The sequence below is a fragment of the Pseudomonas farris genome (genome assembly GCF_019145235.1).
GTDB lineage: Bacteria > Pseudomonadota > Gammaproteobacteria > Pseudomonadales > Pseudomonadaceae > Aquipseudomonas > Aquipseudomonas farris.
The window spans coordinates 456104-513774 of the sequence record NZ_JAHSTV010000003.1; the positions used below are offsets into that span (position 1 = coordinate 456104).

A 57671-nucleotide genomic window follows, 5' to 3' on the forward strand; every position below is an offset into this window, starting at 1 on the left:
ACATTGACGTGAATCCCGGTCTTGGCTTCGAAGGCTTTGGCGACGGCGTCGCCGACTTCCTTGTGTTGGCCGTTATAGAGTGTCAGGGAAACCGGATCGGCGGCTTGGGTGAGGGGAGTGGCGAGTGTCAGGCCGAGCAGGGTAATGGTCAGGCCGCGGCGCAGGGTATTTCGAAACATCATTTGCGGGGTTCCTCACTGTTGCATTGCAAAATCTTGTAACAATGATAAACGATATTGTTTCTCATGTGCGTCTTGCGGGTTTGAGGAGTGTTTGCTAGAGGGGCAGGGGCGAGTTTTTGTGGCGAGGGAGCTTGCTCCCGTTCGGCTGCGAAGCAGTCGTAATCCTGAAATTGCGGTATGACTAACGAGTGATGAGGGCCGCTTCGCGACCCAACGGGGGCAAGTCCCCTCGCCACGGGGAAGTAATGGCTTGGGTTTTCGAAAGCCAGAAACGCAAAAACCCGCTTTCGCGGGTTTCTGTGAAATTCAAGATCGTGACCTTGAATTTGAATTGGTGCCCAGAAGAAGACTCGAACTTCCACGACCTTGCGGTCACCAGCACCTGAAGCTGGCGTGTCTACCAATTTCACCATCTGGGCATAATCTTCAGCGTTGCCGCTGTTGATGTGGCGCACTATACGGAGAGCATTTTGATCTGTAAACCCCTGATTTAGTTTTAATAAACCGGAAGCTTAAAATGCAAAAACCCGCTTTCGCGGGTTTTTGTGTGAGCCTTGAAATTGTTCTAATCTCAAGCTCGAAATTGGTGCCCAGAAGAAGACTCGAACTTCCACGACCTTGCGGTCACCAGCACCTGAAGCTGGCGTGTCTACCAATTTCACCATCTGGGCAGTATCGGCAGCGCCGTGTGCGTCGTCGATGGCGCGCACTATACGGAGCGTCTTTTTAACTGTAAACCCCCGGAATAGAAAAAACCTGGAAAATTTCTCCAGTGGTATTCAAATCAGCTTTGCGATGTCGATAAAGGGCTTTAGATGGGCTGTCATAGCCTGAAATTTCCCGTTTCATTACGCCTATGCCAAACTAACCCGCATATAGACAAGGTGAAAACTCTCTAATGGCCGATTGGCAGTCCCTCGATCCCGAGGCCGCTCGTGAAGCGGAAAAATATGAAAACCCTATTCCTAGCCGCGAACTGATCCTTCAGCACCTTGCTGATCGAGGTTCGCCTGCTAACCGCGAGCAGCTGGTCGAAGAGTTTGGTCTGACCACAGAAGACCAGATCGAAGCCCTGCGTCGCCGCCTGCGCGCCATGGAGCGCGACGCTCAACTCATCTATACCCGTCGCGGCACTTATGCGCCGGTGGACAAGCTCGACCTGATCCTGGGCCGCATCAGCGGTCACCGTGACGGCTTCGGCTTCCTGGTCCCGGACGACGGCAGTGACGACCTGTTCATGAGCCCGGGGCAAATGCGCCTGGTGTTCGATGGCGACCGTGCCCTGGCCCGTGTTTCCGGCCTCGACCGTCGCGGTCGCCGCGAAGGCATGATCGTTGAAGTGGTGTCCCGTGCCCACGAGACTATCGTCGGTCGTTACTTCGAAGAGGGCGGTATCGGTTTTGTCGTCGCGGATAATCCGAAGATCCAGCAAGAAGTGCTGGTGACGCCGGGCCGCAACGCCAACGCCCAGATCGGTCAGTTCGTCGAAGTGAAGATCACCCACTGGCCGACGCCACGCTTCCAGCCGCAAGGCGACGTGGTCGAAGTCGTGGGTAACTACATGGCGCCGGGCATGGAAATCGATGTCGCCCTGCGCACCTACGATATTCCTCATGTCTGGCCTGAAGCGGTGCTCAAAGAAGCCGCCAAGCTCAAGCCGGAAGTCGAAGAGAAAGACAAAGAGAAGCGCATCGACCTGCGCCATCTGCCGTTCGTGACCATCGACGGTGAAGATGCGCGCGACTTCGATGACGCGGTCTACTGCGAAGCCAAACCGGGCAAGCTGCGCCTGTTCTCCGGTGGCTGGAAGTTGTACGTGGCGATTGCCGACGTTTCCAGCTACGTGAAAATCGGTTCGGCACTGGATAACGAATCCCAGGTTCGTGGCAACTCGGTGTACTTCCCCGAGCGCGTCGTGCCGATGCTGCCTGAGCAGCTGTCCAACGGTCTGTGCTCGCTGAACCCGCACGTCGATCGCCTGGCCATGGTCTGCGAGATGACTATCTCCAAATCCGGCGAGATGACCGACTACTGCTTCTACGAAGCGGTGATTCACTCTCACGCTCGCCTGACCTACAACAAGGTCAGCGCCATGCTGGAGACGCCGAAAGCTACCGAAGGGCGTCAGCTTCGTGGTGAATACACCGACGTTCTGCCGCACCTCAAGCAGCTGTACGCGCTGTACAAGGTTTTGCTGGCGGCCCGTCACGTGCGCGGCGCGATCGATTTCGAAACGCAGGAAACCCGGATCATCTTCGGTTCCGAGCGCAAGATTGCCGAAATCCGCCCAACCGTTCGCAACGACGCCCACAAGCTGATCGAGGAATGCATGCTGGCGGCCAACGTGGCCACTGCCGAATTCCTGAAAAAGCACGAAATCCCAGCGTTGTATCGTGTCCATGACGGCCCGCCACCGGAGCGTCTGGAAAAACTGCGCGCCTTCCTTGGCGAGCTCGGTCTGTCCCTGCACAAAGGCAAGGATGGTCCGTCGCCGAAGGATTACCAGGCTTTGCTGGCAGGCATCAAGGACCGTCCGGATTTCCACCTGATCCAGACCGTCATGTTGCGTTCGTTGAGCCAAGCGGTGTACAGCGCTGATAACCAGGGCCACTTCGGCCTGAATTACGAAGCCTATACCCACTTCACTTCGCCGATTCGCCGCTACCCGGACTTGCTCACGCACCGGGCGATTCGCAGCGTCATCCATTCGAAAATGGACACCCCGCACGTTCGCCGTGCCGGCGCGATGATCATTCCGAAAGCGCGCATCTATCCGTACGACGAAGCGATCCTGGAGCAGCTCGGCGAGCAGTGCTCGATGAGCGAGCGCCGTGCCGACGAAGCGACCCGCGACGTAGTGAACTGGCTCAAGTGCGAGTTCATGAAAGACCGCGTGGGCGAATCGTTCCCGGGTGTGATCACCGCCGTGACAGGTTTCGGTTTGTTCGTCGAACTGACCGATATTTACGTCGAAGGCCTGGTGCACGTCACCGCGCTGCCGGGCGATTACTACCACTTCGATCCAGTACACCACCGCCTCGCCGGTGAACGTACCGGTCGCAGCTTCCGCCTTGGCGACACGGTTGAAGTGCGCGTCATGCGCGTCGACCTCGACGAGCGCAAGATCGACTTCGAGATGGCTGAAAAAACCATCAGCGCGCCGATCGGCCGCAAGAAGCGTGGGGCTGAAACTGCTGCTCCTGCTGGCGCTACCAAATCTGCTGCAGAGCCGGCACCGGCGAAAACCGGCCGTCGTCCTGCCAAGGAAAAGGCTGTCGAAGCCTATCGCCCTAGCGATGCCGCGGCAAAAAATGCCGAGTTGCGCAAAAGCCGTGAACTGAAGCAGGCGTTGTTGTCTGAAGCGAAAAGCGGCGGTAAAGCGGCGTCTGGGGGAAAGACCGGGCGGTCGGCGCCTGAGAAGGCCTCCGGCGGCAAGCCAGCAAAACCGAGCAAACACCGTAAAGGCCCGCCAAAAGCGGGTTCCGCTCCAGCCGCCAGAAGCGGCGGGGCGCGTAAACCTAAGGCCAAGTCATGAGTCAGTTGGAAAAGATCTATGGCGTGCACGCTGTAGAAGCGTTGCTGCGTCACCATCCAAAACGCGTCAAGCAGATCTGGCTGGCTGAAGGCCGCAGTGATCCGCGGGTGCAGACGCTGATCGCACTCGCTGCCGAAAATCGCGTAGCGGTCGGTCAGGCTGAGCGTCGTGAGCTGGATGCGTGGGTAGAAGGCGTGCACCAGGGCGTGGTCGCGGACGTTAGTCCGAGTCAGGTCTGGGGCGAAGCGATGCTCGACGAATTGCTCGATCGCACTGAAGGCGCACCGCTGCTGCTGGTGCTCGACGGCGTGACCGATCCGCACAACCTCGGCGCTTGCCTGCGTTCGGCCGATGCGGCCGGTGCGCTGGCGGTGATCGTGCCAAAGGACAAGTCAGCCACCCTGACCCCGACAGTGCGTAAAGTCGCCTGCGGCGCGGCGGAAGTGATTCCGTTGGTGGCGGTGACCAACCTGGCGCGCACCCTGGAAAAACTCAAGCAGCGTGGCTTGTGGGTTGTCGGCACGGCGGGTGAGGCTGAGCAGGAGTTGTATCAGCAAGACCTGACCGGCCCGACCATCCTGATCATGGGCGCGGAAGGCAGCGGAATGCGCCGCCTGACTCGCGATCTTTGCGACTACCTGGTGCGTCTGCCAATGGCGGGCAGTGTCAGCAGTCTCAACGTTTCGGTAGCGACTGGCGTTTGTCTGTTCGAGGCCTTGCGCCAGCGCGGCGTCAAAGCTGCCACCAAAAAGTCCTGATCCGGACACGATCCAAGTGTGGGAGCGGGCTTGCTCGCGAATACGGTCTGACATTCAACACTTTTGCTGAATGACATACTGCTTTCGCGAGCAAGCCCGCTCCCACATTGGTTCTGCGTCATGGCAAGGATTGGTGAGTTGAGCGGACTGTTCAAATAATCACCAATTGCCTTGCGCCTCTTCTGTCCCTTCTCTACAATTGCGCCCCTTGCTGTGACGGCAGGCACGCATGTGTCTATCGCAAGCAAGTCCATAAGTGTCATTCACTCCTTGTCTGACCGCTTTTGAGCGGCAGGCTACAACCCGTAAGGAGCATTCATGCGTCATTACGAAATCATCTTTTTGGTCCACCCGGATCAAAGCGAGCAAGTCGGCGGCATGGTTGAGCGTTACACCAAGCTGATCGAAGAAGACGGCGGCAAAATCCACCGTCTGGAAGATTGGGGCCGTCGTCAACTGGCCTACGCAATCAACAATGTTCACAAGGCTCACTACGTGATGCTGAACGTTGAGTGCACTGGCAAGGCCCTGGCCGAGCTGGAAGACAACTTCCGCTACAACGATGCAGTGATCCGTAACCTGGTCATCCGTCGCGAAGAAGCCGTTACTGGCCAATCCGAGATGCTCAAGGCTGAAGAAAACCGCAGTGAGCGCCGTGAGCGTCGCGACCGTCCTGAGCACTCCGACGCTGATAGCGTTGATGGTGATGACAGCGACGCCAGCGATAACGCTGACGAGTAATCCACGGACCTTTTGAGGAGCCTATTACATGGCACGTTTCTTCCGTCGTCGTAAATTCTGCCGCTTCACCGCTGAAGACGTGAAAGAGATCGATTACAAAGATCTCAACACTCTGAAAGCTTACGTATCCGAGACCGGCAAAATCGTTCCAAGCCGCATCACCGGTACCAAAGCTCGTTATCAGCGTCAGCTGGCCACCGCTATCAAGCGCGCCCGCTTCCTGGCCCTGCTGGCCTACACCGACAGCCACGGCCGCTGAGACCGGGCAGTCGACACGTAGCAAAGGATTGAATGCATGCGCGCCTTAGCTGAGTTCATCATGCGCGGCCGTATGCAGGCCACTCTGGTAGTGGCTGGATGCGCAACGCTGCCGTTGTTGTATTGGTTGGGTGCTGCCGCCGGATGCCTTGTGCTCCTGCGGCGCGGATTGAAGGACGCCTTGGGCGTTCTTGCTCTGGGACTGCTGCCGGCGTTGGTCTGGTGGCTTTACTCCGACGACCCACGGGCACTTCTGGTGCTGCTGGGGTCTTCGAGCCTTGCGTTGGTTTTGCGCGCAAGCGAGTCCTGGAACCGCGTGCTGCTGGTCAGCATAGCGATGGGATTGGTGTTTTCAGTGGTGCTGGGGGCGGCTTTTGCGCCCCAGATCGAGATGCTGGCGCAGGCTTTGATAAAAGTCATGCCGTCGCTACTCGGTGATGTCTACCAGCAATTGTCGGTAGACGAGCAAGCGCGTTTCGCGTCCCTGATTGCACCGGTCCTGACCGGCCTGATTGCGGCTTTGTTGCAAATCGTCAGTGTGCTGAGCCTGATTGTCGGGCGCTACTGGCAGGCGTTGTTGTACAACCCGGGTGGTTTTGGTCGCGAGTTTCGCGCCATCCGAATCCCGCTTTTACCGGCGATGTTGCTGCTGGTGTTGATGCTTCTGGGGCCTAACTTAGGCTCGCAGATGGCCATGTTGACACCGTTGTGCAGCGTACCGCTGGTGTTCGCCGGGCTGGCCCTGATTCACGGGCTGGTGGCGCAAAAGCGACTGGCCAAATTCTGGCTGGTGGGGTTGTACGTCACGCTGTTGCTGTTCATGCAGCTGATCTATCCGTTGCTGGTGGTCTTGGCCATCGTCGACAGCCTGATTGATTTTCGCGGTCGTTCGGCACCGAAAGATGCCGATAACGCGAACGGTGAAGGTTAAAAGTTAAGAGGATTTTCACATGCAACTGATCCTTCTGGAAAAAGTCACCAACCTGGGCAACCTGGGTGACAAAGTGAACGTTAAGGCTGGTTACGGTCGTAACTACCTGCTGCCTTACGGCAAAGCTACCGCTGCGACCGCTGCCAACCTGGCTGCGTTCGAAGAGCGTCGCGCTGAGCTGGAAAAAGCCGCAGCAGACCGTAAAACTTCGGCTGAAAGCCGTGCCGCCCAACTGGCTGAGCTGGAAGTGACTATCACTGCCACCGCTGGTGACGAAGGCAAGCTGTTCGGTTCGATCGGCACCCACGATATCGCTGATGCACTGACCGCCTCTGGCGTTGAAGTTGCAAAAAGCGAAGTTCGTCTGCCGAACGGCACCATCCGCAACGTAGGCGAATTCGACGTAGCCGTGCACCTGCACGCCGAAGTTGAAGCCACCGTACGCGTTGTCGTGGTAGCAGCTTAAGCAGCACTTGTCGGCTGGCACCCTCGGGTGCTTGCCGGTAACATCGGGCACGATCCTGTTTACAGGTCGTGCCCTTTGTCTTTCTGAAACCCCTGCTTTTATTAAATAAACCAAGTGGCCATGAACGATATCTCCGCTCCCGAGCAATACGATCTGCAAACCGCTGCCCTGAAGGTGCCGCCGCATTCCATCGAGGCCGAACAGGCCGTGCTCGGTGGTTTGATGCTGGACAACAACGCCTGGGAACGTGTGCTCGATCAGGTCTCGGACGGCGATTTCTATCGTCATGACCACCGTTTGATCTTCCGTGCGATCGCCAAACTGGCCGATCAGAACTCCCCGATCGACGTCGTGACCCTTGCCGAGCAATTGGACAAGGAAGGTCAGACGTCCCAGGTCGGTGGCCTCGGTTACCTTGGTGAGCTGGCGAAAAACACGCCGTCCGTCGCCAACATCAAGGCCTATGCGCAAATCGTTCGTGCACGGGCGACGTTGCGGCAGTTGATCGGCATTGCCACCGAAATTGCTGACAGCGCTTTCAATCCGGAAGGCCGCACGGCTGAAGAGATTCTCGACGAAGCTGAGCGGCAGATCTTCCAGATCGCCGAGGCCCGGCCAAAAACCGGCGGCCCGGTGAGCGTGAATGACCTGCTAACCAAGGCTATCGACCGTATCGATACCTTGTTCAACACCGACAACGCCATCACTGGCCTGTCCACCGGTTACACCGACCTCGACGAGAAGACCAGCGGCTTGCAGCCTTCCGACCTGATCATCGTCGCCGGCCGTCCGTCCATGGGTAAAACCACCTTTGCGATGAACCTGGTGGAAAACGCCGTGTTGCGCAGCGACAAGTGCGTACTGGTTTACTCGCTGGAGATGCCAGGCGAATCGCTGATCATGCGTATGCTTTCGTCCCTTGGGCGTATCGACCAGACCAAAGTCCGGGCCGGTCGCCTGGACGACGACGATTGGCCGCGCCTGACCTCGGCGGTCAATCTGCTGAACGATCGCAAGCTGTTCATCGACGACACGGCCGGTATCAGCCCGTCGGAGATGCGTGCGCGGACCCGGCGTCTGGTGCGTGAACACGGCGACATTGCCCTGATCATGATCGACTACCTGCAGTTGATGCAGATCCCAGGTTCCGGCGGCGACAACCGGACCAACGAGATTTCCGAGATCTCCCGTTCCTTGAAGGCCCTGGCCAAGGAATTCAACTGCCCGGTGGTGGCGCTGTCCCAGCTCAACCGCTCCCTGGAGCAACGACCGAACAAACGCCCGATCAACTCCGACTTGCGGGAATCCGGAGCGATCGAGCAGGATGCTGACGTGATCATGTTCGTGTACCGGGATGAGGTGTACCACCCGGAAACCGAGCATAAAGGCATCGCCGAGATCATCATCGGTAAGCAGCGGAACGGCCCGATCGGCACGTCACGACTGGCGTTCATCGGTAAGTACACCCGCTTCGAAAATCTGGCGCCGGGCAGCTACAACTTCGACGACGAGTAAGTTGTGTCGCGCCTGAGAGGGCCCCATCGCGGGCAAGCCCGCTCCCACAGGGATCACACCGAACCTGTGGGAGCGGCGGTGGGACGATTCGACTTGCCCGCGATGGGGTCGCCGCAATTTCCGACCATAGCCGTCGGAATTGATCAAATTTTGTGCTATATTCCGCGCCCGCGAAATTCAATGAAAGCCAACACCGGTTATCGACATGCAAGCAGCCAAGCCGTTATTTGACTATCCCAAGTACTGGGCCGAATGTTTCGGGCCAGCGCCATTCCTGCCGATGAGCAGGGAGGAGATGGATCAGCTTGGCTGGGATTCCTGCGACATCATCATCGTCACCGGTGATGCCTACGTCGACCACCCGTCGTTCGGCATGGCGATCATCGGCCGACTGCTGGAGGCCCAGGGCTTCCGCGTCGGGATCATTGCGCAGCCGAACTGGCAGTCCAAAGACGACTTCATGAAGCTCGGCGAGCCGAACCTGTTTTTCGGCGTCGCGGCCGGCAACATGGACTCGATGATCAACCGCTACACCGCCGACAAGAAAATCCGTTCCGATGACGCCTACACCCCTGGTGGCCTGGCGGGCAAACGTCCGGACCGCGCGAGCCTGGTTTATAGCCAGCGCTGCAAGGAAGCCTACAAGAATGTACCGATCGTGCTCGGTGGCATCGAAGCCTCCCTGCGCCGCATCGCCCACTACGATTATTGGCAGGACCGGGTGCGTAACTCGATCCTGATCGACGCTTGCGCCGACATCCTGCTCTACGGCAACGCCGAGCGTGCGATCGTCGAAGTCGCCCAGCGTCTGTCGTTCGGTCACAAGATCGAAGACATCACCGATGTGCGCGGCACCGCGTTCATTCGTCGTGACACGCCAAAAGACTGGTTCGAGATCGACTCCACGCGCATTGATCGTCCGGGCAAGGTCGACAAGATCATCAACCCGTACGTGAACACCCAGGACACGCAAGCCTGCGCCATCGAGCAGGAAAAAGGTCCGTCGGAAGACCCGAACGAAGCGAAGGTCGTGCAATTGCTGCCGAACCCGCGCCTCACCCGCGAGAAAACGGTCATCCGTTTGCCGTCGATGGAAAAAGTCCGGGGCGACTCGGTGCTCTACGCCCACGCCAACCGCGTGCTTCACCTGGAAACCAACCCGGGCAATGCCCGTGCGCTGGTGCAGAAGCATGGCGAAGTGGATGTCTGGTTCAACCCGCCTCCGATTCCGATGACCACCGAAGAAATGGACTACGTGTTCGGCATGCCTTACGCACGGGTTCCGCACCCGGCGTATGGCAAGGAAAAGATTCCTGCCTACGACATGATCCGTTTCTCGGTGAATATCATGCGCGGCTGCTTCGGTGGCTGTACGTTCTGCTCGATCACCGAGCACGAAGGCCGGATCATCCAGAACCGTTCCGAAGAGTCGATCATTCGCGAAATCGAAGAGATCCGCGACAAGGTGCCAGGCTTCACCGGGGTGATCTCCGACCTTGGCGGCCCGACCGCGAACATGTACCGCATTGCCTGCAAGAGCCCGGTCATCGAATCCGCGTGCCGCAAGCCGTCCTGCGTGTTCCCGGGCATCTGTGAAAACCTCAACACCGATCACTCGTCGCTGATCCAGCTCTATCGCAGCGCCCGTGCCTTGCCGGGTGTGAAGAAGATCCTGATCGCGTCCGGCCTGCGTTACGACCTCGCGGTCGAGTCGCCGGAATACGTCAAGGAGCTGGTCACTCACCACGTTGGTGGTTACCTGAAGATCGCCCCGGAACACACCGAGGAAGGTCCGCTCAACCAGATGATGAAACCGGGCATCGGCAGCTATGACAAGTTCAAGCGCATGTTCGAGAAGTACACCAAGGAAGCCGGGAAAGAGCAGTACCTGATTCCGTACTTCATCGCCGCTCACCCGGGTACCACCGACGAAGACATGATGAACCTGGCGCTGTGGCTCAAGGGCAACGGTTTCCGTGCCGACCAGGTGCAGGCGTTCTACCCGTCGCCGATGGCTACCGCTACCGCGATGTACCACTCGGGCAAGAACCCGTTGCGCAAGGTCACTTACAAGAGTGACGCCGTGACCATCGTCAAGAGCGAAGAACAGCGTCGCCTGCACAAGGCGTTCTTGCGTTATCACGACCCGAAAGGCTGGCCGATGCTGCGTGAAGCGCTGACCCGCATGGGCCGCGCCGATCTGATCGGGCCGGGCAAGAACCAGTTGATCCCGCTGCATCAGCCGGCGACCGACAGCTACCAGAGCGCCCGTCGCAAGAACTCGACACCGGCCGGCAGCCACAAAGTGGCAGGGGAAAAGACCACCAAGATCCTGACCCAGCACACTGGCCTGCCACCGCGTGCCAGCGATGGCGGTAACCCGTGGGACAAGCGTGAACAGGCCAAGGCTGCGGCGTTTGCCCGCAATCAGCAGGCGGCCAAGGAGCGCAAGGACGCGGCCAAAGGCAAGGGGCCAAAACCGGCTCGCAAGCCAGTCGTGCCGCGTTAACTTCCGCGCCATATCGCAAAACGCCAGCCTCAGTGCTGGCGTTTTGTTTTCTAGCGAGTGTGCGGCCTGTTTGCTAAGGTGGCGCGCACTTCAATGGCGGCCCTGGAAACCGATTTCCCTATACGACGCCAAACCCTGCGGGAGCCGGGCTTGCCCGCGATGACGGCGGCACAGGCAATAAAGATCTAACCCCCGATCTTCAAGGACGATTCACATGAGCACCCCCTTACCGGGTATCGGCATGGACTACAGCCCCTCCCAGTTCATGGCCCGCCAACGCATCGAAAGCCAGATCAACCTGCCACGCCTGTTCGCCGCCATCGACGCCGATCCCGGAATCGTCGGCGCGGGCGTGGTGTACATCGACGCCGAATTCAACGTAGTGACCCTGCGCGAGTTCAAGCCGATTTGCAGTATCAGGCCCAAGCGAATCATTTTGCGCGAGGCGCAGAAGTACATTGCGCCTGCGCAGTTTGCTGATCAGGTAAAGAACAACTCACGTGAATCTCGTTTAGTGGGGGAGGCAGTCAATACGACATTATCTTGTGCCGGTGCCATTCTGGGCTGGATCGTGGTTTTCAGTGGCACAATTGCAGTTCCGTTTACAGCAGGTGCCAGCTTGGTTGTAACAGCAATTGGAGCAACAGCTGCTGCCGCGAGTACTGCGCAGTGTGTGGTGGGAGGCACGAGGACGTACAACGAACTCAACGACCCATCAGCCAATGATGATATGGACAGCGAGGACTGGTATCGCTATGCAATGCCGGTACTGGATGCTGCATCATTGCTGGGAGCCGGTGCGTCTACTCTAACCACCCTGAGGCTCTTGCAGGCCAGGAAGGTCTCGACCGGCAGGAGTTGGTACGAGCTTTCTAAAGGTCTGACCCGTCAGCAAAGAAAGGCGTTGACCAAAGAATTGTTAACATTAAAAGACCCGAGCCTGACAAATAAACTATTGAAGCTTCGCCAGCGTTCGGGGGCGCTTGCAAAGCGTTATACAGCTACTCAAATCAATCACGCGACGGTCACTCAGATTCGCGACTCTCTGGGGGCGGCCATAGGCTTAACAGGAAGTAGCTTAGCTGGGAACCTCCGAACAATTGCTGTTGGTCTGTATGAGGAGGTTGAGTAATGGATCGCAAGTATTCATTGAACGCTTTCCTTGCTCACTATTTTCCGACCTTTATCTGCGCCTTTTTTCTAGCTTGTTTTGCTCTTTCTGCTTCGATTTCATTAGTCTCAAGTACTTACTTTCGAGGCGATCCTGAACGGGGCAAGTATTCGTTTATTGTGGCGTTGGTGCTGTCTTTGCTCTTGGCGTTGAGCCACTTTGTCATGATCAGGGGGCGGTCCTGGGGTGTGCGGGCCATCGTCGTATTCTATTTGGTGTGTTTCCTCACAGTCCTCCCCACTTATGGTTATAAGCCGCATCCCGTCGCCTATGGGACTGGGTTGTTATTTCCGATGCTGGGTCTGCTACTGCTTAATAGCAAACGCCACCGCGAAATGCGCACCCAACTGGTTGAAATCCGCCGCCAGCGCGAGTTGATCAGGCAAGCTTCCAAGGCATCGCGCACGCAACGTTGATCCGACTCGCTCATCGATCCGCCACATTTATGTGCGCTCCTTCGCGCACGAAAGCGAGCAATGCGCGCTTTTAGTGCTCTACTGCCTTGAGTAACGGAAGAAAGGGTCCGACCTGCCTGCATGGCATAAGTCTTGCGCCGCTTTCGATAACGTCCAGGCTCGCAGGAGGCACGCCGTGTCGATTCATGTCGCATTGCATCACGTCACGCATTACCGCTACGACCGCGCTGTCGAGCTCGGTCCGCAGATCGTTCGCCTGCGCCCGGCTGCCCACAGCCGCACGCGGATACTGTCCTATGCGCTGAAAGTCTCGCCCGAGCAGCATTTCATCAACTGGCAGCAGGACCCCCAAGGCAATTACCTGGCGCGATTGGTGTTCCCGGAGAAAACCGATGAGCTGCGGATCGAGGTCGACTTGCTGGCGGAGATGGCGGTGTTCAATCCGTTCGACTTCTTCCTCGAGCCCTACGCCGAAAAGATCCCTTTCGCCTATGCCGCGGATGAGCGCAAAGAGTTGGCGCCGTACCTGGAAACTTTGCCCCTGACGCCGAAATTCAAGGCCTATCTGGAGGGCATCGATCGCACGCCGTTACCGAGCGTGGATTTCCTGGTCGCGCTCAACCTGCGCCTCAGCGAAGACATCGGCTACCTGATTCGCATGGAACCGGGCGTACAGACCCCGGAACACACCCTCGAGCATGCCTCTGGTTCCTGCCGCGACTCGGCGTGGTTGCTAGTGCAATTGCTGCGCAACCTCGGCCTGGCGGCGCGTTTCGTATCCGGTTACCTGATTCAGTTGACTGCCGATGTCAAAAGCCTCGACGGTCCCTCGGGTACCGAAGTGGACTTCACTGACCTGCACGCCTGGTGCGAGGTCTATTTGCCCGGTGCTGGCTGGATCGGCCTGGACGCGACTTCAGGGCTGTTTGCCGGTGAAGGACACATTCCGTTGGCCTGTAGTCCTGATCCGTCCTCTGCGGCACCGATCAGTGGCTTGGTGGAACCGTGCGAGTGCGAATTCACCCACGAGATGTCGGTCGAGCGGATTTGGGAAGCGCCGCGGGTCACGAAGCCCTACACCGAAGACCAATGGCTGGCGATTCAGGCATTGGGCCGGCAGATCGATGCCGACCTGCTCGAAGGTGACGTGCGCCTGACCATGGGCGGTGAGCCGACTTTCGTTTCCATCGATGACCCGGACGGCGCCGAGTGGAACACTGCGGCGCTCGGGCCGGACAAGCGTCGGCTGTCGGCCGAACTGTTCCAGCGCATGCGCAAGCATTACGCGCCCAAGGGGCTGGTGCATTTCGGTCAGGGTAAGTGGTATCCCGGCGAACAACTGCCGCGCTGGTCGCTGAACTGCTACTGGCGCCGCGACGGCGTACCGATCTGGCACAACAGCGCGCTGATCGCTGATGAGCAGGAAGACTACGGCGCCGATGGCGAACTGGCTGGGCGTTTTCTGGCGAGTGTCGCCGAACGTCTGAAAATTCCGACACGCTTTGTGTTCCCGGCCTACGAAGACAATTTCTATTACCTCTGGCGCGAAGGCGCTTTGCCGCAGAACGTCAGCGCCGAAGACTCACGGCTGGAAGAGCCTTTGGAGCGGGCGCGTCTGCGCAAAGTCTTCAGTCAGGGCCTGGACAAGGTGATCGGTCAGGTCCTGCCGCTGGCGCGCACCGCCAAGGGCGATCAATGGCAGAGCGGTCGCTGGTATCTGCGGGAAGAGCATTGCCGATTGGTACCGGGGGATTCGCCGCTGGGGTATCGTTTGCCACTCGGTTCGCAGCCCTGGGTGAAGGCAGCGGAGTACCCGTTCATTCATCCTGTCGACCCGAATCAGGATTTCCCTGAGCTGCCGGGCACCGACCAGCTACAGAATCACGCTCAACCGCAAACCGCCGACGAGCGTGCGCCAAAGATCGATGAGTCCGCCGACTGGCTGACCCGCACGGCATTCTGCGCCGAAGCGCGAGAAGGCCGGTTGTACCTGTTCATGCCGCCATTGGAGCGGGTCGAGGACTATCTGGAACTGGTCGCCGCCATCGAAGCCACCGCCGAGGAATTGCATTGCCCGGTGTTGCTGGAAGGCTATGAACCGCCGAGTGATCCGCGCCTGAGCAACTTCCGCATTACTCCCGATCCGGGGGTGATCGAGGTCAACGTCCAGCCGTCCGCCACCTGGGATGAGTTGGTGGAGCGCACCGAGTTTCTTTACGAAGAGGCGCGCCAGACTCGACTCACCACCGAGAAGTTCATGATCGACGGCCGGCACACCGGCACCGGCGGCGGCAACCATTTCGTATTGGGTGGCGCGACCCCGGCGGACTCACCGTTTCTGCGCCGTCCCGATCTGCTGCGCAGCCTGATCAGCTACTGGCATAACCATCCGTCCTTGTCCTACCTGTTTTCCGGATTGTTCATCGGTCCGACGTCCCAGGCGCCACGGGTGGATGAAGCGCGCAACGATTCGCTGTATGAACTGGAAATCGCCTTCGCACAGATGCCGAAGCCGGGCGGGGAGTGCCCACCATGGCTGGTGGATCGGTTGCTGCGCAATTTGCTGATCGATGTGACCGGCAACACCCACCGCGCCGAATTTTGCATCGACAAACTCTATTCGCCGGACGGCGCCACCGGGCGCCTCGGGTTACTGGAACTGCGAGCCTTTGAAATGCCGCCCCATGCGCGTATGAGCCTGGCTCAGCAATTGTTGCTGCGAGCGCTGGTGGCGCGGTTCTGGCGTGAGCCTTATGCGCCGCCGAAACTGGCGCGCTGGGGCACAGAGCTGCACGACCGGTTCCTGTTACCGCACTTTATCGAGCAGGATTTCGCCGATGTCATCGTCGACCTCAATGCCGCCGGTTACCCCGTGCGGGCCGAGTGGTTCGCGGCGCATCTGGAGTTCCGTTTTCCCAAGGTCGGCGACTACGCCGTCAGCGGCATCGAACTGGAATTGCGTCAGGCGCTGGAGCCTTGGCATGTACTCGGCGAGGAAGGCGCGGCAGGTGGCACGGTGCGTTACGTGGATTCGTCGCTGGAGCGTTTGCAGGTCAAACTCAGCGGCCTGCCGCCTCAGCGTTATCTGCTGACGTGCAACGGCATACCGGTGCCGTTGCAACCCACGGGGCGGGTCGGTGAGTTCGTCGCTGGCGTTCGCTTTCGCGCCTGGCAACCGGCTAACTGCCTGCAACCGACCATCCCGGTCCACGCGCCGCTGGTGTTCGACTTGCTCGACACCTGGATGGGGCGTTCGCTGGGCGGTTGTCAGTACCACGTCGCTCATCCGGGCGGGCGCAACTACGACAGCCTGCCGGTGAACGCCAATGAGGCCGAGAGCCGGCGAATGGCGCGTTTTTTCCGTCTCGGACACACGCCAGGGAAACTTCCTATACCGAATCTGGAAATTAACGACGAGCTGCCGATGACTCTCGATTTGCGACGTTTCTAAACCGTACGCGACGTTCGGATTTTTCGTATATCCGGGCGTCATGAGCCTGCGTTAGTCTGACCGTTCTTTGCTGTCTGCCGAGCTTTCCATGCCTGACCTGCTTGACCGCTACCCGCTGACCGCGGGCACTTATCACGAACTGCTCGACGACAGCGGCGCCGTGCGCCCGCACTGGCGGCGGCTGTTCGATCAATTGCAACGCAGCACGCCAGCGCAACTGGTGCAGCGTCAGGCGCTGCTGACCCGGCAGATCCAGGAAAACGGCGTGACCTATAACGTCTACGCCGACCCCAAGGGCGCTGACCGGCCGTGGGAGCTGGACCTGCTGCCTCATGTGATTGCCGCCGATGAGTGGGAACAGTTATCGGCCGGGATTGCTCAACGGGCGCGCTTGCTCAATGCTGTGCTGGCGGATTTGTACGGTCCTCAGCGCTTGATCGCCGAAGGCCTGCTGCCGGCTGAGCTGGTGTTCGGTCACAACAACTTCCTCTGGCCCTGTCAGGGCATTTCGCCGCCCGACGGGACCTTTTTGCATCTGTACGCCGTGGATCTGGCGCGCACGCCTGACGGTCGCTGGTGGGTGACGGCGGATCGGACTCAAGCGCCATCCGGTGCCGGTTACGCGCTGGAAAACCGCACCATCGTGTCCCGGGCCTTTCCCGAGCTGTACCGCGATTTGAAGGTGCAGCACTTGGCCGGGTTCTTCCGCACCCTTCAGGAAACGCTCGCCCGTCAGGCGCCGAGCGATGACGAAGCGCCACTGGTGGTGCTGCTGACGCCGGGGCGTTTCAACGAAAGCTATTTTGAACACCTGTATCTGGCTCGCCAGCTCGGTTATCCGTTGGTGGAGGGCGGCGACCTGACCGTCCGGGATGCCACGGTCTACCTGAAAACCTTGAGTGGTCTGCGTCGGGTTCACGCGATCATGCGTCGGCTCGACGATGATTTCTGCGACCCCCTGGAGCTGCGCACCGACTCGGCCCTTGGTGTGCCGGGGTTGCTCGAAGCGGTGCGTCAGGGCCGGGTGCTGGTGGCCAATGCCCTCGGCAGCGGCGTGCTGGAGTCGCCGGGGTTGTTGGGCTTTCTGCCGAAGATCAATCAGTTTCTGTTTGGCGAGGAGCTGATCCTGCCGTCCATCGCGACCTGGTGGTGCGGTGAAGCGCCGGTGCTGGCCCAGGCTTTGGAAAAACTTCCGGAGCTGTTGATCAAACCGGCGTTTCCGTCGCAGAGCTTCGCCCCGGTGTTTGGTCGTGACTTGAGTGAAAAACAGCGTCAAGCCTTGGCTGAGCGCATGCAGGCACGACCTTATGCCTATGTTGCGCAAGAATTGGCGCAACTGTCCCAGGCGCCGATCTGGCAGCCCGAAGGTGGACAGTTGCAACCGCGGGCCATTGGCATGCGCGTGTATGCGGTGGCCAGTCGGGACGGCTATCGAGTACTGCCCGGCGGGCTGACGCGGGTTGCCGCCGAAGCCGACGCCGAAGTGGTGTCGATGCAGCGCGGTGGCGCCAGCAAGGACACTTGGGTGTTGGGCGATCGCCCGCCCAGCGGCGAACAATGGAAAGCCCAGCGCAACATTGGCGTTCACGATCTGGTGCGACGCGATCCGTATCTGCCATCGCGGGTGGTCGAGAACCTGTTCTGGTTCGGCCGTTACTGCGAGCGCTGCGATGACAGCGCGCGGCTGCTGCGCATCATGCTCGCGCGCTATGTCGATGGCGATGACCCGCAAGCGCTGGAGGCTGCAGTCGATCTCGGTGAACGCCTGAATCTGTTGCCGGAGGAGGGCGAGTTGCCAGAGCGATTGCTGGCGGCGCTGCTCGGCGATGATTGGCCGTTCAGCCTGCGCTCCAACCTGCAACGCTTGCAATGGGCGGCGTCGCAAGTACGCGGCAAGCTCTCGCGAGAGAACTGGCAAGCGCTGGTGGAGTTGCAGCGCGAGGCCATGGAACTGGAAACCGAAGAGCCGGATTTCGGCGAGCTGCTGGATTTCCTCAACCGATTGGTGATGTCGCTGGCGGCGCTGTCCGGTTTTGCCCTCGACGACATGACCCGGGACGAAGGCTGGCGTTTCCTGATGATCGGGCGACGGATCGAGCGCCTGCAGTTTCTCAGCGGCAGCCTGGCGGCGTTTCTGCGTGGCGCCGGGACTTTCGATCAGGCCGGGCTGGAATGGCTGCTGGAGCTGGGCAACAGCAGCATCACCTACCGCTCGCGGTACTTGGCGGTGGCGCAATTGATCCCGGTGCTGGACCTGTTGTTGCTCGACGAGCAGAACCCTCACGCGGTGCTGTTCCAGTTGAAGCTGGTGACCCGCACGTTGAAACGCTTGAACGATGACTTTGGGGCGCCGCGTGAAACAGGTTTGCCGCAGTTGGTGGAGCGGCTGGCGCGCTTCGATCTGGGTTGCCTGGAAAACTCACTGTTTGGCGAGGCCAGTGTTCGCGCCGCCATAGAGGGGCTGGCCGATCTGTTGCAGGAGATCGCCGATGCCAGCGGACAAGTATCGGATCGCCTGGCTTTGCGCCATTTCGCCCATGTCGATGATGTCAGCCAACGCACGGTGTCCGTCTGATGAATGCCCATTACCAGATTTTCCACGACACCCATTATCACTATGACAGCCCGGTATCCCTGGCCCAGCAATTGGCGCATCTGTGGCCACGGGCTTGCGTTTGGCAGCGCTGCACCGATCAGCAATTGCAGATCAGTCCCGATCCGACCTCGCGCCGGGATGAGCTGGACGTGTTTGGTAATCCGCTCACCCGATTGGCATTCGAGCGGCCGCACGATGAGTTGCTGGTCAATGCCAGCCTGACGGTCGAAGTACTGGCCCGACCATCATTGGACTTCAATCAATCGCCAGCCTGGGAAGAGACCTGCAACGCACTGACCTACAGCAGTCAACCGCTGTCACCCGAGATACTTGAAGCGTGCCGTTATCGGTTCGAATCGCCTTACGTGCATTTGAAGCGCAACTTCGTCGAGTTCTCGGAAAGTTGCTTTTCTCCTGGCCGGCCATTGCTGCTGGGGGTTCAGGCGTTGATGGAGAAAATCTTCAGCGAATTCACCTTCGACGCCGAAGCGACCCAAGTGGCGACGCCGCTGGTGGAAGTGCTGGAGAGGCGGCGCGGCGTTTGCCAGGACTTTGCGCACTTGATGCTCGCTTGTGTGCGCTCCCGGGGATTAGCGGCGCGGTATATCAGCGGCTATCTGCTAACCCAGCCTCCACCGGGTCAGCCGCGGCTGATCGGCGCCGATGCGTCTCATGCTTGGGTGTCGGTATTTTGCCCGGTGTTGGGTTGGGTGGATTTCGACCCGACCAATAATGTGCAACCGGCGCTGGAGCACATCACCCTGGCCTGGGGGCGGGATTTTTCTGATGTATCACCGTTGCGTGGGGTGATCCTGGGCGGTGGCAGCCACGACCCGGAGGTTCGGGTTACCGTAATGCCGTTGGAGTAACTGAGATCCAGTGTGGGAGCGGGCTTGCTCGCGAAAGCGGCCAGTCAGCCACATAGATGTTGGATGTGCCGCCGCTTTCGCGAGCAAGCCCGCTCCCACAGGGAATGTGCAATTTTTTAGAGAGGGATTTCAGATTGGACTGTGAGGGTCAGCAACATCGTTGCTGACCCTGGACACAGATCCGGTGGGCCTGATCAGATCATCGGGCCCTGAGGGTCTCAGGCGTCGGGCGCCTGATCTTTCGGTGCTTCAGTTTCGTCTGTAGCCACTTCGCCTTCGGTATCCGGGTTCAGTGCTGCTGCTTCTTCTTCAGCTGTAGCTTTCTTGCGCTGAAGCTTTTCCTCTTTCTTCTGCTCCTTGGCCAAGTCTCTCTGACGTTTGGCGAAGGAATAATTAGGTTTAGCCATGGGCGATCCTCTGGGGTCGAAGGTGAGGTTGAGCGGCGCATATTCTGCCCTGTATCGATGCCGAGCCGTTAGCTGGGTTTTTGCTCGGTCCATTTTGGCGGTACCGAGGGTTGCCAGGCGTCCAGTGCGTCGAGCAGGGTTTGCGGCGATTCGCTCATTTGCAGCATGTCACGGTGCGCTTCGCGAACGAAGCCTTCGCCGACGATATGATCAAGAAAAGACGTCAACTTGCTGTAGAAACCGTTTACTTCCAGCAAACCCAGCGGTTTTCCGTGATAGCCGAGCTGGCCCCAGGTCCAGACTTCGAACAGTTCTTCCAGCGTGCCCAGGCCGCCGGGCAGAGCAATGAAGGCATCGCTGAGCTCGGCCATTCGCGCCTTGCGCGCATGCATGCCATCGACCACTTCCAGGCGGGTCAGGCCGCTGTGGCCGATTTCCTTGTCTTTGAGGCTCTGCGGGATGATCCCGATCACTTCACCGCCGGCCGCCAGCGCGGCATCGGCCACAATCCCCATCAGCCCGACGGCGCCGCCGCCATAGACCAGAGTCAGCTTGCGCTCGGCCAATGCTCGCCCCAGGGCGACAGCCGCTTCACGATAGGCCGGGTTAGTGCCAGTGCTGGCACCGCAAAATACACAAACGGACGCTAAAGACATGCCTTACTCCATGGTCATCAGGGCCACAGAGTAAAGGCAGGCTTGCCTCGTTCCAAGGGTTAAACCTCGCGTTCAGGTGTTTCGTAGGTACCGCTGGCACCACAGGCATAAGCGGCGAGCAAACTGCTCAATAAACTGTTGAAAGACATGACAGGCGCTCCAGATGAGAGATGACGGTCCTGATGATAGGGCCGTGCCAGACGTCTGGCTGGTAGATTGTTTCGATGAGTGTCATAGCCTGAAAGTTGTATACAATTTTTGATTCAGGTCATAGGAACTTGCGAAGATTTCAGGCAGTCTTCTGTCCATTAGCACTTTTGTTAACCATGCCTTGGAGATTCACCATGTTTGCCAAACTTGTTGCGGTATCCCTGCTGACACTGGCCAGCAGCCAATTGATGGCTGCGGAATGCAAGGTCACTGTCGACTCCACTGACCAGATGTCCTTCGATACCAAGGACATCACCATCGACAAGAGCTGCAAGACGTTCACCGTGGAACTGAAACATTCTGGCAGCCTGCCGAAAAACGTCATGGGTCATAACTGGGTGCTGAGCAAAGAAGCCGACATGCAGCCGATCGCCACCGACGGCGTGGCGGCAGGTATCGACAAGAACTACCTGAAAGAAGGTGATGCCCGCATCATTGCTCACACCAAAGTCATCGGCGCGAAGGAAACCGACTCGGTGACTTTCGACGTGTCGAAGCTCAATGCTGCTGAAAAGTACGGTTTCTTCTGCTCGTTCCCGGGCCATATCTCGATGATGAAAGGCACTGTTACCCTGAAGTAAGACGGGCTACCGCGTTATCGTTCTTCGCGAGCAAGCCCGCTCCCACATTTGATCTGTATACACCGCAGATCCAGTGTGGGAGCGGGCTTGCTCGTGAATGGGCCTTCAGCATCGACAAATGCTCAAGCCAAAGAAAAGCCCGCTGAGGATCAACTCCTCAGCGGGCTTTTTCGTTCATTCACGGCTCAAGGCGCAAACGGCATCACGCGCTTGTGATGGGTCTTTTTGTATGTGTCGCAGATGATCTTGAATGCTTCCTCACGCACCGGCTCGCCATGCAGGAAGGCGTCGATCTCGGCGTAGGTCACGCCGTGGGACGCTTCGTCCGGTTTGCCCGGCGACAGGTCTTCGAGGTCGGCAGTCGGGATTTTTTCCACCAGCGACTCTGGCGCGCCGAAGCTGCGGGCAATCGCCCGGACCTGATTTTTCACCAGGCCGCTCAGCGGTGCGAGGTCGCAGGCGCCGTCACCGAACTTGGTGAAGAAACCCATCACCGCTTCTGCCGCGTGATCGGTGCCGATCACCAGGCCGTGAGCTGCGCCGGCGATGGTGTATTGCGCGACCATGCGCATCCGCGCCTTGGTGTTGCCCAGCACAAAATCCTTCTGCACCGCCTCCTTACCCTCGAAGGCCGCCACTTCGCTGGCCAGGGATTTGACCGCCGGGCCGATGTTTACGGTGTGGCGCTCATCGGGGGCAATGAAGTCCACTGAGGCCTGGGCATCATGCTCGTCGAACTGGACGCCATAAGGCAGGCGCACGGCGATGAACTTGTAGCTGGCATCACCAGTACGCTCGCGCAGTTCACGCATGGCGCGCTGGGCCAGCAGGCCGGCGGTCAGGGAGTCGACGCCGCCGCTGATGCCCAGCACCAGCGTCTTGAGCCCGGCATTGACCAGGCAGTCCTGAATGAAGGTAATCCGCCGGGCAACTTCAGCCTCGAGGGCGAGTTGGTCCGCGAAGGGCGGTTGGACCTTGAGCTGTTCAGCAATCTCACGCTGTACGGCTTGCATGAATTCACTCCTTGCTAGATGGGCTGGAAATGGCGGCAGGTACTTGGAAAACATGTCGCAAATAGGCGACGAAATTCGGGTCTTTGCAGTGAGTCTTGCCAGGCTCATCAGAAATCTTGGCCACTGGCTGGCCGTTGCAGGCCGTCATTTTAAGCACGATGCTCATCGGTTCGACACCCGGAATATCGCACGTCAGGTTGGTGCCGATGCCGAAGCTGACATTGATCCGACCGCGCAATGCCCGAAAAATCTCCAGAGACTTGGGCAGCGTCAGACTGTCGGAAAACACCAGGGTCTTGCTCATCGGGTCGATGCCAAGCTTGTGATAGTGGGCGATGGCTTTTTCCGCCCACTGCACCGGGTCACCGGAGTCGTGGCGCAAGCCGTCGAAGAGCTTGGCAAAGAACAGGTCGAAATCGTTGAGGAAGGCATCGGAGGTGATGCAGTCGGTCAGAGCGATTCCCAGCAATCCCCGGTATTCACGGACCCAACAGTCGAGGGCGGCAATCTGGCTGTCGATCAGCCGCGGACCGAGTTGCTGGTGCGCCATGATCCATTCGTGGGCCATAGTGCCCAGCGGCTTCATGTCCAGCTCCCGGGACAGGTGCACGTTGCTGGTACCGACGAAGCGACCGGGGAAGTCATGCTTGAGCACGTTCACCACTTCTTCCTGTACACGGTACGAGAAGCGACGGCGGGTGCCGAAATCGGCTACTTGCAACTCGGACAATTCGTCCTCGCTGGCGTTGGCGGTCAGCCAGTCGAACTTGCGATAGAGCTGTTCGCGGGCCTGTTCCAGAATGATTTCCCGGTAGCGATAGCGGTTGCGTACTTCGCTGACCATGGCCAGCAGCGGCACTTCGAACAGAATCACGTGCAGCCACGGCCCGCGCAGACGGATGAATAACTCGCCGTTTTCGATGCCGGTGTGGATATAGCGCAGGTTGAAGCGGAACAGCCCGAGAAAACGCAGGAAATCCGGTTTCAGAAAGCTGATGCGTTCCAGGAAACTCAACTGATCGGCACTCAGGCTCAACTCCGCCAGGCGCTCGATCTGGAAACGGATCTCCGCCAGGTACGGGCGCAGATCCTCACTGTTACGGCAACGAAACTCCCATTCGACTTCCACGTTAGGGTAGTTGTGCAGCACCGCCTGCATCATCGTCAGTTTGTAGAAGTCGGTGTCGAGCAGGTTCTGCACGATGCGATCGGCAAACACACTCTCGCTCATAAGGGGTCTCCAGGCTGGCCGCGGCCCGTGGCAGCGACGTTGCAGCTGTTTCAATGAATGGGGCTAGTGGCGCATATCAGCGGCAGGTATTGCCAGCAATTTTTTAGATCGCAGCAGATCCCTGTGGGAGCGGGCTTGCTCGCGAAAGCGTAATGCCAGTCAACATTGATGTTGAATGTGCCGGCCCCTTCGCGAGCAAGCCCGCTCCCACAGGTATTGGGTGCAACCCTAAATTTGCGGTATGTCTGGACTGTCGATCTGCTCCAGCATCCACTTCACAAAATCCCGCACCTTGGGTACTTCCGCCGAATGCTCCGGATACGCCAGGTAATAGGCGTCGGTGCTGGGCATCGCATGCTTCCAGGGAATGACCAGTTTGCCGTCGGCCAATTCCTCCTCCACCAGAAACTTCGGCAGCAGCGCCACGCCGCAGCCGACCTGGGCGGCGCGGATGCACATGTAGAAGGTTTCGAAACGCGGGCCGTGGTAGCTGTGTTCGGTGTGGTAGCCCTGGCTGTCGAACCAGTCGTGCCAGGCCTGGGGCCGGGAAGCATTTTGCAGCAGGACCAGGTCGGTGAGTTGCGTCGGGTCGGTGAACGGCGTGTCCGGCAGGCTGCCCGGTGCGCAGACCGGCACCAGTTCCTCGCCAAACAGCTTCAGGCATTCGGTGCCGGGCCGAGAGCCCTGACCAAAGTAGAACGCCAGGTCGCTGCGACCTTGCAGCAGATCGTCGGCTTCCTGTTCGCTGCACAGGTCCAGATGGATCGACGGATGTCGCAGGCGCCAGCCTTTCAAGCGCGGCACCAGCCAGCGCGCACCGAAGGTCGGAGGCGTCGAGACTCGCAAGACTTCGGTATCACCGCCGTAGGAGCGCAGGTAATGGGTCGACATTTCGACTTGGGTGAGGATTTTTCGCACCTCCACCAGGTACAAATCGCCGGCGGGGGTCATTTGCAGACGTCGACGCACCCGGCGGAACAACAGGTGCTGCAGCAATTCTTCGAGTTGCGCGACCTGTTTGCTCACGGCGCTCTGCGTCAGGTTCAGCTCTTCGGCGGCACGGGTGAAGCTCAAATGCCGGGTCACGGCCTCGAAGCACTGCAACGCGGTGATCGACGGCAAGTAGCGTTTATTCAGCATGGGTGGTCCTTTTTCTTGTTTCTCTATGCTCTTTTTTACCGGCAGATTCGCAGCATGAATAAACGGAATGATATCTCTCTTAAAGGTCGTTTGTTGGGTAACCTCTGGAGAGCTAAAACTACAGGTCTGATCAGCCGAATAAATCCGGCTGAACGTCTTCTGTTTTTTGCTTGAGGAGTGACCCATGGTTGCCGCATTGCTTGATCGTCTTGGTGTGAACCCGGCCCTGTATCAGAACGGCAAAGTGCCGGTGCATTCGCCGATCGATGGCAGCCGTATCGCTGCCGTGAACTGGGAAGGCGCCGCTGAAGTCGAGCAGCACATCAGTCGCGCAGATCATGCGTTCGAACTCTGGCGCAAAGTTCCGGCGCCGCGTCGTGGCGAATTGGTGCGCCAATTGGGCGACATCTTGCGCGAGTACAAGGCTGATCTCGGTGAGCTGGTTTCCTGGGAGGCCGGCAAGATCACTCAGGAAGGTTTGGGTGAAGTTCAGGAAATGATCGACATCTGCGACTTCGCGGTCGGTCTGTCCCGTCAGTTGTACGGTTTGACCATCGCCTCCGAGCGTCCTGGCCACCACATGCGCGAAAGCTGGCACCCGCTGGGCGTCGTCGGCGTGATCAGTGCGTTCAACTTCCCGGTCGCCGTTTGGGCCTGGAACGCAACGCTGGCGCTGGTCTGCGGTAACCCGGTGATCTGGAAGCCGTCGGAGAAAACCCCGCTGACCGCGTTGGCCTGCCAAGCGTTGTTCGACCGCGTCTTGAAGAATTTCAGCGATGCCCCGCCACACCTGAGCCAGGTGATCATCGGTGGTCGCGATGCTGGCGAAGCGCTGGTCGATGACCCGCGTGTCGCGCTGGTCAGCGCCACCGGCAGCACCCGCATGGGCCGCGAAGTGGCGCCGAAAATCGCTGCACGTTTCGCCCGCAGCATTCTCGAGCTGGGCGGCAACAACGCGATGATCCTCGGCCCAAGCGCCGATCTGGACATGGCTGTACGGGCGATTCTGTTCAGCGCCGTCGGCACTGCCGGACAGCGTTGCACCACGTTGCGTCGCCTGATCGCCCATGAGTCGGTGAAGGAAGAAATCATCACCCGCCTCAAAGCCGCTTATTCCAAGGTGCGCATCGGCCATCCGCTGGAAGGCAATCTGGTGGGGCCGCTGATCGACAAACACAGCTTCGAAAACATGCAGGACGCGCTGGAGCAGGCCTTGAGCGAAGGCGGCCGCGTATTCGGCGGCAAGCGTCAGCTGGAAGACAAATTCCCCAACGCTTACTACGTTTCGCCCGCCATCGTCGAAATGCCGGAGCAGAGCGATGTGGTGTGCAGCGAAACCTTCGCACCGATTCTGTACGTGATCGGTTACAACGATTTCGAAGAGGCGCTGCGCCTGAACAACGCCGTGCCACAAGGCCTGTCGTCGTGCATCTTCACCACTGATGTGCGTGAAGCCGAGCAGTTCATGTCCGCTGTGGGCAGCGATTGCGGCATCGCCAACGTCAACATCGGCCCGAGCGGCGCAGAGATCGGCGGCGCGTTTGGCGGCGAGAAGGAAACGGGCGGTGGTCGTGAATCCGGTTCGGATGCATGGCGCGGGTACATGCGCCGTCAGACCAATACCGTGAACTATTCGCTGGAGTTGCCGTTGGCTCAAGGGATCACCTTCGACTGAGATGAACTCAGATCTTTGATCCAATGAAAATCCAATGTGGGAGCGGGCTTGCTCGCGAAAGCGGTCTTTCAGTCACATAGATACTGAATACACGGACGCCTTCGCGAGCAAGCCCGCTCCCACACTGGAATGGATGTGTTTGTTAGGTTTCTGTTGGAGTCTGGCAATGCCGTTACGCGAAGAGTGTCTGTGGGAAAAACTGACGCCGCAAAGGCCCGACAACGCGGCGCTCAAAGGCGAGGTGACGGTGGATGTCTGCGTCATCGGTGCCGGTTTCACCGGTTTGTCGGCGGCGGTGCATCTGCTGGAACAGGGTAAAAGTGTCTGTGTGCTGGAAGCGCATCGCGCCGGGCATGGCGGTTCGGGGCGTAACGTCGGGCTGGTCAACGCCGGGATGTGGATTCCACCGGATGAAATCGAAGCCGGGTTCGGCGAGGCGGTCGGCAGTCAGCTCAACCGCATGCTGGGTGCGGCGCCGTCACTGGTGTTTAGCCTGGTCGACAAATACAACATCGATTGCCAGTTACGCCGCGAAGGCACGCTGCACATGGCGCACAACGCGCGTGGCGAAGCGGATCTGCGCAGTCGCGAAGAACAATGGAAACGTCGTGGTGCGCCGGTCGAACTGTTAACCGGTCAAGCCTGCGAACAAGCCACCGGCACAAAAAAGATCGCCGCCGCCTTGCTCGATCGGCGCGCCGGCACGATCAACCCGATGGCCTACACCACGGGGCTGGCCAATGCGGTCATCAGCCTTGGCGGTCAGCTGTTCGATCATTCACCGGTGACCCGACTTGAACGTCAGGGCCAGCGCTGGTCGGTGCAAACCGCCCAGGGTTCGGTGCTGGCCGAGCAGGTGGTCGTCGCCTCCAACGCTTATACCGAAGGTGACTGGACGGAGCTGCGGCGCAACTTTTTCCCCGGTTATTACTATCAAGTGGCCTCGGTGCCGCTGACCGAAGACGCCGCGCAACAGATTCTGCCCGGCGGCCAGGGTTCCTGGGACACCCGGCAGGTGCTCAGTAGTATTCGGCGAGACAAGGACGGGCGACTGTTACTCGGCAGTCTCGGCAATGGCAACCAGAAACCGACCTGGTTCCTCAAAGCCTGGGCCGACCGGGTTCAGCAGCATTACTTCCCGTACCTGAAACCGGTGGAGTGGGAATGCACCTGGACCGGTTGCATCGCCTTCACCCCGGATCATTTGATGCGCCTGTTCGAGCCGGCACCGGGTCTGGTGGCCGTCACCGGCTACAACGGTCGAGGCGTGACGACCGGTACAGTGGTCGGCAAAGCCTTTGCCGATTATTTGTGTAATGGAGATCCTCAAGCCCTGCCGATTCCCTTCGCGCCCATGCAGCCATTGGCAGGTGTGGGGCTGAGAAGCTGCCTGTATGAGGCCGGATTTTCGTTGTATCACGCGGGCCAGTGCCTGCGGATCGTCATCTGATTGTTGAAATATGTTGCTGGAAGCGGCGCTTTTCAGCGAAGCGGCTAGCCTGTAATGGTGCGGGTTGTAGCAGTTGCGCACCAGCAGTGTGCAGTTCGGTGACGCGAGCTGTTACAGGCTGGTTGCACATCGTTTGGCGCTGCGGTTGCAATGATGGCGCGCGTGGGTTGCGCCTTTAAAAATAAATGGTTTCACCTCCCGCGGTTTAGACGGTTGCACGCCCAATGAAAATGGGCCCGAAACAGTCGAAAAAACAATAAGGCAGCGACTTTTCCCAGAATAAAAAACCGATGGCACGGCCCTTGCTCTGAGCATTCAGTGAAGTCGCAGTGCCAACTAAAAAAAACCTTGGAGCACCACCTCATGTCCCAGACGTTTTACAAGAAAGGCTTTCTGGCCCTCGCAGTGGCAACTGCGTTGGGTGTTTCTGCGTTTGCTCAGGCTGACATCAAGATCGGCGTAGCGGGTCCAATGACGGGCGCCAACGCGGCATTTGGCGAGCAGTACATGAAGGGTGCGCAGGCAGCGGCTGATGCAGTCAACGCCTCTGGCGGTGTCAATGGGGAAAAAATCGTACTGGTCAAAGGCGATGACGCCTGCGAACCGAAACAGGCTGTGACGGTCGCCAAGGACCTGACCAACCAGAAAGTCGCTGGCGTAGTCGGTCACTTCTGCTCCTCATCGACCATCCCGGCCTCCGAGATCTACGACGAAGCAGGCATCATCGCGATCACTCCAGGTTCCACCAACCCGGCTGTTACCGAGCGAGGCCTGAGTGCCATGTTCCGTATGTGCGGGCGTGACGACCAGCAAGGCATTGTGGCCGGCGATTACATCGTCGACGTGCTCAAGGGCAAGAAAGTCGTGGTTCTGCACGACAAGGACACCTACGGTCAAGGTCTGGCGGATGCTACCAAGGCTCAGTTGGCCAAGCGTGGCGTGACGCCGGTCCTGTACGAAGGCCTGACCCGTGGCGAAAAAGATTTCAGCACCATCGTCACCAAAATCCGCGGCGCTGGCGCCGACGTCGTTTACTTCGGTGGCCTGCACCCGGAAGCCGGTCCTCTGGTTCGTCAACTGCGTGAGCAAGGTCTCAAAGACGTCAAGTTCATGTCCGATGACGGTATCGTAACCGACGAACTGGTGACCACCGCTGGCGGTCCGCAATTCGTTGACGGCGTGCTGATGACCTTTGGTGCCGACCCACGCCTGCTGCCAGACAGCAAGACTGTAGTGGACGAGTTCCGCAAGAAAGGCACCGAGCCTGAAGGCTACACCCTGTACGCCTATGCTTCGGTCCAGGCTCTGGCCGCAGCCTTCAATGGCTCCAAATCCAACAATGGCGAGAAAGCCGCCGAGTGGCTGAAGAAAAATCCGGTCAAAACCGTGATGGGCGAGAAGACCTGGGACGCCAAGGGCGACCTGAAAGTCTCCGACTACGTGGTTTACCAGTGGGACAAGGATGGCAAATACCACCAGCTGGAAAAACAGAAGTGATATGACTGGCTGATTGCCCGGCGTCTTGTGCGCCGGGTAATCAAAGAACATGTCCGTGCTGTACCTGTCTTTTCTCGTAGAGCTGCATACAACCGTGTTGCGTCGGCGGCTGAACCCCGGTCTGGCGCACTCGGTTTTTGTGCAGTCTCTCAAATGCGTGAGATTGCGTTATGGATGGTATTTTCCTGCAGCAACTGGTCAACGGCCTGACCCTCGGGTCGGTCTATGGCCTGATCGCCATCGGCTACACAATGGTCTATGGCATCATCGGCATGATCAACTTCGCCCACGGCGAGGTTTACATGATTTCCGCTTACCTCGCGGCAATCAGTCTGGCTCTGCTGGCATACTTCGGTATTGAATCCTTTCCCTTGCTGATGCTTGGCACACTGGTCTTCACCATCATCGTCACGGCGGTGTATGGCTGGGTCATCGAGCGCGTCGCCTACAAACCGCTGCGCAACTCCACCCGACTGGCACCGCTGATCAGCGCCATCGGTATTTCGCTGATCCTGCAAAACTATGCACAGATTTCCCAAGGGGCCCGTCAACAAGGCGTACCGACACTGCTGACCGGTGCATGGCGCGTTGAAGTCGGGACCGGCTTCGTCCAGCTTACTTACACCAAGATCTTCATTCTGGTCGCAGCGTTTGTCGGGATGGCCCTGCTGACCTACGTCATCAAATACACCAAGCTCGGCCGTATGTGCCGCGCGACCCAGCAAGACCGCAAGATGGCCTCGATCCTGGGGATCAACACCGATCGCGTCATTTCCTACGTGTTCATCATTGGTGCCGCGATGGCGGCGTTGGCCGGCGTGCTGATCACCATGAACTACGGCACATTCGACTTCTACGCGGGCTTCATCATTGGCATCAAGGCGTTCACCGCCGCGGTGCTTGGTGGGATTGGCTCGCTGCCCGGGGCGATGCTCGGCGGGATCATTCTCGGGATCTCCGAGTCGCTGTTCTCCGGATTGGTCAACTCGGACTACAAAGACGTTTTCAGCTTCTCGCTGCTCGTTCTCGTTCTGGTCTTTCGGCCCCAAGGCCTGCTCGGCCGTCCTCTTGTGTCGAAGGTGTAAGCGATGTCTTCAACCACTAAAAAAACCATTGATCTCAAAAGAAGCCTGGTTGACGCGATTCTTGCCGGCCTGGTGGCCCTGATTGTGTTCGGCCCGATTGTCGGCGTAGTCCTCGACGGCTACGGCTTCAACCTGGAGGCGACCCGGGTGGCATGGATTGTCGCCATCGTCATGGCCGGCCGTTTTGCCTTGAGCCTGTTCCTGCAAACCCCCAAGGGCCTGAGAATTCTTGAAGGCTTTGAAAGTACAGGCTCCGGGGTTCATGTACTGCCGCCTGATTACAAATCCCGCTTGCGCTGGATTATCCCGGTGATGATCGTTATCGCCGTGGTGTTCCCGTTTTTCTCCAACTCCTACCTGCTGGGCGTGGTCATCCTCGGGCTGATCTACGTGCTGCTGGGCCTGGGGCTGAACATCGTGGTCGGCCTGGCCGGCCTGCTCGACCTGGGTTACGTGGCGTTCTACGCCATCGGTGCCTACGGGCTGGCGCTCGGTTATCAATACCTGGGGCTGGGTTTCTGGACGGTGCTGCCGCTGGCGGCAATCACTGCCGGGTTGGCCGGTTGCATCCTGGGTTTCCCGGTGCTGCGCCTGCACGGTGACTACCTGGCGATCGTGACCCTGGGGTTCGGTGAAATCATCCGGTTGATCCTCAATAACTGGCTGTCCCTGACTGGCGGCCCGAACGGTATGGCGGCTCCGTTGCCGACGTTCTTCGGCCTCGAGTTCGGCAAAAGAGCGAAGGAGGGGGGCGTCCCGTTCCATGAGTTCTTTGGCATCGCCTATAACCCGGACGTGAAGTACTACTTCATATACGCGGTGTTGTTCCTGGTGGTACTGGGCGTGCTGTACGTCAAGCACCGTCTGACCCGCATGCCGGTCGGTCGCGCGTGGGAAGCCTTGCGTGAAGACGAAATTGCCTGCCGTTCCATGGGTCTGAATCACGTACTGGTCAAGCTGTCGGCGTTCACCATTGGTGCATCGACGGCCGGTTTGGCCGGTGTGTTCTTCGCCACTTATCAGGGTTTCGTCAACCCGACCTCGTTCACCTTCTTCGAATCGGCACTGATCCTCGCCATCGTAGTACTCGGCGGCATGGGCTCGACCATCGGTGTGGTGATTGCGGCGTTCGTGCTGACCGTCGCCCCGGAATTGCTGCGCGGCTTCGCTGAATATCGCGTGCTGTTGTTCGGCATCCTGATGGTGTTGATGATGATCTGGCGACCTCGCGGCCTGATTCGGATCAGCCGCACCGGTGTGACCCCACGTAAAGGAGTGGCGCCATGAGTGAAGAAATCGTTCTCTCAGTCGAAAATCTGATGATGCACTTCGGCGGCATCAAAGCCCTTAGTAACGTGAGCCTGAAAGTCAAACGCAACTCTATTTTTGCGTTGATCGGCCCCAACGGTGCAGGCAAGACCACTGTGTTCAACTGCCTGACCGGGTTCTATAAAGCGTCCGGCGGGCATATCGAACTCAACGCCCATGGTGTGAAAACCGACGTCATCAAAATGCTCGGGGAACCGTTCAAGGCAGTTGATTTCGTTTCGCCGAAAAGCTTCATCAGCCGGCTCCACTACAAGATGTTCGGTGGCACGCACCTGATCAACCGTGCCGGTCTGGCGCGGACTTTTCAGAACATTCGCCTGTTCAAGGAAATGTCGGTGCTGGAAAACCTGCTGGTGGCCCAACACATGTGGGTCAACCGCAACCTCCTTTCGGGCATCCTCAACACCAAGGGTTACCGCAAGGCCGAAAGCGATGCGCTGGACCACGCGTTCTATTGGCTAGAGGTAGTGAATCTGGTCGACTGCGCCAACCGCCTGGCTGGTGAGCTGTCCTACGGTCAACAACGCCGTCTGGAAATCGCCCGGGCCATGTGCACCCGGCCACAGATCATCTGCCTCGACGAGCCGGCCGCCGGCCTCAACCCTCAGGAAACCGAAGCGCTGAGCGCGATGATCCGGCTGCTGCGCGACGAGCACGATCTGACCGTGGTGCTGATCGAACACGACATGGGCATGGTAATGAGTATTTCCGACCACATCGTGGTGCTGGACCACGGCGTTGTCATCGCCGAGGGCGGGCCTGAAGCGATTCGACACGACCCGAAAGTGATTGCCGCCTACCTGGGCGCCGAAGAAGAGGAAGTGGTATGAGTGCACCCATCCTCGAACTCAAGGATCTGGACGTGTTCTACGGGCCGATTCAGGCCCTGAAGAAAGTCTCGTTGCACATCAATGAAGGTGAAACCGTCAGCCTGATCGGCTCCAACGGTGCCGGCAAATCGACCCTGCTGATGTCGATCTTCGGCCAGCCGCGGGCCGCTGACGGGCAAATCATCTATCAGGGTGTGGATATCACGCACAAGTCGTCCCACTACATCGCGTCCAACGGTATCGCTCAATCGCCGGAAGGTCGGCGGGTGTTCCCTGACATGACCGTCGAGGAAAACCTGTTGATGGGTACGATTCCAATCGGTGACAAGTACGCCAAGGAAGACATGCAGCGCATGTTCGAGTTGTTTCCACGGCTCGAAGAGCGACGCACCCAACGCGCCATGACCATGTCCGGCGGCGAGCAACAAATGCTCGCCATCGCCCGGGCGCTCATGAGCCGGCCGAAGCTGTTGCTGCTCGATGAGCCGAGCCTGGGGCTGGCGCCGATTGTGGTGAAACAGATCTTCGCGACCCTGCGGGAACTGGCCAGCACCGGTATGACCATCTTCCTGGTGGAGCAGAACGCCAACCACGCCCTCAAGCTGTCGGACCGGGCGTACGTGATGGTCAACGGCGAGATCCGCCTCAGCGGCACCGGTAAGGAGCTGCTGGTGAACGATGAGGTGCGCAACGCCTACCTCGGCGGCCACTGAGTTCGCCGTTGCAACAAACAAGCCCCGACGAGCAATCGCCGGGGCTTTTTTACATCTCTAAAACACCACAATCCCTTGTGGGAGCGAACCTGCTCGCGATAGCGGAGTGTCAGTCGACATGCTTTTCATTGACCCACCGTTATCGCGAGCAGGCTCGCTCCCACACCGGCGGCATGTGCTTTTTGGAAATTGTGGAAAACAATATTCACGACCTCTCAAAGCGCGACATAAAGCCGCTGCAAATTACTGTTTTGTCAGGGTTTCGACTTGTCCCCGTTTGCTGTGGAGCTGGCTGTGAATAACGTGGGAGTAGCTGGCTGCAAGCCTTTAAATCCGTGGCTTACAGCGATGTGATTGTTTTTTGATCATGCTTTTTTGCTGGACCTCAAGCCGGCTTTGTCAACCTTTTTTGTTAGGGGCAAACACGGCATGAATCGAGTGGACAAGCCTGTGGATAAGTCTGTGGTTAAACTCTGGAAAGAGTCCGCTGAGGGCCGTAGTTACTGGCTTGGCGCCATCGTCGGTTTGACCGCTCGGTCGTGCAAATTGCCCGGGGCTACACAGCAGGCACCTGTGGGTCAAGCAAAAAACTTTCTAATCTGCCCACAAAGCCTTGTGGACAGCGGCTTGCAGCTTTTGCACTTGCCCCCGGAAACTGTGGACCGGCCTGTGGATAAGGTGCGTGTACATGGCTGCAAGCCACGGTGCATATGGCGTTGCCGGTGTTGATTGTTTTTTGTACGGTTTTTGCGATGGTTGCCGCTGTGGACAAGGCCGGGCATGCTGGCAATTGATTTTCTATTCCAAGGGCTGTCGATCAGCCGAAGTAAGGAGAACACGATGTCCAACACCCTGTTTATTACCGGCGCGACCTCCGGTTTTGGTGAAGCCTGTGCCCGTCGTTTTGCCGAAGCCGGCTGGAAACTGGTGCTGACAGGTCGTCGTGAAGAGCGCCTCAACGCCCTGTGCGCCGAGCTGTCGAAGCAGACCGAGGTCCATGGCCTGGTGCTCGACGTACGGGATCGCAAGGCCATGGAGGAGGCGATTGCCAACCTGCCGCCGTCCTTCGCCAAGTTGCGCGGGCTGATCAACAACGCCGGCCTGGCCTTGGGCGTGGACCCGGCTCCCAAGTGTGATCTTGATGATTGGGACACCATGGTCGACACCAACATCAAAGGCCTGATGTACAGCACTCGCCTGTTGTTGCCGCGTTTGATCGCTCACGGTCGTGGTGCCGGCATCGTCAACCTCGGTTCCATCGCCGGCAACTACCCGTACCCGGGCAGCCACGTGTATGGCGCGAGCAAGGCGTTCGTCAAACAGTTCTCCCTGAACCTGCGCTGTGACCTGCAAGGTACGGGCGTGCGGGTCAGCAACATCGAGCCGGGCCTGTGCGAGAGCGAGTTCTCGCTGGTGCGTTTCGCCGGTGACCAGGAGCGTTACAACGCCACCTACGCCGGCGCCGAGCCGATCCAGCCGCAAGACATCGCCGAGACTATTTTCTGGGTGCTCAACGCACCGGCCCACATCAACATCAACAGCCTCGAGCTGATGCCGGTGAGCCAGACCTGGAGCGGGTTTGCCATTGAGCGTAATACGAAGGCTTAAGACCGCGTAACGGCCATCGCGGGCAAGCCACGCTCCCACAGGGTTTGTGTTGACTCGCTATTTCGCGAACGACACAAACCCTGTGGGAGCGGGCTTACACCGCGATAGCTATCTATCAGTCAGCTAAGATATTTGACCAACCCGCGATAACAGGTCGCCAAGTGATAAGGCGTGGTCGAAGGCATGTCCTTGCGGCTTACTTCGCCCTGTTCATCGCGACACTCATACCAGCCGCCCGCATGCAAAAAACGCTGTTGCAGCGCCTGCAATTGGCGCTGCACAGAGGCTTCGCTATCGGGGCGTAAAGTCAGGGCACGCAAGTATTCAGCCTGGGCCCAGATGCGTTGGGTCGCATCACGAGGGTGGTCGTCCAGCTCCAGCATCGCGCGCACAGCCCCGGTCTGCTGATCCACGCCCTGTTGCTCGGTAAACGTAAAGGCGCGCTCCAGCGACGCATGCAATTTGGAGCCGCGCAGCAAGGGTGAGGACTCCAGCAGGAAATACCATTCGAACTGATGGCCAGGCTCGAACCAGTTATCCACAGCGCCCAGCGGCTTTTCCATCAATACCGCGTGTTGCGGATCGATGAAGCGCTTCTGCATGGCTGTGCATAACTCGAGAAGCGCGCTCTGCACAGCAACGTCCTCGCGCACCGAAAGGATGGCGAGGAAGGCTTCGGCCAAATGCATCAATGGATTCTGCAGCGGCCCGGAGTTGAGCGAGGACCAATCACGGTCCAGGCTGGCTTCGTACAGGCCGTCGCCTGTGGCGAAGCGCTGCGCCAACACTTCCAGCGTGGCGTTGAGCACCGACTCCACCAGCGGTTCGCGAACCTTGTCCCAGTAATGGGCGCAGGCGAACAGGATGAAAGCGTGTGTGTAGAGGTCTTTGCGCTGATCCAGCGGCGCACCTTGCGGGTCGATGCTATAGAACCAGCCGCCATGCTCGGCATCGTGGAAATGTTGTTGCAAGGATCGGAACAGTGCCGCCGCACGTTCTTCGGCCTGAGGCACTTGACCGATCAGGCTGGAAAACAGGTACAGCTGCCGCGCGCAAGCCATGGCCCGATAGCGCTGCGGTGGCAGCGGCTGATGCTTGGCGTCCAGCGCTTCATAAGGCAATGCCATGTCGGCGTTCCAGCCGGGGCCTTGCCAGAGCGGCACGATCACGTCCTGGAAGTGCTGTTGCACCGAGGCGAACAGGGCGGTCAATTCTGGCTGGGAAGCAGAGCGGGAAACAGAGGGCATTGGCTGGCGTCGTCACGGCAGGGGCGATTGCGCGACATGGTAGCAGAGAGGCAGGCTTGAGAGAGGCGGCGTCTGTCAGGCCGCCTTCGCGAGCAAGCCCGCTCCCACATTTGTCCTGCGTACACAGATCAAATGTGGGAGCGGGCTTGCTCGCGAAGGGGCCGGAACAACCGATAAAAAATCAGCCTGCCAACAACCAAACCCCAGTCGCCGCTGAGGCCGCGCCCGCTAACCGAACCAGTGGTGCGGCAGCCTGAGGCAAGACGCGAACCACCGCATAACCCGCTGCATGCAAAGCTGCCGTCGCCACCACAAACCCCGCCGCATACGCCCACGGGCTCGACATCTCCGGCAACTCCAGACCATGTGCCACGCCATGAAACAGCGCGAACAATGCGGTCGCACCCACCGCCAGGCTCAACGGCGGACGCACCGCCAAAGCCACCGCCAGGCCCAACGCCAATACCGAGGCAGCAATTCCGCTTTCCAGCGCCGGCAGGTTCAGCCCTTCAAAACCCAGCAGGCCGCCGATCAGCATAGTGCCCACGAACGTGCAGGGCAGCGCCCAACGCGCGGCGCCTTTCTGCTGCGCGGCCCACAACCCTACGGCAACCATGGCCAGCAAGTGATCGAGGCCGCCGATCGGGTGGCTGATGCCAGCCATCAAGCCATTGTCGCCGTGGCCCGGGTGAGCGAACGCGATGGCCGGGGTCAGCAGCAGGGCCATGGCGCCCAGAATGCGTTTCAGTGTCATGGATAAGCTTCCTTGTTGATAAGTGTGATCAGGCCGCAGTCAGTAAGCCCTGGCGTTCGATGAAGGCGATGATTGCTTCCAGGCCCTGACCGGTTTTCTGGTTGCTGAAAACAAACGGTTTGCCGTTGCGCATGCGTTGGGTGTCGCTGTCCATCATCTCTAGCGAGGCGCCTACCAGCGGCGCGAGGTCGATCTTGTTGATCACCAGCAAATCGGATTTGCAGATCCCCGGCCCGCCTTTGCGCGGGAGCTTGTCGCCGGCCGAAACGTCGATCACATAGATGGTCAGGTCCGACAGTTCCGGGCTGAAGGTCGCCGAGAGGTTGTCGCCACCGGACTCCACCAGGATCAGGTCCAGCCCTGGGAAGCGCCGGTTCAGTTGATCCACGGCTTCGAGGTTGATCGAGGCGTCTTCGCGAATCGCCGTGTGCGGGCAGCCGCCGGTTTCCACGCCGATGATCCGCTCGGGCGCCAGGGCTTCGTTGCGTACCAGAAAGTCGGCGTCTTCGCGGGTGTAGATGTCGTTGGTCACGACGGCGAGGTTGTAACGGTCGCGCAGGGCCAGACACAGGGCCAGGGTCAGGGCGGTTTTGCCGGAACCGACCGGGCCGCCGATGCCGACGCGCAGGGGTTGTGTGTTCATGTGATTCTCCAAAATAAAAGGCCCTAGGAACGGAACAGACGGCTGTACTGGCGCTCATGGGCCATACACGCCAGGGACAGGCCGAAAGCGGCGCTGCCAGAGTGTTCGGGGTTGATTCGGGTGGCGTCTTGCTGCGCCTGTTGCAGCAGCGGCAGCAGTTCGCTGGTCAGGCGCTGCGCGGCTTGCTGGCCCAGGGGCAGGGTTTTCATCAGCACCGCCAATTGGTTTTCCAGCCAGCTCCAGAGCCAGGCGGCCAGCGCATCTTGCGGGCTGATCTGCCAGGCGCGGGCCGCCAGCGCCCAGCCAAGGGCCAGATGCGGTTCAGGGCATTGGTCGAGAAAGGCCCGGGCGGGTGCATCCAGTTCCGGTAAACCGTTGAGCAGTTGCTTCAACGAATAACCCATCTGTCGACTTTCCTGATGCAACTCGCGGGTTTCCCGGCTGGCGCGATGTTCTTCGCAACGTTGCAGCAGTTCGGCCCAGTTTTCTTCGGCCGCAGCGGTGCAATGGGCGAGCAGTAGCGGCGCTTCGAAACGCGCGAGATTGAGCAGCAACTGATCGCTGATCCAGCGCCGCGCGCTGTCAGGATCGTTTACGCGGCCGTTATCCACAGCCATCTCCAAACCTTGGGAGTAGCTGTAGCCGCCAATCGGCAGCTGTGGACTGGCCAGACGCAGCAGCGCCCAGGCTGGGTTCATAAACGCACGCCGAACTGATGCAGTTTCGGCGGATAGTTGAAATCCTCGTCACCCTGGCGCGAATGGTGATGGCCCCCGCCGTAGGCACCGTGTTCCGGCTGGAACGGCGCTTCGATGTTCTCGGCATTGGCACCAAGCTGTTCGAGCATCGCCTTGAGCACGTAATCGTCGAGCAGGCGTAACCAGCCATCGCCGACCTGCAGGGCCACATGGCGGTTGCCCAGGTGATAGGCGGCGCGGGTCAGTTCGAAGGCATTGGCGCAGGTGACGTGCAGCAGTTGTTCGGGGCGAGCGCAGACGCGAACGACGCGCCCGTCTTCGGCTTGCAGGCATTCGCCGTCATACAGCGGCGGCTGACCGCGCTCCAAAAACAACCCGACGTCTTCACCCTCGGCACTGAAACAGCGCAAACGGCTTTTGCTCCGGGCTTCGAAAGTCAGGTGCAACTCGGCGGCCCAGACGGGTTGAGGGTCGATTCTGCGATGAATCACCAGCATCGGAAGGCTTCCAGCAATGGACAATGCTCAGGGATAGAGCAAGGGGCTTGCCAATCGGGTGAGAGGTAGGAAATGCCTGTCGGAGCGTGGAGGGTGGTTCAGAATTTTGGATCAAGTTGGTGCGTGTGGAGTTTTCGCGCACCAATGTGGGAGCGAGCCTGCTCGCGATGGCGGAGTATCAGTCACATCAAGTGTTGACTGTGGCGACGCCATCGCGAGCAGGCTCGCTCCCACAGGGGGATGTATTTACTCGGTGCTGCCGAGGCCTTGCCAGTGTTTTAGGCCTATGAAGATGAACCGCAACTGCTGCGTGATCTTCGCCTGCGGCGTCAGATGCTCCGGTAACGCTTGCACCGGCGGATCGATAATGTCCGGCAGTGTGGCGAACACGCTTTTAACGATCAAATCAGCCATGACACTCAAACCTGCGATGTCCAGATGCTGGAGTTTCGGCATCAGCGACAAGTCCGCCGCCAGGTCCGAGCTGATATCTTCGCGCAAGCGGCCAATGGCCTGGCGCACCGGCAACGAGCCGCCGTACTGTTCGCGGGCAAGAAACAGGAACTGCGATCGATTGGCCGTGACCACGTCGAGAAAAATCCGCACCGAGGCGTCGATGATGCCGCCCATGACGAACTCGTTATGGCGCACCAGGCGGATGGTTTCACGGAAGGTCTGACCGACTTCGCTCACCAGCACCAGGCCCAGTTCATCCATGTCGGCGAAATGCCGGTAGAAACCGGTGGGTACGATCCCGGCGGTTCTGGTCACTTCGCGCAGGCTCAGGCTGCCGAATCCTCGGCCGCTTTCCATCAAGTGGCGGGCAGCGTCCATCAGGGCGTTGCGGGTCTGTTGTTTCTGTTCGGCGCGGGGCAGCATCGCAAGGGTGTTTTCTGGACAGGGACAGCGGCGCACTCTAGCAAATCGGCTTCGCTGGCGTCGAACGACTATCGGGATATCACGCGGGGAAATGCAGCTTCTATAAAGTCAAAAGCCCAATCCGGGGATTGGGCTTTTTTTCGGGGCCGCCATGGGCTTAGCTCACAGCGCTGTTGCGTTCGATTACACGGTCACCACCACCTTCAGCAAGGGTTTGACCTTGTGGAGTGCGATCGGAACCGTCGGCAGCCAGGGTCTGGCCTTGTGGGGTGCGGTCGGAACCGTCAGCAGCCAGGGTCTGGCCTTGTGGAGTACGATCAGAACCGTCTTCCGCCAAGGTTTGACCTTGTGGAGTCTTGTCATAACCGTCTTCGGTGATCAGGCCTTTTTCTTTCAGGCGATCATTGCCACCTTCGGCCAGAGTCTGACCTTGTGGTGTACGGTCGGAACCATCAGCGGCAACGGTCTGGCTGAACACCGAGTGGCTGTCTTTGACTTGTGGAGTGGCCTGATCTGCGGCCGGCAAAGCAAAAGCGGTGCTGGCTAACATTGAGAGGGTCAGGCTAAGCAGTAATTCGCGTTTCATGATGGGTTGCTCCTTGGGAGGGCGATAAAGTGGGTACGAGGGCAATGCTACTCTCGATAAGTCGATATAAAAGTTCATAAACGCAATGGTAATAATCAACAGAATTGATTGTTCGGCCGCAGCGCTCTAGAACGGGCGTTTCCTGCGAGCTTTTTTGCACTGAGGTGGGTATTTTCGACCCACTCTCGCCTCGCAAAAGTGCGGGTGCGGTAACGCCGGATGAGGGAGCAGTGTGGCCACGACCGATTATTTGAGTGTTAAACGGCTATTCGGTTAAACCTGCACGCCATTTCCCAGTCCTAGATGTCATGGCAGGCCGGATCTGGCCTAACGTTTCATATGTGCGTCGCTGTCCGGGCGCTCAGTCGTATTCAGGAGCCCTGTGCAATGACGCGCACTCGTAAAATTCTTGCCTGGACCTTTGCCAGCCTCGTTGTCCTGCTGGCCGTCCTGGTGCTGATCATCGCGTTCTTCGATTGGAACCGGATCAAACCGCCCCTGAACGCCAAGGTGTCCGAAGAACTGCAACGTCCATTCGCCATCAATGGCAACCTTGCGGTGGTCTGGCAGCGCCAGCCTGACGAGGGCGGTTGGCGAGCCTGGGTGCCGTGGCCGCATGTGGTGGCCGAGGATCTGAGCCTGGGCAACCCGGACTGGTCGAAGCAACCGCAGATGGCCACCCTCAAACGTGTCGAGCTGCGTATTTCGCCATTGGCTTTGCTCGCGCAGCGGGTGGTGATCCCGCGTATCGACCTGACTGAACCCAATGCCGACCTGCAACGTCTGGCTGATGGTCGCGCCAACTGGACGTTCAAGTTCGATCCCAAAGATCCCGACGCCGAGCCTTCGAACTGGGTGCTGGACATCGGTGCCATCGGCTTCGACAAAGGCCACGTCATGCTCGACGACCAAAAGCTGAAGACTCAGCTTGATCTGCTTATCGACCCGTTGGGCAAACCGATTCCGTTCAGCGACATTGTCGGAGACAAAGCGGCAAAAAAAGCGGTTGAAAAGGGTGGTTCGCCACAGGATTACGCCTTCGCACTGAAGGTCAAAGGCCAATACCACGGTCAGAATCTTGTGGGCCAGGGCAAGACCGGCGGCTTGTTGGCTTTACAGGACGCCACCAAGCCGTTCCCGCTTCAAGCGCAAATGAAGATCGCCGACACCAGCGTCGAACTGGCCGGTACGCTCACCGATCCATTGAACCTCGGCGCCCTGGATTTGCGCCTGAAACTGGCCGGGGCCAGCCTGGGTAATCTCTATCCACTGATTGGCGTGACGCTGCCGGATACTCCGCCTTACGCCACCGACGGGCACTTGGTTGCCAAGTTGAACGAGCCGGGCGGGGCGGTGTACCGCTATGAGGCGTTCAATGGCACCATCGGCGAGAGCGATATCCATGGCAACCTGACCTACGTTGCGAGCCAGCCGAGACCCAAACTCAGCGGGGCGCTGGAGTCCAATCAACTGCTGTTTACCGACCTGGCCCCATTGATCGGTGCCGATTCCAACGCCAAGCAAAAGGACCGCGGGGGTGAAAGCAAGCAGCCGGCGGATAAGCTGCTACCAGTCGAGGAGTTCAGGACTGAGCGCTGGCGCGATATGGACGCCGACGTTGAATTCACCGGCAAACGTATCGTCCACAGTGCAAAACTGCCGTTCACCGATCTCTACACCCATGTGGTGCTGACCGATGGCGTGCTTAGCCTCGAGCCCCTGCGTTTCGGCGTGGCCGGCGGCAATCTGGATGCACAGATTCGTCTGGACGGGCGCACCGAGCCTTTGGAAGGCCGGGCCAAACTGACGGCGCGCAAGTTCAAGCTCAAGCAGCTATTCCCCACCCTGGAGCGGATGAAAACCAGTTTCGGTGAGCTTAATGGCGACGCCGATCTTGTCGGTCGTGGCAACTCGGTGGCCAAGCTGCTGGGCACTGCCGACGGCAATTTGAAGATGCTGATCAATGACGGCGCGATCAGTCGCGAGTTGATGGAGTTGGCGGGGCTCAACGTCGGCAATTATGTAGTGGGCAAGATCTTTGGTGACAAGGAAGTGAAGATCAATTGCGCGGCGGCCGACTTCGAGATCAAGGCAGGTCTGGCGACCACGCGGCTGTTCGTTTTCGATACCGAGACCGCGATCGTCTACGTCGACGGCACGGCAAACATGGCGACCGAGCAACTGGACCTGACCATCTCCCCGGAATCCAAGGGCTGGCGCTTGATTTCGCTGCGTTCGCCGCTGTATGTTCGGGGCAAGTTCATCAAGCCGGATGCGGGCGTGAAACCGGTGCCGTTGATGCTGCGTGGGGCCGGGATGGTTGCACTGGGTGTGATTGCCGCGCCGGCGGCGGGCTTGCTGGCGTTGATAGCCCCCAGCGCTGGTGAGCCCAATCAGTGTGCGCCGTTGCTGGAGCAGATGAAGGCGGGCAAGGCGCCGGTGACGGTTAAACCTACCAAGTAACTTTCGGCGTCTGTGAAGACGCCATCGCGAGCAGGCTCGCTCCCACAATGGACCTGTGTTTACAGGAAAAATGTGGGAGCGAGCCTGCTCGCGATGGCGATATGCCCGACGCTACAGATCTTTCAGAATGCAATCGAAGCCTACACGGGAATGAGTTCTCCCGAAGGCTGCGATCTTGGCAATAAACCAGACAACCGAGCCTCCTCCTGCAACCACGCAAAAAATGCCCGCACCGGCGGATGCCGTTCACGGCCTGGTACACACAGCGCACTGTATCCGGCCCCGTCGACCTGAATGTCCCCCCGATAAGGCAGCAGCACACCGCTGGCCACACTCTCCGACACCAGAATATTGCTCGCCAGCACCAGGCCTTGCCCGGCGATGGCGGCTTGCAGGGCGTAATGCTCTTCGTCGTATTCACGCACCGCCGGTTGCGCGGCCAGCCAGGTTTCGCCGGACTGCGCGCACCAAGCCTCCCAGCCATGGGCATACAGCTTGGAGTTGTGCCAGCGCACGCTGATCAAGGTAGGTACCCGACTGGGTGCCAAGGCCACTTGTTCAGGCGAGCCATAGACCCCGAAGGACTCGTCGAACAGGCACAAACCATACAGGTTCGGATAATCGTCGAGGCTGTAACGCACCACCAGATCGAGGCTGGCGTCCTGATGCAAATCGATCACTTCGCAGTGAGTGTCCAGGCGCAGGCTGATGTTCGGATGACGGGCGTAAAACCGTCCCAGCCGCGGCACCAGCCAGAGGGCGGCGAAGGCGGCCGTGGTGGAAATCGTCAGGCTCGTGCCGCTGCGTTGCGGGCGCAAGGTATCGACGCTCTGCGCCACTTCCAGCAGGGCGCCGTGCAGGCTGCGGAACAGCCGTTCGCCGCATTCGGTAAGGCGCACCTGCCGTGGCAGTCGTTCGAACAACGGCACGCCGAGCCAGTTTTCCAGGGAGCGGATTTGATGCGAGACCGCCGTCGGCGTCACAGAGAGCTCTTCGGCGGCGGCCTTGAAGCTCAACAGGCGCGAGGCGGATTCGAAGGCGCGCAGGGCAGTCAGCGGCAAAGAGGCAAACATTTTAAAACTCCATGGATGAAATGGATTCATCCAGACTGATTTCTGTTCATTTGAAGATAGGCGGCTGCGCGCTTCAAACTGCACGCCAAGCCGTTTAAGTTTAGCCCTTCAAGGAGATTCAGATGAGCAGAATTCTTGCCATTCACGCCAGCCCCCGTGGCGACCGTTCACATTCGCGGCGTTTGGCCGAGGTGTTTCTTTGCGCCTGGCAGGTCCGCAACCCGCAGTCGCAACTGACCCGCCGTGAAGTCGGTCGGGCGTTGATTCCAGCTGTCAACGAAGCGTTTGTGGCGGCCGCTTTTCATCCGGAACCCGAAGCGCGACCACTGTCGATGCAGGCCGACCTGGCACTCAGCGATGAATTGGTGGGGGAGTTGCTCGGCCATGATCTGTTGGTGATTTCCACACCGATGTACAACTTCAGTGTGCCCAGCGGCCTCAAGGCCTGGATCGACCAGATAGTGCGGCTCGGGCTGACGTTCAATCACACCCTGGACAACGGCGTCGCTCAGTACGAACCGCTGGTGCGGGGCAAGAAGGCATTGATCGTCACCAGTCGCGGCGGATTTGGCTTCGGCCCCGGCGGTGAACTTGAAGCGATGAACCATGCCGATCCATTGCTGCGCACGGCATTAGGGTTTATCGGCATCACCGACGTCACCGTGGTCGCCGCCGAGGGTGAGGAGTCCGCCGAGCGCACGTTCCAGGTGTCCGTGGCCGAGGCCGAGCAGCGTTTGCTGGCGCTGGCCAGGGAGTTCTAGATGGCCTGGTTGTTCTTGTTGATCGCCGCCGGGTTCGAAGTCACCTTCGCCATGGGCATGAAGTACGCCGAAGGCTTCACACGGCTCTGGCCGTCAGTCATTACGGTGGTGGCCGCGGTGGGCGGGATTTACTTCCTGACCTTGGCCATGCGCGAATTGCCGGTGAGCATCGCCTACCCGATCTGGACCGCTATCGGTTCGCTGGGCACGGTGTTTCTCGGCTTTGCGCTGCTCGGCGAAAGCCTGACCGCGCTCAAGCTGGTGTCGGTCGGGCTAATTGTGGCGGGCGTGGTGGGGTTGAAGTAAGCGATGTCATAGACTGGTCGTTGAGTTGTCATCTTGGGTGGCGATGCTTGGCTGATGCCTTGCATCCAGCCTTGCTTCATCTCACCGATCACAAGGATGTTCATCCATGTCGCAAGGTTCCGCCACGCGTTACCCCTTGGTGTTGGTCCCGGGGATGCTCGGGTTTATCCGTCTGCTGCTCTATCCCTATTGGTACGGAATCATTTCGGCGCTGCGCCGGGATGGGGCGACCGTGATTGCGGTGCAGGTCTCACCGCTCAACTCCACCGAGGTACGCGGCGAGCAATTGCTGGCGCGGATCGAGGAGATTCTGCGCGAAACCGGGGCCGAGAAGGTCAACCTGATCGGTCACAGCCAGGGCTCATTGACCGCCCGTTACGCCGCGGCAAAACGCCCGGACCAGGTGGCTTCGGTGACCTCGGTAGCCGGGCCGAATCACGGCTCGGAGCTGGCGGACCATCTGCACACCCATTATCCGGCTGACAGCGCCAAGGGCCGGCTACTGAGCTTTTTACTGTGGCTGATCAGCGCGTTGATGTGTCTGCTGGAAACCGGCTACCGCGGGCCGAGACTGCCGGTGGATATCCCGGCTTCGCACCAATCCCTGACGACGGCGGGCGTGGCGCTGTTCAATCAGCGTTATCCACAAGGTCTGCCTGACACTTGGGGCGGGCATGGTCCGGAAGTGGTCAATGGCGTGCGTTATTACTCCTGGTCCGGAACCTTGCAGCCGGGCAAGACCGATCGCGGGTGCAACCTGTTCGACGGGACTAACCGCAGTTGCCGGTTGTTTGCCAGGACGTTCGTGCACGAGGCGGGGCATTGCGACGGGATGGTCGGGCGTTACAGCTCGCATTTGGGGACGGTGATTGGCGATGAATACCCGATGGATCACTTTGATATCGTCAACCAATCACTGGGGTTGGTGGGCAAGGGGGCAGAGCCGGTGCGGTTGTTTGTCGAGCATGCGGCGCGGTTGAAGGCTGCGGGGGTTTAGCAGTCAGACCGTGTCATCGTTCTTCGCGAGCAAGCCCGCTCCCACAGTTGACCGCGTTTAGACAGGCAACGCCGATCAAATGTGGGAGCGGGCTTGCTCGCGAAAGCGTCAGATCAGGCAACACTCACCTTACGGCCCAACACCGTCGTCCAGCGCTCGGAAAGAATCACCCCACCCAACGTCAACACCCCACCCACCAAGTGATACAGCGCCAACTGTTCATGCAGCACCACCGCCGCAATCAGTGCCGTGATCAACGGCAGCAAATTGAAAAACAGCGTGGTCCGGCTCGGCCCCAGTCGCACCACGGCCTGCATCCACGCCAGCGGCGCAAGCATCGAGGCCAGCAGGCAGGCGTAGAGCACCAGCGGGATGTTCTGCAGGGTCGGGCCGATTTTCGGTGAGGCGAGGAACAGCGGAAACAGCACCACCACCGCGACCAACACCTGCAAATACAACAACACCAGCGGCGGCAAACGCAGCTGCCATTTTTTCAGCAAGGTGCTGTAAATCGCATACGCCAGCGTGGCGATCAGCATCATCGCGTCGCCCAGGTTCACCCCGTGTTCCAGCAACGCGCCAAGGCTGCCGGACGACACCACCACCAAAACCCCCGCAAACGACAACACCGCACCGGCCAGTGCGCCGGCGGTCAGGCGTTGGCCGAGGCTGACAATCGCCATGGCCAGCGACATCAACGGCATCAGCGACAAAATGATCCCCATGTTGGTGGCTGAAGTCAGCGTCGCAGCGAAGTAAGCCAGGCTCTGATAAACCGCCATGCCAAGCACGCCGAGGATGAAAATCCTGCCCAGGTTCGGGCGGATCAACGGCCAGTGGGTGATTACCGGTTTAAGCATGAAAGGCGTGAACAGCAGTGCGGCCAGCAGCCAGCGGTAGAAACCGATTTCGGCGGGAAAGATCGCGCCGACCGCCAGTTTGTTGATCACGGTGTTGCCGGCCCAAATGAGAATGGCCAGCAGGGGGTAAGCGTATTGCATCGGGAAAAACCAGAACGTTAATGAAGGGTGATTATCCGCTTGTCTGAATCAATGCCTATACTTCGATCCAGACAACCTGCCCCTGATTCCGGACAGCATGAACAGCAAACACATCGACCTGCTGGATTTCAGCGAACTGCCGGCCCCGGTCTATTTCCGCTATGCCGACTTCAACACCCACGAATACGCCTCGGCCCACCATCATCCTTGGGGCACCCTCGAGTATTCGGCCAATGGGGTCTTGCACATGGAAATCGGCAGCCGCCGCTTCATGTCGCCGCCGCAATACGCGGTGTGGGTGCCGCCCGGGACCGAGCACAGTTTCTATAGCAATCAGCCGATCAACTATCGCGCCGTCTGTCTCGCGCCGACGCTGTGCCGCGATCTGCCGCAGCAGGCCTGCACCCTGGCGATCAGCGACATTCTCAAGGCGATCCTGAAAGACTTCGCCACCCGCGATGTGAAAATTCCCGAGCACGATGCAGACAAGCGTCTGGCTCAAGTGCTGGTGGACCAACTGCAACAGGCGCCGATGCATGAGTGTTACTTGCCCTACGCCAGCAGCACCGGGCTGCTCGCAATCCTTGAAGCCTTGCAGACCGAGCCTGGGGACAACCGGCCATTGGCGCACTGGGCCGGGCAAATTCACGTCAGCGAACGCACGTTGGCCCGGCAGTTTGTTCGCGAATTGGGCATGAGTTTCGGGGAGTGGCGGCAACGGCTGCGGTTTCTGGCAGCGATCGAAGCGCTGGACAGCCAGCGCAGCATTCAGGAAATCGCCTTCGACATGGGTTACAGCACCGGCTCGGCATTCATCGCGATGTTTCAGCGTCAGGCCGGGTGCACGCCTGAGCAATATCGACGCAGCCACCTCGATAGCAGGTGAACGTGTAACAGGCTTTGTCTACACTCCGAAACGAGGCCGCATCCATCGGTGCGGCAACAAGGAGAACACTCCATGAAGATGTTGCGTGCCCCGTTGTTGATGGTCGGTTTGCTGCTCTGCTCCCAAGGTTTCGCCGCCACTGCCCAACAGAACAAAATGACCACCTGCAATGCCGATGCTACCGCCAAAAGCCTCAAGGGCGACGAGCGCAAAGCCTTCATGAGCACCTGCCTCAAAGCCGCGCCGGCCGCCGATGCCGCCAAGCCAATGACCCCTCAACAAGAAAAGATGAAAACCTGCAACACCACCGCCACCACCCAGGCCCTCACGGGCGATGCGCGCAAAACCTTCATGAGCGAATGCCTGAAGAAGAAATAAGCAGCGCGGTTAGCTCGGGAGGCTTCGTGGCGGTTGTGCTGGCCCCTTCGCGAGCAAGCCCGCTCCCACATTTATTCTCTGGTGGGCACAGATAGTGCGTTCACAGTAGATCCAGTGTGGGAGCGGGCTTGCCCGCGAAGGGGCCAGTAAGGCCGACCGACACAATCCCTAGTGCTCGCCCCGGAACGCTGGCAGACTGCCAATCCTTTTACGTCGTTCGTTTTGAGGCTGTATGTCAGCGTTTTCTCAGCGTCAGGTCTTGTTGTTCATCAGCTGGGTCATCATTTTTGGTGGTTTGCTGCTGGTGCTTCCTCTGCGATTGCTGCCCAGCCTGCTGGCCGGGTTGTTGGTGTTCGAACTGGTCAACATGCTCACGCCGCAATTGCAGCGGCTGATCGAAGGCCGCCGTGCGCGCTGGCTGGCGGTGGCGTTGCTGGGAACATTGGTGGTCAGCGTGCTGGCGCTGATCTTTGCCGGTGCAATCAGTTTTCTGTTGCACGAGGCGGAAAACCCCGGCGCTTCTCTCGATAAATTCATGGTTGTGGTCGATCGCGCGCGTGGGCAGTTGCCGCCGTTCATCGACGCTTATCTGCCGGCCAGTGCCGCCGAGTTCCGGGTGGCCATCGGCGAGTGGATGAGCAAGCATCTCAGCGATTTGCAACTGGTGGGCAAAGACGCCGCGCACATGTTCGTGACGCTGCTGATCGGCATGGTGCTGGGGGCGATCATCGCCTTGCAGCGAGCGCCGGACGTGACCAAACGCAAGCCTTTGGCCGCGGCGCTGTTCGACCGCTTGCACCTGTTGGTCCAGGCGTTTCGCAACATCGTTTTCGCCCAGATCAAGATTTCCCTGCTCAACACTTTCTTCACCGGGATTTTCCTCGCGGTGGTCCTGCCGATGTTCGGGATTAAACTGCCGCTGACCAAAACCCTGATCGTGCTGACCTTCCTGCTCGGCTTGCTGCCGGTGATCGGCAATCTGATCTCGAACACCTTGATCACTATCGTTGGCTTGTCGCTGTCGATCTGGGTGGCGGTGGCGGCGTTGGGTTATCTGATTGTGATCCACAAGCTCGAATACTTCCTCAACGCGCGCATCGTCGGCGGGCAGATCAGTGCCAAGTCGTGGGAGTTGCTGCTGGCAATGCTGGTGTTCGAAGCCGCGTTCGGCCTGCCGGGCGTGGTGGCGGGGCCGATTTATTACGCGTATCTGAAGAGTGAGTTGAAGCTGGCGGGGATGGTTTGATCCCAGAGATGTGTTGCATGTCCTGACGCCTTCGCGAGCAAGCCCGCTCCCACACTCGACCGAGTTCCTCCAGATGGAATGCGGTCGAATGTGGGAGCGGGCTTGCTCGCGAAGCAGGCGCCGCGGTCTTTCAGGTCAATCCATCGGGCCGTAACGCTTGGCCGCTTCAATCGCCAACCCGCTACCGATGCTGCCGAAGATGTTCCCTTCCACATGCCGAGCATTCGGCAACATGGCCGAGACGCTGTTGCGCAGCGCCGGAATCCCGCTCGAACCGCCGGTGAAGAACACGGTGTCCACCTGATCGACCCGCACATTGGCGTCGTTCAACAACTGGGTCACGCTGTTGCGCACCCGCTCCAGCAAGTTGTCGATGGCTGATTCGAACAGTGCCCGGCTCAGTTCCACGCTCAAACCCGGCTCGATCCGATCCAGTGGCACATGGCGGCTGTCGGCGTGGGTCAGCTGGATCTTGGTTTCTTCCACTTCCATGGCCAGCCAATGCCCGGCGCGCTGGTCGATCAGCTTGAACAGGCGATCGATGCCGCCAGTGTCCTCGATGTCGTAACGCATGCTGCCCAGAGCCAGGGTCGACTTCTGTGAGTACACCGAGTTGATGGTGTGCCAGGTCGCCAGGTTCATGTGGTGGCTGGTCGGCATATAGGCGCCGCTCTTCATCCGGCTACCGTAGCCAAACAGCGGCATCAGGCCTTGCAGGCTCAGCTGCTTGTCGAAATCGGTCCCGCCGATGTGCACGCCACCAGTGGCGAGAATGTCATCGTGACGATTGTCGTGGTTGCGGCGCTCAGGCGACAGGCGCACCAGCGAGAAGTCCGAGGTACCACCGCCGATGTCGACGATCAGTACCAGCTCTTCCTTTTCGATGGTCGACTCGTAGTCGAACGCCGCTGCAATTGGCTCGTACTGGAACGAGACGTCCTTGAAGCCGATGGCGCGAGCCACGTCCACCAGGGTGTTTTCTGCTTCCTGGTCGGCCATTTCATCGTCATCGACGAAAAACACCGGACGGCCCAGCACCACTTCCTCGAACTCCCGACCGGCAGCGGCTTCGGCACGCTTTTTCAACTGGCCGATGAACAGGCCGAGCAGGTCCTTGAACGGCATCGCCGTGCCCAGGACGCTGGTGTCGTGCTTGATCAGCTTGGAACCCAGCAGGCTCTTGAGCGAGCGCATCAGCCGGCCTTCGTAACCTTCCAGGTACTCGTGCAGCGCCAGCCGGCCGTATACCGGGCGGCGTTCTTCCATATTGAAGAAGACCACCGAGGGCAGGGTGATCTTGTCGTCCTCCAGCGCGATCAGCGTTTCCATGCCGGGGCGCAGCCAGCCGACGGTGGAGTTGGACGTGCCGAAGTCGATACCACAGGCACGGGCTGGAGATGCGTTTTTCATGTCTTTCAAGTTCCGGTTAAAAAACGGCCGCGCAGTGTATGTCAGAGCGGCGAAGATTCGAAGGCCGACTATCCGTTAAATCGCAGCGCTCAGCGCTTGAAAGATGCCCGATCACCCCCAAACTTCCTTGCATAGACTTGGCAACCCCTGGGGCGACTGCAAGAACCGCGCCCTGCTGCCGATAAACTTCTGATGCGCTGCCCGGTCACAAAGTTGAGATCGGTCAATCCAAACGCTGCAAACAAGAGCATGCTGTGCCTGGCTGCGCGATTTCGATAATGGATGGTGACTCCCTCGATGGACTTCAAAGACTATTACAAAATTCTCGGTGTGGAGCCGACCGCGGACGATAAGGCGATCAAGGCCGCCTATCGAAAGCTGGCGCGCAAATACCACCCCGACGTCAGCAAGGAAAAGGACGCCGAGTCCAAGTTCAAGGATGCGTCGGAAGCCTATGAAGCGCTGAAAAGCGCCGACAAGCGCGCCGAATACGACGACTTGCGCAAATACGGCCACCACGGTCAGCCTTTTCAGGGCCCGCCGGGTTGGCAGAGCCGCGGTGGTTTCGGTGGTGGTGGTCAGGACACGGGCGATTTCTCGGACTTTTTCAGTTCGATCTTCGGCAACCGTGGTCCAGGTTTCAATGGTGGTGGACGGTCGGGTCATAGTGCCGGGCGTCGAGGGCAAGACGTGGAAATGGAATTACCGGTTTTTCTGGAAGAAACCCTCTCGACCGAATCGAAGAAGGTCAGCTTCCAGGTGCCGCATTACAACGCTGCCGGCCAGCATGTCAGCAACACCAGTAAAAGCCTGAACGTGAAGATCCCCGCCGGCGTGACTGACGGCGAGCGCATCCGCCTCAAGGGCCAGGGCGCTCCGGGCATCGGTGGCGGGGTCAATGGCGACCTGTACCTGACCATTCGTTTTGCGCCGCACCCCAAATTCGACGTCGAAGGCGAAAACCTGATCATCACCTTGCCGCTGGCACCGTGGGAGCTGGCGCTGGGGACCGAAGTCGCGGTGCCGACCCTGACCGGCAAGATCAACCTCAAGGTTCCGGCCGGCAGCCAGAATGGCCAGCGCATGCGCGCCAAGGGCCACGGCCTGCTGCACAAGACGGGTCACCGTGGCTATCTGTTCGTGCAGCTCAAGGCAGTGATGCCGAAAAAACTCGACCATGACGTCAAAGAATTGTGGGAGGAGCTGGCAAAAAAAGCCGCTTTCGATCCGCGAGAGAACTTTTGATTTTGAGATAAGGAGTAGCCAATCATGAGCGACCCCGTGATCGTTCTACTGGACCTGGCAGAATTCTGCGAGGCGACCGAACTGTCGGACGTGCACGTGATCGAGATCGTCGAACACGGCATCCTCGAACCTCAGGGAGCCCTGCCCAAGGATTGGCGCTTCACCGATTATGAGCTGGTGCTGGCCAAGCGTGCTGCCAAGCTGCGGCGCGACCTTGAGCTGGAATGGGAAGGCGTCGCCCTGGCGCTGGACCTGCTGGAAGAGGTCCAGCAACTGCGGGCCGAAAACCGCATGCTCAAGCAGCGGTTGGGGCGGCTGGTGGTCGAGTAGTCGTTCTGATGTTTTTGTGTTGCCTTGAGGACGCTTTCGCGAGCAAGCCCGCTCCCACAGGGGATTTGCGGCGCACACAAATCAAATGTGGGAGCGGGCTTGCTCGCGAAGAACGATAACGCGGTCTCCCGCCGTCAGACCTTTCTTGGCAACACCACGGTAAACAACGTGCCATCAGTCTCATTGGAGCTGACTTCGATCGTCCCTTGATGGGCCTTGACCACTTCCTTGACGATAAACAGTCCCAGACCAAGGCTGGTGGTCGGCCCGCCGAGCTCTTCGTCGGCGCTGCGCACCAGCGGATCGAAGATCGTGGGGATTGCCTCGGCTGGAATCGGCGCACCGTCGTTGTGCACAGTGAGCCGAACGCTGTCCGCTTCGCCCCTGAGGGTCAGTTTGACCGCGCTGTTGTTCGAACCGTGTTGCAATGCATTGCCGATCAGGTTCTGCAGCATCTGATTAAGCTTTCGGCCATCCCACACACCTTGGGTATCGCCTTCGACGCTCAACGTCGGATCGCATTGCGGATGAGCAGCGCAGGCCTGAGCAATCGCCTCACGCGCCGTATCGGCCAGATCCATGGGCGCCGGTTCGATCGGCAGGCTCTTGCCCAGGCGACTGCGGACCAGCTCCAGCAAATCGCCAATCATCACCGCCATGTGGCGGGTGCCACGCTTGATGTGGAGCGCACAGGTCAATGCGTCGCCCTCAAGGTTGGTTTTACGCATGAGTATTTCGGTGGACATGCTCACCGCTTGCAGCGGTGCGCGCAGGTCATGGCCGAGGATCGCCAAAAAGATGTCCCGGGAATGATTGACCTGCTCGGCATAGGCCGCGGTAGATTCGGCCAGGGCTTCGTCGATGGCTTCGTTGAACCGGATCATGTCCTGGAAGTAGGCCAGGTCCGGCGAATCCAGACTATTGACCCACAGACGGATCACACACGCGCGCAAATGGCGAAACTCGCTGGTCATCTGCACCAGGTCGAAGCCCACGGTATGCCGCAACTCGCCATGGCTGGCGCCGGCTTCGTCCAGGCTCGGGGTTTTCTCCGGACCTTCGCCCCTGGCTTTTGCCAGCTGTTCACTGGCGGATTGGGGTTTGCTCATGTCCCGTGCGGCGGCCAGCAGGATCGCTTTTGAATGATCGCGCAGGGACACGCCGTCCATGTTGTCGGCCGCGGGGGTGATTGTTCTGGCAAATTGCTCCCATTCATCGACGATACGGTCAACGTGGAACACGATGAACTCGGAAAGGCGCATAAATGGTTACCTGGGCAGGGGAAGGGGAGCAGCGAATCGCATAGTAGCGCCTTTGGGAGGCTGAAAAAAACGACCGTTGATGCGCTGGCACTATCGGAGCCAACGGAGGCGGTATTTATATATTTTCGGCTCCATGATTTTCGAACGGTATCTGCCTTGGCCTAACAGTTATTTGGTCTTTTTTTTGCGGCAGGAGTGAATAGGCTGGTTGCTCTACCCCTTAACACCAAGGTTGTTGAGTCATGTCTGATTTGCAGGGAAGCAATTCAATCGAAACCAATGCCAGTTCCACTGGCGAAAATCAGGGCATTCATTACGCCCGGGTGATCGGCGTCCTGCCGAACGCCATTAAATCTGCATCGGCATCGCGGCTCAAACCTCTCCTCGGGATGAACGCCGAGTGGCCCGAGTGGTACATGGGCGCACGTGAAATCGACCGCCAGTATCTGAAAACCCTGATTGACGAGCGCTGGCGCCTGCAAGGGCTGCTGGACGAGACGCTGGGTCATTTGCAACAGGATATCAATGCTTTCGCCAAGCCACTGTTGAGCACGATGATGCGCTCCAGCTTCAATGGCGTGGGCAACATCGACGAGTTGAGTGTGCAACTCGTAGTGCCGAGCACCATGATCTTCGGAATTGACACTGGCGCCAGCCGGGTTCGGCAATCCAGTTTGCTTGAAGCCGCTTTACACAATTTCGAGGACTCGGAAACCCGCAGCGACGCCTGGCGCAACAGTTCCGGCATTTACCGCAAGGACTCGCGTGGCAGCCTCGTGCAGGACCCGGCGATTACGCTACCGGCGTTCGCGGCGCAATGCCGGCAGCTGGACATCGGTGGGCAATACCAACGGCACCTCAAAGCCATCCTGCTGCCGACTGCAGCGCAGGCACGGCAGACTTTGCAGGCGCAATCGGTCGCCAGTGAAAAAGCAGCCTTCGATGTCGCATTGCTGGTGGCGCGCATGAAGGGGGAAATCAGCGATTACGTCTACGGCACGCTGAGGCAGGTGCGCAACCAACAGTCGGATATCACTTCGTATGAGCGTCCGCTGCTGAGCCACCGGTTATCGCTGATGGGTTTCAGGCTGACCGGCATCGTACTGTTCAGTGCGGTCAGCGACCCCTCGGAGATAAAGCGGGCCATTGATGCATTGACGCCCGCCACATTGAAGTTCTGGAATGAGTGGTCGCGCCGTATCCCGGTGTTGCCGGGGAAAGAGGATGAACAGTACAAATTGTTGCAAGCGTTCTTTGCCAATGGCCCGCAAGGCGTCACCGATGAAATGTTTCGCAGTGACGATATTTATCGGCAGAGTCGTCTGACCGGCCCGTTGATCGCTTACGTTCCCGATGATCCGAATCACCCATTGAAAGAGTACGCATCGTTAAGCGAATTTCTGAATACGCTGATCGGTCAGTTGCGAGAGACGGACTATCAGGCTTTTTTCAGTCGGTTCGTGGCGCACAAGGACAAGGGACGGTTTTTTTCGCGAGTCAACGAACGCCTCAAGACGTTCACCTGGCAGCCACGCCAACCGCTGGATATGGGCCCGTGGTGGCGCGAAACCGCGATCGAGAATCCTGATGCTGAACCCATCACCAACCCGCTCAGCGGCGATCTCTGGGAGAGGCTGTTTCGCGAGCGGCGCGACAAAGCCATTGCCGACGCCCGGCAAATGGCGGTGCCGACCGATGATGAAGATGCCGCAAGCCGTTTCAAACGCTTGACCAGTTTTCTGGACATCGGCTGGAACCTGTTCAATTTCGCCGCGATGCTGGTCCCCGGCTTAGGGGAGGCGATGCTGGGGATCATGGTTGCGCAAATGTTGGCGGAGCTGGCCGAAGGTGTCGAAGACTGGAGCAAGGGCGATAAGGAACAGGCCTCGTCCTACTTCAATGGCGTACTGATCAATTTTGCCCAATTGGCCCTGATGGGCGCGGGTCATGTTTTGCCCGGGGGCAGCGTGACCCCAAAGGTCTCGCCTTTCATCGAGCGTCTCAAACCTGTGGAGCATGGGGGCAGGGAGCGCTTGTGGAATCCCGATCTGCAGCCCTATGAACAGAAAGTCGCCTTGCCGGTGGATGCGTCCGCAAGCGAACAAGGCGTTTACCGGCATCAGGAACAGGATCTCCTGCGTCTCGACGATAAATACTACGGCGTCAAACAAGATTCCGGCAGCGGTCTGCACCGGCTTCAACACCCGAGCCGTCCCGACGCGTATCAACCGTTGCTGGAGCACAACGGTGCCGGTAGCTGGAAGACCGAACTCGATCAACCGCTGGGCTGGAACAAGCGCCGATTATTGAGACGGTTGGGGCCTTCGGTCGACGGGTTTTCCGATGAGACGCTGGAGCAGATTCTGACCGTGAGCGGTGTGCACGAAGATGCCCTGCGACGGATGCATGTTGAGCATGAAACCCCGCCTGCCGTGCTGCTCGACACGCTCAAGCGTTTCAAGGTGTATGCGGACGCCGAAGCCTGCGCAGAACGAATTCTCGCCAATCAGATCAGTGAAGAATGGGCCGGTTTTATCTCACGGTTCATGACTGAGTTGCCGGGCTGGCCCGAAGGCAAGGCCATTGAGGTCTTTGAGGCGCCGAGCCTTTCAGGCTTGTCGATCAAGGACGGCTACGCGAACGCGTTGCCGGCGGACACTTTGAAAATGAGTCGCAAGGAAGTGCTCGACGGGAAACTGCCTGAGCGTGTTGTCGAGTTCCTTGATGAACAACAATTGCACGATGTTCTGGGTCAATGGCGGTCGGGTAACCGGCAGGAGCGTATCGACGCGGTGCGGGATCTGCTTGGCGGGCAGGCGCGAAAAAACAAGGAACGCCTCTTCGATCGACTGTATTCCGCTCGCGAGCGCTCGGAAACCCCCTCGGTGAACTTACTCAAAAGTAATCACCCGGGTCTGTCGACCAGCATGGCCGAAGAGCTGTTGCGCGATACCGAACCGAGTGACTTACAGCATCTGAATGAGAAAAAACGCCTGCCCCTGACCGTGTCTCGGCGAGCCGAGGAGGCCGAGCAGCTGCTACGGCTGACTCGGGCCTACGAAGGGTTATACCTGCCAGATGTCTACAACGCCGACACCGCCCGGCTGGAGTTGCACTCCCTGGCAAACCTTCCTGGATGGCCGACGGATTTACGGCTGGAGGTTCGACAATATTCATTCGAGGGGGTGTTGCTCGACAGTATTGGCTCGGCGGATGCGCCGACTCGCAAGGTGTTGATCGTCAGTGAAAAGGGCACGTACCAGGCACGCGACGACCTGGATCAACACCTGCATGGCGAGGACAACCTGTACGCGGCGGTCTTGCATGCGTTGCCCGACAGGCAGCGAGAGGCATTGGGTTTTCAGATCCACGAAGCAGCGCAACTCGAAAAAGCCGTTCAAGAGCACCCATTGGCCCACCGACAGCTTGAGCCGATTCTATTGGAAAACCCCATTCGCAAGCCCACCTACGACCCGGCCAACATGCGCCTTCGTGGCGGCATGCAAGGCTATGCGCAGCAGGTACCGCACGGGATGGGCCTGCGTCGAAGAGCCCGTGCGCTCTACCCGGGTTTCACACCGGAGCAGATCGAAGGCCTGCTGACGGCGTTCAGTCACAACGGTGGGTCGGTGCAAGGGCGGCTCGCGGTATTGGAGCGAGAGTTCAATCAGTTGAATCTGGCACTGCAACGCTGGATGAACTCACCCACGGCCGCCTTTCGTTTCAGCCCGGAGGGTGTAGCGCAGTGGCACTCAAGAAACCGGGTCTATAAAGCGATCCGGCAATGCTGGCAGAGAAGCGGTCCACGAGGCGTCGAGGTGCCTGGCATACTTGAGCCCCAAGCGTTGATTCTGGATGGTTTGCCCATGAACCGGCATCTTGCGGACATGCCGACGCTGGAGGCCAACTTCGATCATGTCACTACCCTGAGCCTGGCTAACACCAACCTCTTGCCTGAGCAGGAACATTTTCTGCGACCGTTTCGCCGGGTGCGATTCCTGAACCTGGATCGAAATGGGTTGACGGGTATACCGCAGGTAATCGATGACATGAGCCATCTGACCGATCTGGTGCTCAACGACAACCGGATCGAACTGAACGCGGTGGGGGTGGCGCGGCTGAAGAAGCTGACTCGTCTCAGGTCGCTAGGGTTGCGCGGGAACCCGTTGCAACTGGCTCCCGATAT

49 protein-coding genes and 2 tRNA genes (2 of these 51 running past the window's edge) are annotated in these 57671 nt (G+C 59.2%); 32 read left to right on the forward strand and 19 right to left on the reverse strand.

The features are described 5' to 3' along the window. The 3 genes from KVG95_RS08280 to KVG95_RS08290 form a co-directional block, all read right to left on the reverse strand. Positions 1–182: the beginning of an iron ABC transporter substrate-binding protein gene (locus tag KVG95_RS08280; protein ID WP_217855592.1), read on the reverse strand. It extends 829 nt beyond the left edge of the window; only the first 182 of its 1011 coding nucleotides appear in the window; it begins with the start codon at positions 180–182; its stop codon lies beyond the left edge, outside the window. A gap of 332 nt (positions 183–514) precedes the next feature. Beyond that, positions 515–601, reverse strand: a tRNA-Leu gene (locus KVG95_RS08285). Between the two features lie 165 nt (positions 602–766). After that, positions 767–853 (reverse strand) — tRNA-Leu (locus tag KVG95_RS08290). Positions 854–1080: 227 nt separating this feature from the next. Here KVG95_RS08290 and rnr point away from each other — a divergent pair. The 13 genes from rnr (at position 1081) to KVG95_RS08355 (ending at position 19398) form a co-directional block, all read left to right on the forward strand. After that, positions 1081–3717 carry a ribonuclease R gene (rnr, locus tag KVG95_RS08295; RefSeq protein WP_217855594.1) on the forward strand — a complete coding sequence of 879 codons (2637 nt, stop codon included), beginning with the start codon at positions 1081–1083 and terminating at the stop codon, positions 3715–3717. Continuing rightward, positions 3714–4475: a 23S rRNA (guanosine(2251)-2'-O)-methyltransferase RlmB gene (gene rlmB / locus KVG95_RS08300; protein ID WP_217855596.1), complete on the forward strand. Its 762-nt coding sequence runs from the start codon at positions 3714–3716 to the stop codon at positions 4473–4475. The genes rnr and rlmB overlap by 4 nt, the downstream gene beginning before the upstream one ends. Before the next feature lie 318 nt (positions 4476–4793). Next, entirely contained in the window at positions 4794–5216 is a 423-nt protein-coding gene (gene rpsF, locus KVG95_RS08305) for a 30S ribosomal protein S6 (RefSeq protein ID WP_095052890.1), read from the forward strand. A gap of 28 nt (positions 5217–5244) precedes the next feature. Further along, the gene (gene rpsR, locus KVG95_RS08310) at positions 5245–5475 is read left to right on the forward strand and encodes a 30S ribosomal protein S18 (RefSeq protein ID WP_002551829.1); all 231 of its coding nucleotides are present in this window, start codon (positions 5245–5247) and stop codon (positions 5473–5475) included. Positions 5476–5511: 36 nt separating this feature from the next. Next, a complete protein-coding gene (locus KVG95_RS08315) occupies positions 5512–6405 on the forward strand; it encodes a YybS family protein (RefSeq protein ID WP_052965942.1) in 894 nt (297 codons plus the stop codon). Positions 6406–6424: 19 nt separating this feature from the next. Then, on the forward strand, positions 6425–6871 hold the full coding sequence (rplI, locus tag KVG95_RS08320; RefSeq protein WP_003197251.1) for a 50S ribosomal protein L9: 447 nt from the start codon (positions 6425–6427) through the stop codon (positions 6869–6871). A 120-nt stretch (positions 6872–6991) separates the two neighbouring features. Continuing rightward, entirely contained in the window at positions 6992–8386 is a 1395-nt protein-coding gene (dnaB, locus tag KVG95_RS08325) for a replicative DNA helicase (RefSeq protein ID WP_007902695.1), read from the forward strand. Between the two features lie 205 nt (positions 8387–8591). Continuing rightward, a complete protein-coding gene (locus KVG95_RS08330; RefSeq protein ID WP_123721490.1) occupies positions 8592–10895 on the forward strand; it encodes a YgiQ family radical SAM protein in 2304 nt (767 codons plus the stop codon). A 214-nt stretch (positions 10896–11109) separates the two neighbouring features. After that, positions 11110–12027: an Ssp4 family T6SS effector gene (gene ssp4, locus KVG95_RS08335; RefSeq protein WP_217855599.1), complete on the forward strand. Its 918-nt coding sequence runs from the start codon at positions 11110–11112 to the stop codon at positions 12025–12027. Continuing rightward, complete coding sequence (locus tag KVG95_RS08340; protein ID WP_217855601.1) at positions 12027–12482, forward strand: hypothetical protein; 456 nt, start codon at positions 12027–12029, stop codon at positions 12480–12482. Before ssp4 ends, KVG95_RS08340 begins: the two co-directional genes overlap by 1 nt. Positions 12483–12657: 175 nt before the next feature. Then, a complete protein-coding gene (locus KVG95_RS08345; RefSeq protein ID WP_217855603.1) occupies positions 12658–15933 on the forward strand; it encodes a transglutaminase family protein in 3276 nt (1091 codons plus the stop codon). An 88-nt stretch (positions 15934–16021) separates the two neighbouring features. Beyond that, entirely contained in the window at positions 16022–18508 is a 2487-nt protein-coding gene (locus KVG95_RS08350) for a circularly permuted type 2 ATP-grasp protein (protein WP_217855605.1), read from the forward strand. Beyond that, on the forward strand, positions 18508–19398 hold the full coding sequence (locus tag KVG95_RS08355; protein ID WP_217855607.1) for a transglutaminase family protein: 891 nt from the start codon (positions 18508–18510) through the stop codon (positions 19396–19398). The genes KVG95_RS08350 and KVG95_RS08355 overlap by 1 nt, the downstream gene beginning before the upstream one ends. Positions 19399–19616: 218 nt before the next feature. Here the strand turns inward: KVG95_RS08355 and KVG95_RS08360 are convergent, their stop codons facing one another. Together KVG95_RS08360 and KVG95_RS08365 are read right to left on the reverse strand one after the other, a co-directional pair. Then, positions 19617–19805, reverse strand: coding sequence for a hypothetical protein (locus KVG95_RS08360; protein WP_007902706.1), 189 nt, complete (start codon positions 19803–19805; stop codon positions 19617–19619). 68 nt (positions 19806–19873) lie between these two features. Then, positions 19874–20461 carry a cytokinin riboside 5'-monophosphate phosphoribohydrolase gene (locus KVG95_RS08365; protein ID WP_007902708.1) on the reverse strand — a complete coding sequence of 196 codons (588 nt, stop codon included), beginning with the start codon at positions 20459–20461 and terminating at the stop codon, positions 19874–19876. 344 nt (positions 20462–20805) lie between these two features. Here KVG95_RS08365 and azu point away from each other — a divergent pair, with 344 nt between their 5' ends. Next, positions 20806–21252: an azurin gene (gene azu / locus KVG95_RS08370; protein ID WP_217855609.1), complete on the forward strand. Its 447-nt coding sequence runs from the start codon at positions 20806–20808 to the stop codon at positions 21250–21252. Positions 21253–21437: 185 nt separating this feature from the next. Here azu and nadE read toward each other — a convergent pair whose 3' ends face one another. The 3 genes from nadE to KVG95_RS08385 all read right to left on the reverse strand — a co-directional run bounded on the left by nadE (position 21438) and on the right by KVG95_RS08385 (position 24636). After that, positions 21438–22265, reverse strand: coding sequence for an NAD(+) synthase (gene nadE, locus KVG95_RS08375; protein WP_217855612.1), 828 nt, complete (start codon positions 22263–22265; stop codon positions 21438–21440). A 4-nt stretch (positions 22266–22269) separates the two neighbouring features. Then, positions 22270–23496, reverse strand: coding sequence for a nicotinate phosphoribosyltransferase (pncB, locus tag KVG95_RS08380; protein ID WP_217855614.1), 1227 nt, complete (start codon positions 23494–23496; stop codon positions 22270–22272). A 228-nt stretch (positions 23497–23724) separates the two neighbouring features. Further along, entirely contained in the window at positions 23725–24636 is a 912-nt protein-coding gene (locus KVG95_RS08385) for a LysR family transcriptional regulator (RefSeq protein ID WP_030128314.1), read from the reverse strand. 184 nt (positions 24637–24820) lie between these two features. On the opposite strand from KVG95_RS08385, the gene amaB reads away from it, so the two are divergent. The 8 genes from amaB (at position 24821) to KVG95_RS08425 (ending at position 34823) form a co-directional block, all read left to right on the forward strand. After that, entirely contained in the window at positions 24821–26311 is a 1491-nt protein-coding gene (gene amaB, locus KVG95_RS08390; protein ID WP_217855616.1) for an L-piperidine-6-carboxylate dehydrogenase, read from the forward strand. A 166-nt stretch (positions 26312–26477) separates the two neighbouring features. Then, positions 26478–27761 (forward strand): L-pipecolate oxidase, encoded by a 1284-nt coding sequence (amaA, locus tag KVG95_RS08395; RefSeq protein ID WP_217855618.1) that lies wholly within the window; start codon positions 26478–26480, stop codon positions 27759–27761. Between the two features lie 363 nt (positions 27762–28124). After that, a complete protein-coding gene (locus KVG95_RS08400) occupies positions 28125–29258 on the forward strand; it encodes an ABC transporter substrate-binding protein (RefSeq protein WP_052965919.1) in 1134 nt (377 codons plus the stop codon). 170 nt (positions 29259–29428) lie between these two features. Further along, positions 29429–30343 carry an ABC transporter permease subunit gene (locus tag KVG95_RS08405; RefSeq protein WP_008068915.1) on the forward strand — a complete coding sequence of 305 codons (915 nt, stop codon included), beginning with the start codon at positions 29429–29431 and terminating at the stop codon, positions 30341–30343. A 3-nt stretch (positions 30344–30346) separates the two neighbouring features. Continuing rightward, positions 30347–31630, forward strand: a complete 1284-nt coding sequence (livM, locus tag KVG95_RS08410) for a high-affinity branched-chain amino acid ABC transporter permease LivM (RefSeq protein WP_123721476.1) — start codon at positions 30347–30349, stop codon at positions 31628–31630. Then, the gene (locus tag KVG95_RS08415) at positions 31627–32502 is read left to right on the forward strand and encodes an ABC transporter ATP-binding protein (RefSeq protein ID WP_217855620.1); all 876 of its coding nucleotides are present in this window, start codon (positions 31627–31629) and stop codon (positions 32500–32502) included. Before livM ends, KVG95_RS08415 begins: the two co-directional genes overlap by 4 nt. Then, a complete protein-coding gene (locus tag KVG95_RS08420; protein WP_030128307.1) occupies positions 32499–33215 on the forward strand; it encodes an ABC transporter ATP-binding protein in 717 nt (238 codons plus the stop codon). The genes KVG95_RS08415 and KVG95_RS08420 overlap by 4 nt, the downstream gene beginning before the upstream one ends. Before the next feature lie 840 nt (positions 33216–34055). Beyond that, positions 34056–34823, forward strand: a complete 768-nt coding sequence (locus KVG95_RS08425; protein ID WP_123721474.1) for an SDR family oxidoreductase — start codon at positions 34056–34058, stop codon at positions 34821–34823. Between the two features lie 119 nt (positions 34824–34942). Here the strand turns inward: KVG95_RS08425 and KVG95_RS08430 are convergent, their stop codons facing one another. The 7 genes from KVG95_RS08430 to KVG95_RS08460 form a co-directional block, all read right to left on the reverse strand. Further along, positions 34943–36070, reverse strand: a complete 1128-nt coding sequence (locus tag KVG95_RS08430) for an AGE family epimerase/isomerase (RefSeq protein WP_217855621.1) — start codon at positions 36068–36070, stop codon at positions 34943–34945. A 181-nt stretch (positions 36071–36251) separates the two neighbouring features. Further along, positions 36252–36824, reverse strand: a complete 573-nt coding sequence (locus tag KVG95_RS08435) for a HupE/UreJ family protein (protein WP_217855623.1) — start codon at positions 36822–36824, stop codon at positions 36252–36254. 28 nt (positions 36825–36852) lie between these two features. Continuing rightward, positions 36853–37467 carry an urease accessory protein UreG gene (gene ureG, locus KVG95_RS08440; RefSeq protein ID WP_038360437.1) on the reverse strand — a complete coding sequence of 205 codons (615 nt, stop codon included), beginning with the start codon at positions 37465–37467 and terminating at the stop codon, positions 36853–36855. A 23-nt stretch (positions 37468–37490) separates the two neighbouring features. Then, complete coding sequence (locus KVG95_RS08445; RefSeq protein WP_052965907.1) at positions 37491–38165, reverse strand: urease accessory protein UreF; 675 nt, start codon at positions 38163–38165, stop codon at positions 37491–37493. After that, positions 38162–38662 (reverse strand): urease accessory protein UreE, encoded by a 501-nt coding sequence (gene ureE, locus KVG95_RS08450; protein ID WP_052965905.1) that lies wholly within the window; start codon positions 38660–38662, stop codon positions 38162–38164. Before ureE ends, KVG95_RS08445 begins: the two co-directional genes overlap by 4 nt. Positions 38663–38908: 246 nt before the next feature. Then, the gene (locus tag KVG95_RS08455; RefSeq protein WP_217855625.1) at positions 38909–39541 is read right to left on the reverse strand and encodes a TetR family transcriptional regulator; all 633 of its coding nucleotides are present in this window, start codon (positions 39539–39541) and stop codon (positions 38909–38911) included. Between the two features lie 157 nt (positions 39542–39698). Beyond that, a complete protein-coding gene (locus KVG95_RS08460; protein WP_217855627.1) occupies positions 39699–40127 on the reverse strand; it encodes a hypothetical protein in 429 nt (142 codons plus the stop codon). A 387-nt stretch (positions 40128–40514) separates the two neighbouring features. Between KVG95_RS08460 and KVG95_RS08465 the strand changes: the two genes are divergently transcribed. Next, a complete protein-coding gene (locus KVG95_RS08465) occupies positions 40515–42590 on the forward strand; it encodes an AsmA family protein (RefSeq protein ID WP_217855629.1) in 2076 nt (691 codons plus the stop codon). A 140-nt stretch (positions 42591–42730) separates the two neighbouring features. On the opposite strand, the gene KVG95_RS08470 is transcribed toward KVG95_RS08465, so the two are convergent. Further along, positions 42731–43663, reverse strand: coding sequence for a LysR substrate-binding domain-containing protein (locus KVG95_RS08470; RefSeq protein WP_217855632.1), 933 nt, complete (start codon positions 43661–43663; stop codon positions 42731–42733). A 122-nt stretch (positions 43664–43785) separates the two neighbouring features. On the opposite strand from KVG95_RS08470, the gene KVG95_RS08475 reads away from it, so the two are divergent. The 3 genes from KVG95_RS08475 (at position 43786) to KVG95_RS08485 (ending at position 45727) form a co-directional block, all read left to right on the forward strand. Further along, the gene (locus KVG95_RS08475) at positions 43786–44424 is read left to right on the forward strand and encodes an FMN-dependent NADH-azoreductase (protein ID WP_217855634.1); all 639 of its coding nucleotides are present in this window, start codon (positions 43786–43788) and stop codon (positions 44422–44424) included. Beyond that, a complete protein-coding gene (locus KVG95_RS08480; RefSeq protein ID WP_007903452.1) occupies positions 44425–44730 on the forward strand; it encodes a DMT family transporter in 306 nt (101 codons plus the stop codon). 106 nt (positions 44731–44836) lie between these two features. Next, positions 44837–45727, forward strand: coding sequence for an esterase/lipase family protein (locus KVG95_RS08485; RefSeq protein WP_217855636.1), 891 nt, complete (start codon positions 44837–44839; stop codon positions 45725–45727). A gap of 113 nt (positions 45728–45840) precedes the next feature. Here the strand turns inward: KVG95_RS08485 and KVG95_RS08490 are convergent, their stop codons facing one another. After that, a complete protein-coding gene (locus KVG95_RS08490) occupies positions 45841–46728 on the reverse strand; it encodes a DMT family transporter (RefSeq protein ID WP_217855638.1) in 888 nt (295 codons plus the stop codon). 97 nt (positions 46729–46825) lie between these two features. Between KVG95_RS08490 and KVG95_RS08495 the strand changes: the two genes are divergently transcribed. The 3 genes from KVG95_RS08495 to KVG95_RS08505 all read left to right on the forward strand — a co-directional run bounded on the left by KVG95_RS08495 (position 46826) and on the right by KVG95_RS08505 (position 49238). Further along, entirely contained in the window at positions 46826–47614 is a 789-nt protein-coding gene (locus KVG95_RS08495) for an AraC family transcriptional regulator (RefSeq protein WP_217855640.1), read from the forward strand. A gap of 72 nt (positions 47615–47686) precedes the next feature. After that, positions 47687–47992 (forward strand): PsiF family protein, encoded by a 306-nt coding sequence (locus KVG95_RS08500; protein ID WP_217855642.1) that lies wholly within the window; start codon positions 47687–47689, stop codon positions 47990–47992. A 232-nt stretch (positions 47993–48224) separates the two neighbouring features. Beyond that, positions 48225–49238, forward strand: a complete 1014-nt coding sequence (locus tag KVG95_RS08505) for an AI-2E family transporter (RefSeq protein WP_052965889.1) — start codon at positions 48225–48227, stop codon at positions 49236–49238. Positions 49239–49373: 135 nt separating this feature from the next. Here KVG95_RS08505 and KVG95_RS08510 read toward each other — a convergent pair whose 3' ends face one another. Next, a complete protein-coding gene (locus tag KVG95_RS08510; RefSeq protein WP_217855644.1) occupies positions 49374–50648 on the reverse strand; it encodes an Hsp70 family protein in 1275 nt (424 codons plus the stop codon). Between the two features lie 297 nt (positions 50649–50945). Between KVG95_RS08510 and KVG95_RS08515 the strand changes: the two genes are divergently transcribed. Together KVG95_RS08515 and KVG95_RS08520 are read left to right on the forward strand one after the other, a co-directional pair. Beyond that, positions 50946–51893: a DnaJ C-terminal domain-containing protein gene (locus KVG95_RS08515; RefSeq protein WP_217855646.1), complete on the forward strand. Its 948-nt coding sequence runs from the start codon at positions 50946–50948 to the stop codon at positions 51891–51893. A gap of 24 nt (positions 51894–51917) precedes the next feature. Further along, positions 51918–52223, forward strand: coding sequence for a chaperone modulator CbpM (locus KVG95_RS08520; RefSeq protein WP_095052922.1), 306 nt, complete (start codon positions 51918–51920; stop codon positions 52221–52223). Positions 52224–52357: 134 nt separating this feature from the next. Here KVG95_RS08520 and KVG95_RS08525 read toward each other — a convergent pair whose 3' ends face one another. Next, positions 52358–53485, reverse strand: coding sequence for a sensor histidine kinase (locus KVG95_RS08525; RefSeq protein WP_217855648.1), 1128 nt, complete (start codon positions 53483–53485; stop codon positions 52358–52360). A 242-nt stretch (positions 53486–53727) separates the two neighbouring features. On the opposite strand from KVG95_RS08525, the gene KVG95_RS08530 reads away from it, so the two are divergent. Further along, positions 53728–57671, forward strand: partial view of an NEL-type E3 ubiquitin ligase domain-containing protein gene (locus KVG95_RS08530; protein WP_217855650.1) — the 5' portion only. It continues 1339 nt past the right edge of the window; only the first 3944 of its 5283 coding nucleotides appear in the window; the start codon lies at positions 53728–53730; its stop codon lies beyond the right edge, outside the window.

Coding starts and splice junctions, on each gene's coding strand:
- KVG95_RS08360 (WP_007902706.1), bottom strand. CDS start 19,805: ATGGCTAAACCTAATTATTCCTTCGCCAAACGTCAGAGAGACTTGGCC.
- rpsR (WP_002551829.1), top strand. CDS start 5,245: ATGGCACGTTTCTTCCGTCGTCGTAAATTCTGCCGCTTCACCGCTGAA.
- KVG95_RS08405 (WP_008068915.1), top strand. CDS start 29,429: ATGGATGGTATTTTCCTGCAGCAACTGGTCAACGGCCTGACCCTCGGG.
- livM (WP_123721476.1), top strand. CDS start 30,347: ATGTCTTCAACCACTAAAAAAACCATTGATCTCAAAAGAAGCCTGGTT.
- KVG95_RS08475 (WP_217855634.1), top strand. CDS start 43,786: ATGAGCAGAATTCTTGCCATTCACGCCAGCCCCCGTGGCGACCGTTCA.
- KVG95_RS08500 (WP_217855642.1), top strand. CDS start 47,687: ATGAAGATGTTGCGTGCCCCGTTGTTGATGGTCGGTTTGCTGCTCTGC.
- KVG95_RS08465 (WP_217855629.1), top strand. CDS start 40,515: ATGACGCGCACTCGTAAAATTCTTGCCTGGACCTTTGCCAGCCTCGTT.
- KVG95_RS08510 (WP_217855644.1), bottom strand. CDS start 50,648: ATGAAAAACGCATCTCCAGCCCGTGCCTGTGGTATCGACTTCGGCACG.
- KVG95_RS08425 (WP_123721474.1), top strand. CDS start 34,056: ATGTCCAACACCCTGTTTATTACCGGCGCGACCTCCGGTTTTGGTGAA.
- KVG95_RS08385 (WP_030128314.1), bottom strand. CDS start 24,636: ATGCTGAATAAACGCTACTTGCCGTCGATCACCGCGTTGCAGTGCTTC.
- KVG95_RS08420 (WP_030128307.1), top strand. CDS start 32,499: ATGAGTGCACCCATCCTCGAACTCAAGGATCTGGACGTGTTCTACGGG.
- KVG95_RS08430 (WP_217855621.1), bottom strand. CDS start 36,070: ATGCCCTCTGTTTCCCGCTCTGCTTCCCAGCCAGAATTGACCGCCCTG.
- KVG95_RS08315 (WP_052965942.1), top strand. CDS start 5,512: ATGCGCGCCTTAGCTGAGTTCATCATGCGCGGCCGTATGCAGGCCACT.
- ureG (WP_038360437.1), bottom strand. CDS start 37,467: ATGAACACACAACCCCTGCGCGTCGGCATCGGCGGCCCGGTCGGTTCC.
- KVG95_RS08515 (WP_217855646.1), top strand. CDS start 50,946: ATGGACTTCAAAGACTATTACAAAATTCTCGGTGTGGAGCCGACCGCG.
- KVG95_RS08460 (WP_217855627.1), bottom strand. CDS start 40,127: ATGAAACGCGAATTACTGCTTAGCCTGACCCTCTCAATGTTAGCCAGC.
- amaB (WP_217855616.1), top strand. CDS start 24,821: ATGGTTGCCGCATTGCTTGATCGTCTTGGTGTGAACCCGGCCCTGTAT.
- nadE (WP_217855612.1), bottom strand. CDS start 22,265: ATGCAAGCCGTACAGCGTGAGATTGCTGAACAGCTCAAGGTCCAACCG.
- KVG95_RS08480 (WP_007903452.1), top strand. CDS start 44,425: ATGGCCTGGTTGTTCTTGTTGATCGCCGCCGGGTTCGAAGTCACCTTC.
- KVG95_RS08365 (WP_007902708.1), bottom strand. CDS start 20,461: ATGTCTTTAGCGTCCGTTTGTGTATTTTGCGGTGCCAGCACTGGCACT.
- KVG95_RS08485 (WP_217855636.1), top strand. CDS start 44,837: ATGTCGCAAGGTTCCGCCACGCGTTACCCCTTGGTGTTGGTCCCGGGG.
- amaA (WP_217855618.1), top strand. CDS start 26,478: ATGCCGTTACGCGAAGAGTGTCTGTGGGAAAAACTGACGCCGCAAAGG.
- rlmB (WP_217855596.1), top strand. CDS start 3,714: ATGAGTCAGTTGGAAAAGATCTATGGCGTGCACGCTGTAGAAGCGTTG.
- rplI (WP_003197251.1), top strand. CDS start 6,425: ATGCAACTGATCCTTCTGGAAAAAGTCACCAACCTGGGCAACCTGGGT.
- KVG95_RS08525 (WP_217855648.1), bottom strand. CDS start 53,485: ATGCGCCTTTCCGAGTTCATCGTGTTCCACGTTGACCGTATCGTCGAT.
- KVG95_RS08350 (WP_217855605.1), top strand. CDS start 16,022: ATGCCTGACCTGCTTGACCGCTACCCGCTGACCGCGGGCACTTATCAC.
- KVG95_RS08435 (WP_217855623.1), bottom strand. CDS start 36,824: ATGACACTGAAACGCATTCTGGGCGCCATGGCCCTGCTGCTGACCCCG.
- azu (WP_217855609.1), top strand. CDS start 20,806: ATGTTTGCCAAACTTGTTGCGGTATCCCTGCTGACACTGGCCAGCAGC.
- KVG95_RS08455 (WP_217855625.1), bottom strand. CDS start 39,541: ATGCTGCCCCGCGCCGAACAGAAACAACAGACCCGCAACGCCCTGATG.
- KVG95_RS08340 (WP_217855601.1), top strand. CDS start 12,027: ATGGATCGCAAGTATTCATTGAACGCTTTCCTTGCTCACTATTTTCCG.
- ureE (WP_052965905.1), bottom strand. CDS start 38,662: ATGCTGGTGATTCATCGCAGAATCGACCCTCAACCCGTCTGGGCCGCC.
- KVG95_RS08520 (WP_095052922.1), top strand. CDS start 51,918: ATGAGCGACCCCGTGATCGTTCTACTGGACCTGGCAGAATTCTGCGAG.
- KVG95_RS08495 (WP_217855640.1), top strand. CDS start 46,826: ATGAACAGCAAACACATCGACCTGCTGGATTTCAGCGAACTGCCGGCC.
- KVG95_RS08470 (WP_217855632.1), bottom strand. CDS start 43,663: ATGTTTGCCTCTTTGCCGCTGACTGCCCTGCGCGCCTTCGAATCCGCC.
- KVG95_RS08415 (WP_217855620.1), top strand. CDS start 31,627: ATGAGTGAAGAAATCGTTCTCTCAGTCGAAAATCTGATGATGCACTTC.
- KVG95_RS08330 (WP_123721490.1), top strand. CDS start 8,592: ATGCAAGCAGCCAAGCCGTTATTTGACTATCCCAAGTACTGGGCCGAA.
- pncB (WP_217855614.1), bottom strand. CDS start 23,496: ATGAGCGAGAGTGTGTTTGCCGATCGCATCGTGCAGAACCTGCTCGAC.
- KVG95_RS08490 (WP_217855638.1), bottom strand. CDS start 46,728: ATGCAATACGCTTACCCCCTGCTGGCCATTCTCATTTGGGCCGGCAAC.
- rpsF (WP_095052890.1), top strand. CDS start 4,794: ATGCGTCATTACGAAATCATCTTTTTGGTCCACCCGGATCAAAGCGAG.
- rnr (WP_217855594.1), top strand. CDS start 1,081: ATGGCCGATTGGCAGTCCCTCGATCCCGAGGCCGCTCGTGAAGCGGAA.
- KVG95_RS08400 (WP_052965919.1), top strand. CDS start 28,125: ATGTCCCAGACGTTTTACAAGAAAGGCTTTCTGGCCCTCGCAGTGGCA.
- dnaB (WP_007902695.1), top strand. CDS start 6,992: ATGAACGATATCTCCGCTCCCGAGCAATACGATCTGCAAACCGCTGCC.
- KVG95_RS08355 (WP_217855607.1), top strand. CDS start 18,508: ATGAATGCCCATTACCAGATTTTCCACGACACCCATTATCACTATGAC.
- KVG95_RS08505 (WP_052965889.1), top strand. CDS start 48,225: ATGTCAGCGTTTTCTCAGCGTCAGGTCTTGTTGTTCATCAGCTGGGTC.
- KVG95_RS08445 (WP_052965907.1), bottom strand. CDS start 38,165: ATGAACCCAGCCTGGGCGCTGCTGCGTCTGGCCAGTCCACAGCTGCCG.
- ssp4 (WP_217855599.1), top strand. CDS start 11,110: ATGAGCACCCCCTTACCGGGTATCGGCATGGACTACAGCCCCTCCCAG.